58 protein-coding genes and 1 riboswitch (2 of these 59 running past the window's edge) are annotated in these 56074 nt (G+C 67.9%); of the genes, 30 read left to right on the top strand and 28 right to left on the bottom strand.

The features are described 5' to 3' along the window. Positions 1 to 125, top strand: the 3' end of a protein-coding gene (locus ACFWUR_RS05585; protein ID WP_378902321.1) for a DUF6585 family protein. 628 nt of this gene lie to the left of the window's left edge; the window shows 125 of its 753 coding nt (coding positions 629–753); its start codon lies off the left edge, out of view; it ends in the stop codon at positions 123 to 125. Between the two features lie 18 nt (positions 126 to 143). On the opposite strand, the gene ACFWUR_RS05590 is transcribed toward ACFWUR_RS05585, so the two are convergent. From ACFWUR_RS05590 to ACFWUR_RS05600, 3 genes are all read right to left on the bottom strand, one after another. Then, entirely contained in the window at positions 144 to 479 is a 336-nt protein-coding gene (locus ACFWUR_RS05590) for a hypothetical protein (protein WP_378902324.1), read from the bottom strand. A gap of 87 nt (positions 480 to 566) precedes the next feature. Then, the gene (groL, locus tag ACFWUR_RS05595) at positions 567 to 2195 is read right to left on the bottom strand and encodes a chaperonin GroEL (protein WP_056816261.1); all 1629 of its coding nucleotides are present in this window, start codon (positions 2193 to 2195) and stop codon (positions 567 to 569) included. Between the two features lie 212 nt (positions 2196 to 2407). After that, on the bottom strand, positions 2408 to 3139 hold the full coding sequence (locus ACFWUR_RS05600) for a Clp protease N-terminal domain-containing protein (RefSeq protein WP_378902327.1): 732 nt from the start codon (positions 3137 to 3139) through the stop codon (positions 2408 to 2410). Between the two features lie 72 nt (positions 3140 to 3211). On the opposite strand from ACFWUR_RS05600, the gene ACFWUR_RS05605 reads away from it, so the two are divergent. Beyond that, entirely contained in the window at positions 3212 to 4447 is a 1236-nt protein-coding gene (locus ACFWUR_RS05605; protein ID WP_378902330.1) for a hypothetical protein, read from the top strand. Positions 4448 to 4515: 68 nt separating this feature from the next. Here ACFWUR_RS05605 and ACFWUR_RS05610 read toward each other — a convergent pair whose 3' ends face one another. The 5 genes from ACFWUR_RS05610 to ACFWUR_RS05630 all read right to left on the bottom strand — a co-directional run bounded on the left by ACFWUR_RS05610 (position 4516) and on the right by ACFWUR_RS05630 (position 8576). Continuing rightward, the gene (locus tag ACFWUR_RS05610) at positions 4516 to 5598 is read right to left on the bottom strand and encodes an NAD(P)/FAD-dependent oxidoreductase (RefSeq protein ID WP_378902333.1); all 1083 of its coding nucleotides are present in this window, start codon (positions 5596 to 5598) and stop codon (positions 4516 to 4518) included. 84 nt (positions 5599 to 5682) lie between these two features. Then, entirely contained in the window at positions 5683 to 6558 is an 876-nt protein-coding gene (locus ACFWUR_RS05615) for an RNA polymerase sigma-70 factor (protein ID WP_378902336.1), read from the bottom strand. A gap of 95 nt (positions 6559 to 6653) precedes the next feature. Beyond that, positions 6654 to 7523 (bottom strand): CDP-alcohol phosphatidyltransferase family protein, encoded by an 870-nt coding sequence (locus ACFWUR_RS05620; RefSeq protein ID WP_378902339.1) that lies wholly within the window; start codon positions 7521 to 7523, stop codon positions 6654 to 6656. Beyond that, the gene (locus tag ACFWUR_RS05625; protein ID WP_378902342.1) at positions 7520 to 8233 is read right to left on the bottom strand and encodes a phosphatidylserine decarboxylase; all 714 of its coding nucleotides are present in this window, start codon (positions 8231 to 8233) and stop codon (positions 7520 to 7522) included. The genes ACFWUR_RS05620 and ACFWUR_RS05625 overlap by 4 nt, the downstream gene beginning before the upstream one ends. Positions 8234 to 8303: 70 nt before the next feature. Then, positions 8304 to 8576 carry a GlsB/YeaQ/YmgE family stress response membrane protein gene (locus ACFWUR_RS05630; RefSeq protein WP_378902345.1) on the bottom strand — a complete coding sequence of 91 codons (273 nt, stop codon included), beginning with the start codon at positions 8574 to 8576 and terminating at the stop codon, positions 8304 to 8306. A gap of 238 nt (positions 8577 to 8814) precedes the next feature. Here ACFWUR_RS05630 and ACFWUR_RS05635 point away from each other — a divergent pair, with 238 nt between their 5' ends. From ACFWUR_RS05635 to ACFWUR_RS05655, 5 genes are all read left to right on the top strand, one after another. Continuing rightward, entirely contained in the window at positions 8815 to 9843 is a 1029-nt protein-coding gene (locus ACFWUR_RS05635; protein ID WP_378902348.1) for a beta-ketoacyl-ACP synthase III, read from the top strand. A 190-nt stretch (positions 9844 to 10033) separates the two neighbouring features. Continuing rightward, the gene (locus ACFWUR_RS05640) at positions 10034 to 10225 is read left to right on the top strand and encodes a hypothetical protein (protein ID WP_378902351.1); all 192 of its coding nucleotides are present in this window, start codon (positions 10034 to 10036) and stop codon (positions 10223 to 10225) included. A gap of 68 nt (positions 10226 to 10293) precedes the next feature. Next, positions 10294 to 11961: an FAD-dependent oxidoreductase gene (locus ACFWUR_RS05645; protein WP_378902354.1), complete on the top strand. Its 1668-nt coding sequence runs from the start codon at positions 10294 to 10296 to the stop codon at positions 11959 to 11961. 9 nt (positions 11962 to 11970) lie between these two features. After that, entirely contained in the window at positions 11971 to 13437 is a 1467-nt protein-coding gene (locus ACFWUR_RS05650) for an ATP-binding protein (protein ID WP_378902357.1), read from the top strand. Next, positions 13430 to 13777 (top strand): UBP-type zinc finger domain-containing protein, encoded by a 348-nt coding sequence (locus ACFWUR_RS05655; protein ID WP_378902360.1) that lies wholly within the window; start codon positions 13430 to 13432, stop codon positions 13775 to 13777. The genes ACFWUR_RS05650 and ACFWUR_RS05655 overlap by 8 nt, the downstream gene beginning before the upstream one ends. 24 nt (positions 13778 to 13801) lie before the next feature. Here ACFWUR_RS05655 and ACFWUR_RS05660 read toward each other — a convergent pair whose 3' ends face one another. Beyond that, the gene (locus tag ACFWUR_RS05660; protein ID WP_378902363.1) at positions 13802 to 14260 is read right to left on the bottom strand and encodes a hypothetical protein; all 459 of its coding nucleotides are present in this window, start codon (positions 14258 to 14260) and stop codon (positions 13802 to 13804) included. 77 nt (positions 14261 to 14337) lie between these two features. On the opposite strand from ACFWUR_RS05660, the gene ACFWUR_RS05665 reads away from it, so the two are divergent. The 8 genes from ACFWUR_RS05665 (at position 14338) to mnhG (ending at position 23889) form a co-directional block, all read left to right on the top strand. Beyond that, positions 14338 to 16584 carry an AAA family ATPase gene (locus ACFWUR_RS05665; protein ID WP_378902366.1) on the top strand — a complete coding sequence of 749 codons (2247 nt, stop codon included), beginning with the start codon at positions 14338 to 14340 and terminating at the stop codon, positions 16582 to 16584. Positions 16585 to 16630: 46 nt separating this feature from the next. After that, complete coding sequence (locus tag ACFWUR_RS05670) at positions 16631 to 17890, top strand: hypothetical protein (protein WP_378902368.1); 1260 nt, start codon at positions 16631 to 16633, stop codon at positions 17888 to 17890. A gap of 130 nt (positions 17891 to 18020) precedes the next feature. After that, a complete protein-coding gene (locus tag ACFWUR_RS05675) occupies positions 18021 to 20810 on the top strand; it encodes a Na+/H+ antiporter subunit A (RefSeq protein ID WP_378902371.1) in 2790 nt (929 codons plus the stop codon). Continuing rightward, positions 20807 to 21190 carry a Na(+)/H(+) antiporter subunit C gene (locus ACFWUR_RS05680; protein ID WP_378902374.1) on the top strand — a complete coding sequence of 128 codons (384 nt, stop codon included), beginning with the start codon at positions 20807 to 20809 and terminating at the stop codon, positions 21188 to 21190. The genes ACFWUR_RS05675 and ACFWUR_RS05680 overlap by 4 nt, the downstream gene beginning before the upstream one ends. Continuing rightward, complete coding sequence (locus tag ACFWUR_RS05685) at positions 21187 to 22782, top strand: Na+/H+ antiporter subunit D (protein WP_378902377.1); 1596 nt, start codon at positions 21187 to 21189, stop codon at positions 22780 to 22782. Before ACFWUR_RS05680 ends, ACFWUR_RS05685 begins: the two co-directional genes overlap by 4 nt. Then, positions 22779 to 23333 carry a Na+/H+ antiporter subunit E gene (locus ACFWUR_RS05690; RefSeq protein WP_378902380.1) on the top strand — a complete coding sequence of 185 codons (555 nt, stop codon included), beginning with the start codon at positions 22779 to 22781 and terminating at the stop codon, positions 23331 to 23333. The genes ACFWUR_RS05685 and ACFWUR_RS05690 overlap by 4 nt, the downstream gene beginning before the upstream one ends. Further along, positions 23330 to 23590, top strand: coding sequence for a monovalent cation/H+ antiporter complex subunit F (locus ACFWUR_RS05695; protein WP_378902383.1), 261 nt, complete (start codon positions 23330 to 23332; stop codon positions 23588 to 23590). Before ACFWUR_RS05690 ends, ACFWUR_RS05695 begins: the two co-directional genes overlap by 4 nt. Beyond that, positions 23587 to 23889, top strand: coding sequence for a monovalent cation/H(+) antiporter subunit G (mnhG, locus tag ACFWUR_RS05700; RefSeq protein ID WP_378902386.1), 303 nt, complete (start codon positions 23587 to 23589; stop codon positions 23887 to 23889). The genes ACFWUR_RS05695 and mnhG overlap by 4 nt, the downstream gene beginning before the upstream one ends. Here the strand turns inward: mnhG and ACFWUR_RS05705 are convergent. The 5 genes from ACFWUR_RS05705 to ACFWUR_RS05725 form a co-directional block, all read right to left on the bottom strand. Continuing rightward, complete coding sequence (locus ACFWUR_RS05705; protein ID WP_378902388.1) at positions 23886 to 25238, bottom strand: DUF5933 domain-containing protein; 1353 nt, start codon at positions 25236 to 25238, stop codon at positions 23886 to 23888. The genes mnhG and ACFWUR_RS05705 overlap by 4 nt on opposite strands. A gap of 50 nt (positions 25239 to 25288) precedes the next feature. Beyond that, positions 25289 to 26431 carry a glutamate--cysteine ligase gene (locus ACFWUR_RS05710; RefSeq protein WP_378902391.1) on the bottom strand — a complete coding sequence of 381 codons (1143 nt, stop codon included), beginning with the start codon at positions 26429 to 26431 and terminating at the stop codon, positions 25289 to 25291. Between the two features lie 10 nt (positions 26432 to 26441). Beyond that, positions 26442 to 27137, bottom strand: a complete 696-nt coding sequence (locus tag ACFWUR_RS05715) for a superoxide dismutase family protein (protein ID WP_378902394.1) — start codon at positions 27135 to 27137, stop codon at positions 26442 to 26444. A 90-nt stretch (positions 27138 to 27227) separates the two neighbouring features. Beyond that, the gene (locus ACFWUR_RS05720) at positions 27228 to 27794 is read right to left on the bottom strand and encodes a LytR C-terminal domain-containing protein (protein WP_378902397.1); all 567 of its coding nucleotides are present in this window, start codon (positions 27792 to 27794) and stop codon (positions 27228 to 27230) included. A gap of 42 nt (positions 27795 to 27836) precedes the next feature. After that, positions 27837 to 28172: a DUF3263 domain-containing protein gene (locus ACFWUR_RS05725; protein WP_378902400.1), complete on the bottom strand. Its 336-nt coding sequence runs from the start codon at positions 28170 to 28172 to the stop codon at positions 27837 to 27839. A 189-nt stretch (positions 28173 to 28361) separates the two neighbouring features. Between ACFWUR_RS05725 and ACFWUR_RS05730 the strand changes: the two genes are divergently transcribed. The 10 genes from ACFWUR_RS05730 to ACFWUR_RS05775 all read left to right on the top strand — a co-directional run bounded on the left by ACFWUR_RS05730 (position 28362) and on the right by ACFWUR_RS05775 (position 39144). Beyond that, positions 28362 to 28952, top strand: coding sequence for a peptide deformylase (locus ACFWUR_RS05730; protein ID WP_378902403.1), 591 nt, complete (start codon positions 28362 to 28364; stop codon positions 28950 to 28952). Between the two features lie 111 nt (positions 28953 to 29063). Then, positions 29064 to 30014 (top strand): GNAT family N-acetyltransferase, encoded by a 951-nt coding sequence (locus tag ACFWUR_RS05735; RefSeq protein ID WP_378902406.1) that lies wholly within the window; start codon positions 29064 to 29066, stop codon positions 30012 to 30014. 48 nt (positions 30015 to 30062) lie between these two features. Further along, positions 30063 to 30872, top strand: coding sequence for an exodeoxyribonuclease III (locus tag ACFWUR_RS05740; RefSeq protein WP_378902409.1), 810 nt, complete (start codon positions 30063 to 30065; stop codon positions 30870 to 30872). A 73-nt stretch (positions 30873 to 30945) separates the two neighbouring features. Beyond that, complete coding sequence (locus ACFWUR_RS05745; RefSeq protein ID WP_378902412.1) at positions 30946 to 32145, top strand: homogentisate 1,2-dioxygenase; 1200 nt, start codon at positions 30946 to 30948, stop codon at positions 32143 to 32145. Next, on the top strand, positions 32109 to 33332 hold the full coding sequence (gene fahA / locus ACFWUR_RS05750) for a fumarylacetoacetase (RefSeq protein WP_378902415.1): 1224 nt from the start codon (positions 32109 to 32111) through the stop codon (positions 33330 to 33332). Before ACFWUR_RS05745 ends, fahA begins: the two co-directional genes overlap by 37 nt. Before the next feature lie 47 nt (positions 33333 to 33379). Continuing rightward, the gene (locus ACFWUR_RS05755; RefSeq protein ID WP_378902418.1) at positions 33380 to 33568 is read left to right on the top strand and encodes a hypothetical protein; all 189 of its coding nucleotides are present in this window, start codon (positions 33380 to 33382) and stop codon (positions 33566 to 33568) included. Between the two features lie 147 nt (positions 33569 to 33715). Continuing rightward, a complete protein-coding gene (locus tag ACFWUR_RS05760; protein ID WP_378902421.1) occupies positions 33716 to 35974 on the top strand; it encodes an MMPL family transporter in 2259 nt (752 codons plus the stop codon). Between the two features lie 74 nt (positions 35975 to 36048). Then, positions 36049 to 36174, top strand: a riboswitch (TPP riboswitch). Next, entirely contained in the window at positions 36167 to 37810 is a 1644-nt protein-coding gene (thiC, locus tag ACFWUR_RS05765) for a phosphomethylpyrimidine synthase ThiC (RefSeq protein WP_378902424.1), read from the top strand. (Overlaps the previous riboswitch by 8 nt.) A 155-nt stretch (positions 37811 to 37965) precedes the next feature. Continuing rightward, positions 37966 to 38166 carry a hypothetical protein gene (locus ACFWUR_RS05770; protein WP_378902427.1) on the top strand — a complete coding sequence of 67 codons (201 nt, stop codon included), beginning with the start codon at positions 37966 to 37968 and terminating at the stop codon, positions 38164 to 38166. A gap of 186 nt (positions 38167 to 38352) precedes the next feature. Next, positions 38353 to 39144: a thioesterase family protein gene (locus ACFWUR_RS05775; RefSeq protein ID WP_378902430.1), complete on the top strand. Its 792-nt coding sequence runs from the start codon at positions 38353 to 38355 to the stop codon at positions 39142 to 39144. Positions 39145 to 39192: 48 nt separating this feature from the next. On the opposite strand, the gene ACFWUR_RS05780 is transcribed toward ACFWUR_RS05775, so the two are convergent. The 7 genes from ACFWUR_RS05780 to ACFWUR_RS05810 form a co-directional block, all read right to left on the bottom strand. Then, entirely contained in the window at positions 39193 to 39699 is a 507-nt protein-coding gene (locus ACFWUR_RS05780; RefSeq protein ID WP_378902433.1) for an SRPBCC domain-containing protein, read from the bottom strand. A 14-nt stretch (positions 39700 to 39713) separates the two neighbouring features. After that, positions 39714 to 40043 (bottom strand): ArsR/SmtB family transcription factor, encoded by a 330-nt coding sequence (locus tag ACFWUR_RS05785; RefSeq protein ID WP_378902436.1) that lies wholly within the window; start codon positions 40041 to 40043, stop codon positions 39714 to 39716. Then, positions 40033 to 40467: an SRPBCC domain-containing protein gene (locus ACFWUR_RS05790; RefSeq protein ID WP_378902439.1), complete on the bottom strand. Its 435-nt coding sequence runs from the start codon at positions 40465 to 40467 to the stop codon at positions 40033 to 40035. The genes ACFWUR_RS05785 and ACFWUR_RS05790 overlap by 11 nt, the downstream gene beginning before the upstream one ends. An 87-nt stretch (positions 40468 to 40554) precedes the next feature. Further along, positions 40555 to 41448, bottom strand: a complete 894-nt coding sequence (locus ACFWUR_RS05795; protein WP_378902442.1) for a DUF559 domain-containing protein — start codon at positions 41446 to 41448, stop codon at positions 40555 to 40557. 169 nt (positions 41449 to 41617) lie between these two features. Then, positions 41618 to 43135, bottom strand: a complete 1518-nt coding sequence (locus tag ACFWUR_RS05800; protein WP_378902445.1) for an MFS transporter — start codon at positions 43133 to 43135, stop codon at positions 41618 to 41620. Positions 43136 to 43875: 740 nt separating this feature from the next. Beyond that, the gene (locus tag ACFWUR_RS05805; RefSeq protein ID WP_378902448.1) at positions 43876 to 44286 is read right to left on the bottom strand and encodes a VOC family protein; all 411 of its coding nucleotides are present in this window, start codon (positions 44284 to 44286) and stop codon (positions 43876 to 43878) included. A 157-nt stretch (positions 44287 to 44443) separates the two neighbouring features. Beyond that, positions 44444 to 45091 carry a TetR/AcrR family transcriptional regulator gene (locus ACFWUR_RS05810; protein WP_378902451.1) on the bottom strand — a complete coding sequence of 216 codons (648 nt, stop codon included), beginning with the start codon at positions 45089 to 45091 and terminating at the stop codon, positions 44444 to 44446. Positions 45092 to 45180: 89 nt separating this feature from the next. Between ACFWUR_RS05810 and ACFWUR_RS05815 the strand changes: the two genes are divergently transcribed. Continuing rightward, positions 45181 to 46317 carry an epoxide hydrolase family protein gene (locus ACFWUR_RS05815; RefSeq protein ID WP_378902454.1) on the top strand — a complete coding sequence of 379 codons (1137 nt, stop codon included), beginning with the start codon at positions 45181 to 45183 and terminating at the stop codon, positions 46315 to 46317. A 103-nt stretch (positions 46318 to 46420) separates the two neighbouring features. Here ACFWUR_RS05815 and ACFWUR_RS05820 read toward each other — a convergent pair whose 3' ends face one another. After that, entirely contained in the window at positions 46421 to 47563 is a 1143-nt protein-coding gene (locus ACFWUR_RS05820) for a GTP-binding protein (protein WP_378902457.1), read from the bottom strand. Between the two features lie 79 nt (positions 47564 to 47642). On the opposite strand from ACFWUR_RS05820, the gene thiD reads away from it, so the two are divergent. Continuing rightward, a complete protein-coding gene (gene thiD / locus ACFWUR_RS05825) occupies positions 47643 to 48491 on the top strand; it encodes a bifunctional hydroxymethylpyrimidine kinase/phosphomethylpyrimidine kinase (protein ID WP_378902460.1) in 849 nt (282 codons plus the stop codon). A gap of 113 nt (positions 48492 to 48604) precedes the next feature. Here the strand turns inward: thiD and ACFWUR_RS05830 are convergent, their stop codons facing one another. Further along, entirely contained in the window at positions 48605 to 49330 is a 726-nt protein-coding gene (locus ACFWUR_RS05830) for a TetR/AcrR family transcriptional regulator (protein ID WP_378902463.1), read from the bottom strand. A 150-nt stretch (positions 49331 to 49480) separates the two neighbouring features. On the opposite strand from ACFWUR_RS05830, the gene ACFWUR_RS05835 reads away from it, so the two are divergent. From ACFWUR_RS05835 to ACFWUR_RS05845, 3 genes are all read left to right on the top strand, one after another. Continuing rightward, entirely contained in the window at positions 49481 to 50107 is a 627-nt protein-coding gene (locus tag ACFWUR_RS05835; protein WP_378902465.1) for a class I SAM-dependent methyltransferase, read from the top strand. A 69-nt stretch (positions 50108 to 50176) separates the two neighbouring features. Beyond that, a complete protein-coding gene (locus ACFWUR_RS05840; protein ID WP_378902467.1) occupies positions 50177 to 51499 on the top strand; it encodes a glycosyltransferase in 1323 nt (440 codons plus the stop codon). Next, positions 51496 to 53580: a glycosyltransferase family 39 protein gene (locus ACFWUR_RS05845; RefSeq protein WP_378902469.1), complete on the top strand. Its 2085-nt coding sequence runs from the start codon at positions 51496 to 51498 to the stop codon at positions 53578 to 53580. The genes ACFWUR_RS05840 and ACFWUR_RS05845 overlap by 4 nt, the downstream gene beginning before the upstream one ends. 148 nt (positions 53581 to 53728) lie before the next feature. On the opposite strand, the gene ACFWUR_RS05850 is transcribed toward ACFWUR_RS05845, so the two are convergent. The 5 genes from ACFWUR_RS05850 to ACFWUR_RS05870 all read right to left on the bottom strand — a co-directional run. Further along, positions 53729 to 54541: an SDR family oxidoreductase gene (locus ACFWUR_RS05850; protein ID WP_378902472.1), complete on the bottom strand. Its 813-nt coding sequence runs from the start codon at positions 54539 to 54541 to the stop codon at positions 53729 to 53731. Positions 54542 to 54582: 41 nt separating this feature from the next. After that, positions 54583 to 55014: a PIN domain-containing protein gene (locus tag ACFWUR_RS05855; protein WP_378902474.1), complete on the bottom strand. Its 432-nt coding sequence runs from the start codon at positions 55012 to 55014 to the stop codon at positions 54583 to 54585. Continuing rightward, positions 55005 to 55211 (bottom strand): hypothetical protein, encoded by a 207-nt coding sequence (locus ACFWUR_RS05860; RefSeq protein ID WP_056814932.1) that lies wholly within the window; start codon positions 55209 to 55211, stop codon positions 55005 to 55007. Before ACFWUR_RS05860 ends, ACFWUR_RS05855 begins: the two co-directional genes overlap by 10 nt. 72 nt (positions 55212 to 55283) lie before the next feature. After that, positions 55284 to 55898 (bottom strand): TetR/AcrR family transcriptional regulator, encoded by a 615-nt coding sequence (locus ACFWUR_RS05865; protein ID WP_378902476.1) that lies wholly within the window; start codon positions 55896 to 55898, stop codon positions 55284 to 55286. A 4-nt stretch (positions 55899 to 55902) separates the two neighbouring features. Continuing rightward, positions 55903 to 56074: the final stretch of an enoyl-CoA hydratase family protein gene (locus tag ACFWUR_RS05870; protein WP_378902479.1), read on the bottom strand. 611 nt of this gene lie beyond the right edge of the window; the window shows 172 of its 783 coding nt (coding positions 612–783); its start codon lies off the right edge, out of view; its stop codon occupies positions 55903 to 55905.

Here is a 56074-nt window from a genome sequence, read left to right on the forward strand (position 1 = left end):
GCAGCGGCCACATCCGCATCAAGCTCTCGGGCATGTGGATGTCGCTGGCCCCCGTCAGCACCATCCCCAACTTCTACATCTTCAACGAACTTGCCGAACGCCTGCGGTTGACCCCGGTCGGCTGACCTCGCGCGTAGGTCAGCCTATTCGCTCGGGTTGTCCCGCTTGGCCAGTTCGCGTATCGAGGAACAACCTATCCACAACATCGCCGCACCGATGATGACCCGCACCGAGTCCAGGACGTTGTTGATCATTTTCACGTCCGCGTAGTTGGCGAAGCCGGACTTCGACATCGCGCACGAGTTATCGCCTGGTGCCATGTCATAGCTGGTGAAATCCAGGACGAGGGGGCTCCAGTCGTGGCAGGTGACCGTACCGTCGGCCAGATCGAGCAGACCCGACAGAATCACCCAGCCGCAAATTATCCCCATCAGTACACAGAACAACCAGTACTTGCGGACCGTGTGGACGATCGCCATGCGCACTCCCCTATTTCATGCCGAAGACCGGCCCACCGAGTGGTGGGCCGGTCTTCGTGACTTGCGTTGGGCTAGCTGATCAAGAGATCAGAAGTCCATGCCGCCCATGCCGCCGGTGGGGTCGCCGCCCGCGGGGGCGGACTTCTCCGGCTTGTCGGCGACTACTGCCTCGGTGGTGAGGAAGAGCGCGGCGATGGAGGCCGCGTTCTGCAGGGCCGAGCGGGTGACCTTGACCGGGTCGGCAACGCCGGCGGCCAGCAGGTTCTCGTAGACACCGGTGTCGGCGTTCAGGCCTTCGCCCTCGGGGAGGTTGGAGACCTTCTCGGCCACGACGCCGGGCTCGAGGCCCGCGTTGAAGGCGATCTGCTTGAGCGGAGCCGACAGCGCGACGCGCACGATGTTGACACCGGTCGCCTCGTCAGCGGTCAGGCCGCTGAAGCCGTCGAGCGCGGGGGCGGCCTGCAGCAGCGCGACGCCACCACCGGCAACGATGCCCTCTTCGACGGCGGCCTTGGCGTTGCGCACGGCATCTTCGATGCGGTGCTTGCGCTCCTTGAGCTCGACCTCGGTGGCGGCACCGGCCTTGATCACCGCGACGCCGCCGGCCAGCTTGGCCAGACGTTCCTGCAGCTTCTCACGGTCGTAGTCCGAATCCGAGGACTCGATCTCGGCGCGGATCTGCGCCACGCGGCCCTTGATGGCCTCCGCGTCGCCGGCACCCTCGACGATGGTGGTCTCGTCCTTGGTGATGACGACCTTGCGCGCGGTGCCGAGCAGCTCGATGCCGGCGGTCTCCAGGGAGAGGCCGACCTCTTCGCTGATGACCTCGCCACCGGTGAGGATGGCGATATCGGCCAGCTGGGCCTTGCGACGGTCACCGAAGCCGGGCGCCTTGACGGCGACGGACTTGAAGGTGCCACGGATCTTGTTCACGACCAGGGTCGACAGGGCTTCGCCCTCGACGTCCTCGGCGATGATCAGCAGCGGCTTGCCGGCCTGGATGACCTTCTCCAGCAGCGGCAGCAGGTCCTTGACCGTCGAGATCTTGGACGAGACGAGCAGGATGTACGGGTCCTCGAGGACCGCTTCCTGACGCTCGGGGTCGGTCACGAAGTAACCGGAGATGTAGCCCTTGTCGAAGCGCATACCCTCGGTGAGCTCCAGCTGGAGCCCGAAGGTGTTGCTCTCCTCGACGGTGATGACACCTTCCTTGCCGACCTTGTCCATCGCCTCGGCGATGAGCTGGCCGATGGCCGGGTCGCCCGCGGAGATACCAGCGGTAGCAGCGATCTGCTCCTTGGTGTCGATCTCCTTGGCGGTGTCGAGCAGCTTGGCGGTGACGGCCTCGACGGCCTTCTCGATGCCACGCTTGAGCCCGAGCGGGTTCGCGCCGGCCGCGACGTTGCGCAGACCTTCACGCACGAGAGCCTGGGCGAGCACGGTAGCGGTGGTCGTTCCGTCGCCGGCGACGTCATCCGTCTTCTTGGCGACTTCCTTGACCAGCTCGGCGCCGATCTTCTCGTACGGGTCCTCGAGGTCGATCTCCTTGGCGATGGAAACACCATCGTTGGTGATCGTGGGGGCGCCCCACTTCTTCTCGAGCACGACGTTGCGACCCTTCGGGCCCAGCGTCACCTTGACAGCGTCGGCGAGGGCGTTCAGACCCCGCTCGAGACCGCGACGGGCCTCTTCGTCGTACGCAATTGTCTTGGCCATTGCGTTGAGATCCTCCACATGTCTATGGCTGACACACGAGACGACCACAGGTTGGATCGCCCCAAAAGTTACGCCGGCCAGGTGCGGTGCCCGCGACGGACGACCGAGGGTGTCGATGGAACCCGATCTCACCACCCCGACCTGGCACTCAACAGTCACGAGTGCCAAAGCCATTTTTAGCACTCAGGTGGTGAGAGTGCAAGGTCGCCGTCTCAGGCTTCGTCCTCCACCGAGGCCAGGAGCTGATTCAGCAGCTCGACGAGTTCGGCCTCGACGACGGCCTTGTCAAGGCCCAGACCGCTGAGTACGCCGGTGCCGTTCTCCTGTTCCAGCAGAGCCAGCAGGATGTGCTCGGTGCCGATGTAGTTGTGACCGAGGCGCAACGCCTCGCGAAAGGTGAGCTCGAGAACCTTCTTCGTGTCGCCGTCGAACGGGATGAGCGCCGGCACGTCACCGCCGGCGGCAGGCAGCGAGGCGGTCGCGGCAGCGCGTACCGCGTCCAGCGTGACACCCCTGGCCTCGATCTCCTTGGCGGCCAATCCCTCCGACTGGCCGATCAGGCCGAGGATCAGGTGCCCGAGCGCGATCTGACCGCTCCCCGAGGCGCGCGCCGCCTCCTGCGCGCCGACGACCACATGCCGGGCCCGGTCGGTGAACTTGGCGAAGCCGGCCTGCGGGTCCATGGCGGCGGTGTCACTGGGCCCCTTGGGCACGAATCGCTTCTGGACGGCCTGCTTGCTGACGCCCATGCTGGCGCCGATATCGGTCCAGGAGGCGCCGGAGCGGCGGGCCTGGTCGACGAAGTGCCCGATCAGATGGTCGGCCGTCTCACCGAGGTGACCGGCCGCGACCACGGCGTCGGAGAGTTGGTCGAGGACATTGTCGGGGCGGGCTTTCTTGATGCCGTCGATCAGGTCGTCGAGGCGAAAGTTCGGGATGCTCATGCGTCAACTGTAGGTTGACGGAAGCTGATCGTCAACCTTTAGTTGACGATCGATTGCTGGCAGAGTGGTGCCATGGGGAGATTTCGGCGCTGGGCGCCGCGCGGGGTGGGAATCGTCGTGACCGTGGCGTGCCTGATCGGCGTCGGCCGATTGCTGTGGCCGCAGCCGGGGCTCGACGAACAGCCCGGGTCCACCGAACGCCAGTTGGCGTTCGTGCGCGACGCGCTCGACGGCGGGTCGGCCACGGCCGCGCAGGAGCTGTTTCCGGAGGGCTACGTCTTCTCGAACGTGCTCTACGGTCTCGCCTGGGTGCAGGCCGCGCACACCGACGCGGCACTACGCGACCACGCACTGCGCGCGGCACGGTGGGCGCTCGCGCGAGTGGAGTCCGACGAGGGTCGCGCGGTGTTCAGTCCCCGACTACAGCCCGCGTACGGGGTGTTCTGGGCGGGGTGGACCAACTGGTTGCGCGGGGCGATCCTGTCCCTCGATGACGCCGACACCGCAGCGGTACACCAGTTCTCCGAGCGCAGTGCCGAGCTCGCGCAGGCGTTCTCCGCGGCCGACACGCCATTTCTCCAGGCCTATCGGGGTCAGGCGTGGCCGGTCGACTCGACGGTCGCGATAGCGTCGCTTCGCCTGCACGACAAGCTGTTCGGCGCGAAATACAGCGCGGTCGTCGAGCGGTGGCTCACGCAAGCGAAGGCCCGACTCGACCCCGCGACCGGCCTGCTGCCACATCAGGTCTCACCGGCCGACGGCTCGCTGACGACCGGTACGCGGGCGACCTCGCAAACGGTGATCCACCGGTTCCTGCCCGAGATCGATCCGGCGTTCGCGAAGGATCAGTACACGCTGTTTCGCGACCAGTTCCTCGCTTACCCAGGTGGTTTCGGGCCCGCTGTGCGCGAGTACCCGAAAGGGGTGGACGGGAGCGGCGATGTCGACTCCGGCCCGTTGATCGCCGGGATCAGCCTTTCCGCCACCGTGGTCGCGGTCGGCGCGGCCAGGGTGAACGGCGACCGCGCGCTGGCCACGGCGATCGGATCGGAAGGCGAACTGCTCGGGCTGCCGATCGACCTGCCGTGGTCGAAACGCTACGCGTTCGGGCAGTTGCCGATCGGCGACGCGTTCGTGGTGTGGTCGTCGACGGCGCGCCTGCTGACGGAGACGCCGACGGTGAGCGAGCGCCAGGTGCCCTGGTGGTGGCGGCTGCCGTGGCTGGGCACGCTCTGCCTGGTCGCGGTGGCGCCGTGGGGTCGGGTACTTGTCCGGGGGTTGCGTGGCTCCGGGGGTGCCCCGAGCTGAGCGCACACTATTCGCTTCGACCGTCGGCAGATCGACCGATCTCGCGATCAGTATGCGCTCAGCGCGGACTACCGCAGTCCGACCGTGAACGCGGTCCCGCGCACGATCAGCTCCTTCATCACCACACCGATGCGGCCGGTGAACACCGTCTTCGTCGGGGTGTCGTCGGCCTTGACGAGCTGCAGCACCGCGTCGCGGCGGCCGAGGCTGATGCACTGCGCCACGTAGCGACCGTTCATCGGCTCGGGTTCGCGCCCACGCGCCCGCGCCGTGATCGCCCCGACCACATACTGCCCGGCGGGAATCGCTGTCGCACAGGCCATTCGTAGCGGGCGGCCGTCCACCCCGGCCATCAGGGCGGCGTCGCCGACGGCGTAGATGTCGGGGTGCGAGACCGAGCGCAGCGTGTCGTCGGTGCGGATGCGACCGTCGACGGCGACGTCGAGACCCGCGCGACGCGCGAGGTCGGGAACAGTGAAACCGGTGGTCCAGACGGTGGTAGCGGCGGGAACCAGGGTGCCGTCGGCGAGCCGGACCGCATCGGGCAGCACCTCGACGACCTTGACCCCGGAGCGGATCTCGACGCCGAGCCGGGTGAGCGCGGCGCGGATCGCCTGGTGCGCGCGCGGCGAGAGCCAGGCGCCCGGATCCTCGGAGCCGAGCAGGCTGATGCGCGACTGCGGTTGCGACTCGGCGAGTTCGGTGGCCAGCTCGATACCGGTCGGCCCCGATCCGACGACGACGATCTGACCCGACAGTTCGGTCACGTCTTCGGCGGTGGCGACGAACTTCGCGTGCTCGGCGGCGCCGGGGACAGCGTGACGGTCGGCCTGGCTGCCGAGCGCGTAGACGAGGGTGTCGTAGTGCAGCGTCCACGCACCGTCGACGGCGACGATCTTGCGGTCCGGGTCCAGGTCGGTGACCCGTGCCTGGATGAATTCGATGCCCTTGCGCCCCAGCGACTCACGCAGGGCGAGCCGCTTCACCGGCTGGCCCGCGGCGGCCTGGTGCAGGCGCACCCGCTGCACGAATTCGGCGCGACCGTCCACGACGGTGATCTGGGTGTCGCGAGTCTTCTTCGCGAGGGCGCGGGCCGCGGTGAGTCCCGCGTACCCGGCGCCTAGGACGACGATCCGATGCTGACCGGTCATGATGTGGCTCCTTCTCTCGAAATGCCGACACACACCAGACCGATCAGCCGCCGGGTTCCTGACAGCTAGCACACGTGATCTGGATCACAGAATGACCGCGCCCAATTTGATCGGGTTCACGACCGTCCGAACCGCCGCGATCGCGCCCGCCTCGTCGAAGTCGAACACGAGCACCCCGGCCGGGGCCTCGTCCTGGAACATGATCAGACCCACGTCGCCGTTGATCTCGGCGAACTCGAACCGCGACGTGGGACTGAGGAAGCGTCGCAGGTTGGACAGGTAGCGCGCGACCACGTCGATACCGACCACCGGGATCTTGGCCGCGACCACCCGGCCGCCACCGTCGGCGACCGAGACCACGTCGTCGGCGAGCAGTTCGCGCAGGCCGTCCACATCACCGGTCGAGGCCGCCTGCAAGAACTTCTCGATCATGGTGCGCGCGTGCTCGGCCGACACCACGTAGCGCTGCTTGCCGGTGCGCACCCGCCTGCCTGCGCGATGAAATATCTGCTGGGTGTTGGCCTCGGTGAGTTCGAGCATCTGCGCGATCTCGGCATGCGGGTAACCGAATGCCTCGCGCAACACGAACACCGCGCGCTCGATCGGACTGAGCCGTTCCATCGCGGTGAGCACCGCCAGGGAGACCGACTCGCGTTCCTCGACGGTCCCCAACGGGCCCAGCGCTCCGGCACCGGTCGGCACCGGCTCCGGCAGCCACTGACCGACATAGGTCTCGCGGCGGGCGCGGGCCGAAACGAGCTGGGTGCGGCACAGATTCACGGTGACCGTCGTCAACCACGCTTGCGGATTGGCGATCTCCGCCCGGTCGGCCGACGCCCACCGCAGATAGACCTCCTGCACCACGTCCTCGGCCTCGGTCGCCGCGCCGAACATGCGATATGCCAGCGAGAACAGCCGCTGCCGATGCTGCATGAACTCGGCGACGCCGTCGGATTCCACCTGTGCCCCTTTGCCGGACTACCCAGTTCCGCAACGGTACAGCGGAACTCGCCGCAGGCCACCACGGTGTGGGCGTCATCTCGCCCCGCCGCGCGCTACTCGTCGTTGCGCGGACGACGCAGACGCAGGCGCGCGGATCCACGGATCGCCGGACGGCGGATCGCGGGCATCCGTCGCTGCGCACGCCGTTGCGCGCGCCGCTCAGCGGGCTTGTGCTGCCAGGTCTCCGGCCGTGCGGCCACCCAGCGAGCTGACCGCCAGGCGAACGGAATGTGCGCCAGGTACAGCGCGACCAAGATCAGCAGCAGCACGATCGGATAGGTGACGAGCAGCGCCGCGGCCAGGGCGGTCAGGACCAGCAGACCGGCTGCCGCCTGCGGGGCGACCGACACCGACTTCATCGCCAGGGTCGGGATGGTGCTCACACACAGCAGCGCGGCGAAGATCGTCCAAGCGGCGACGAAGGCGAAACTGTCCCACCAGCCGTCGCCGAACTGCACCTTCAACGCGATCGGCACCAACGCGATCAACGCACCGGCGGGCGCGGGCACACCGACGAAGTACTCCCGCGCCCAATTGGGGCGGGAATCGTCGTCGAGCAGGGTGTTGAAGCGGGCCAGGCGCAAGACCAGGCTCACCGCGAACAGCAGCGCGACGATCCAGCCCGCGCTCTTGTCGTCGAGCAGCGTCACGTAGATGACCAACGCGGGCGCGACGCCGAAGGAGATCGCATCCGAGAGCGAATCGAGCTCGGCGCCCATCTTGCTGGTGGCGTCGAGCATGCGCGCGAGCCGGCCGTCGAGGGTGTCGAGGACGGCGGCCGCGCCGACCATGGCCAGCGAGATACCGAGCTCACCGTCGAGTCCGAACTTCACCGCCGACAAGCCCGCGCACAGCGCGAGAATGGTGACGACGCTGGGCAGCAGTCGCACGGAACGGGGACGCTTGCGCGCCTGGTCGATCATCCCAGCACAGCCAGGACGGTTTCGGCCCCGATCGTGCGCTGTCCGGGGGCCACCAGCAGTTCGGTGCCGACCGGGAAATAGGTGTCGACGCGGGACCCGAACCGGATCAGGCCGTAGGTGTCACCGATGGTGAGCCGGTCGCCGACGCGGGCATCGCAGACGATCCGCCGGGCCAGCAGACCGGCGATCTGGACCACCACCACCTGCTTGCCGTCGGTGGTGTCGATGACCATGCTGTTGCGCTCGTTGGCGTCGGAGGCCTCCGGCAGGTCGGCCGAGAGGAACTTGCCCGGCTGATGCAGCACTTCGCGCACGGTGCCCGACACCGGAACGCGCTGCACGTGCACATCGAGCACCGACAGGAAGATGCTCACGCGCGGCAGCGGCTGATCGCCGAGTCCGAGCTCGACAGGCGGTACCGCGGTGTCGACCAGCGCCACTTCGCCGTCGGCGGGCGCGACCACGATGCCCGGGCGGTTCGGCGGCACGCGGTGGGGGTGCCGGAAGAAGGCGGCGCAGGCTGCGGCGGCGGTGAGACCGGCCCGACGCACCCATTTGTTGCGTCCGCCGACGACGGCCACCGCCAACGGCACCGCGACGAACGGCAGGCCGGCGGGATGTAGCGGGGGCACAGCGGCGCGCACCAAGTCGACGACATGGCCGACGCCGGTGGTATCGGGCGTGCCGGGCGGGGTGGGGCGGCGTGCCACGGGCTTCCTCTTTCGTGTGATGACTACAAGCGATCACACCCTACGGGAAGCCCGCGGCAAGCACCCGTGGTCAGTGGACCGATTTACGCCCGGTGAACAGCTTCACCAGGAACAACAACACGCAGGCGCCCGCCAGGCAGGTGATGAAGCTGAATATCCAGCCTGCGCCTTCGACGTCGACGCCGAACAGGCTCAGCAGGAAACCGCCGAGTAGTCCGCCGATGATTCCCACGACGATGTTGAGCAGGATGCCCTGCTGTGCGTCGGTCTTCATGAACTTGCTCGCGATCCATCCGGCCAGACCGCCGATGATGATCCAACTGATGATGCCGAGTCCGAGCATGGTGTCCTCGATCCCTCGAAGGGTCGGCGAGCAATCGCCTTGTCACCAAGATACCCCCGGCCCTCTTGTGACAATCGACACTCAGATCACAATCCGAGACGGTAATATGAGGAGGCCTCATGTCTGAGCGTTCACATGATGTCCACGCGCGGATCATGGGTGATGAGGGACAGAGTTCGATGCTTCGGGTACACCCAGCGGTACTGCCGCAGGTTGACAGGTACATAGGAGACACACAATGGCTGCTCGAATCGCCCAGACGACGGGTGCTGAGCACACCGCGATCCTCGGATTGGGCGTCTACCGCCCGGCCCGGGTGGTCACCAACGACGAGGTAGCGGGGCCGATCGACTCGAGCGACGAGTGGATCCGCACCCGGTCGGGCATCAAGACCAGGCGCTTCGCCTCGGCCGAGGAAACCATCCAGAGCATGAGCGTCGCCGCCGCGCGCGACGCGATCGCCGCCGCGAATGTGGAGGTCGACCAGATCGACTGCGTCCTCGTGGCCACCTCGACGCACCTGATGCTCACTCCGGCCATCGGCCCGCGCATCGCCACCGAACTGGGCATGACCGGCTCGGCCGCCTTCGACATCTCGGCGGGCTGCGCCGGGTTCTGTCACGCGGTGGGCATGGCCTCGGACCTGGTGCGCGCGGGCACTTCGAGTCACGTCCTGGTCATCGGTGTCGAGAAACTCACCGAGGCCGTCGATTTCACCGATCGCTCGACGGCGTTCCTGTTCGCCGACGGCGCGGGCGCGGTGGTCGTCGGCCCGTCGGCCGAGCAGGGCATCGGCCCGACCGTCTGGGGTTCGGACGGCACCCAGCACCACGCCATCCGCCAGTCCAAGGACTGGGCGGAATTCTTCGCCGAGATCGAGGAGAAGGGCACCGACGCGGTGCGGCCCTATCTCGAGATGGAGGGCACCGCGGTGTTCCGCTGGGCCGCGCACTCGCTGGAGAAGGTCTGCCGCGAGGCGGTCGACCGCGCGGGCCTGACCACCGGCGACCTCGATGCGATGATCCCGCACCAGGCCAACGGCCGGATCATCGAGATCATGGCCAGGGTGCTCGAGCTACCGGAGCACTGCGCGCTCGCCAACGACATCGAGGACTCCGGCAACACTTCGGCAGCATCGGTACCCCTCGCGATGGACGCGCTGTTGCGCAAGGGCGAATCGAAGCCGGGCGATACCGCGCTGCTGATCGCCTTCGGCGCCGGGCTGTCCTATGCGGCACAGGTTGTCAGCCTGCCCGCCTGGAAATAGCTGATCAGCAAATCCGCGCACAACCGGGGCGGCCTGCACCGTAGCAGGCCGCCGACCGGTCGGCTCGCCGTGTCCACCTTGTCCCACTTGCACCAACTCGGACATGCTGGCAAACTTTTCGCTACCGACGTTTGCTGATCGACGAAGCTCAGCCTCCAGCGTTCCCGTCGTCAACCCGAGGTGATCGGCCGTGAAACTGCGCTCACTCCTGCCACGCAGGCATATCAACGAGGTCCCGCTCCTGCCGAGCATCGGACCGGACGAGGCCTTCACGCTTGCCCGGGCGTTCGTCCCGCGGGGTACTCGACTCGAACGCGAGGAACGGCTCGAACGGCTGCTCACGCCTGGTGAGCTGGATCTGGTGTTGCACCGGCAGGTCTGAGCCCTCTTGGCCCTGGGTAGGGGCATACGGAGAGCTACCCGGTCCGGGGAAGGGGGATACTCGAAAACGTGAGCACTCCCTCGGTAACCAAGCCGGCAATTTTGAGCGTTGACGATGATCCCGGCGTGTCCCGGGCAGTGGTGCGCGATCTTCGCCGCCGCTATGGCGCCGACTACCGGATTCTGCGGGCCGAGTCGGGGCAGCAGGCCCTGGAAGCGCTGCGGGAGATGAAACTGCGCGGGCAGCCGGTGGCGGTGTTGATCGCCGACTACCGGATGCCGGGCATGGACGGGATCGAATTCCTCGAGCAGGCGATGGACCTGCACCCGTACGCGCGCCGGGTGCTGCTCACCGCCTACGCCGACACCGATGCCGCGATCAACGCGATCAACGTGATCGATCTCGACCACTACCTGCTCAAGCCGTGGGATCCGCCGGAGGAGAAGCTCTACCCGGTGATCGACGGGTTGCTCGAGGCCTGGCGCAGCGCCGAGCAACGACCGGTGTACGAGACCAAGGTCGTGGGCGATCGATGGTCGCCGCGGTCTTCGCAGGTGCGGGAGTTCCTGGCGCGCAATCAGTTGCCGTATCGGTGGTACCCGGTCGACGAACCGGAAGGCACCCGGCTGCTCGAGGCGGCGGGCGCCGATCCGCTGACCTGCCCGGTGGTGATCACGTCGGCGGGTACCGCGCTGATCCAGCCGACCGACAGCGAGCTCGCCGAGAACGTCGGACTCACCGTCGAGCCCAGTGGCGATTTCTACGATCTGATCGTGGTCGGTGGCGGGCCCGCCGGGCTCGGCGCGGCGGTGTACGGCGCGTCGGAGGGCTTGCGCACGGTGCTGGTGGAGCGCACGGCCACCGGCGGACAGGCGGGGCAGAGCTCGCGGATCGAGAACTATCTCGGATTTCCCGACGGCGTCTCGGGCTCGCAGCTGGCCGATCGCGCGCGGCGGCAGGCGGCGAAGTTCGGCGCGGAGATCATCACCACTCGCGATGTGGTCGCCCTCGAGGTCAACGGCTCGGCGCGCACGGTGCGGTTCGCCGATGGGGGAAAGCTGTGCGCGCACACGGTGTTGATCGCCACGGGCGTGGACTATCGACGGCATCCGGCGCCGGGCGTGGACGAATTCACCGGGCGCGGCGTGTACTACGGCTCGGCGATGACCGAAGCGGCGGAGTGCGCCGAGCAGGAGGTCTACATCGTCGGCGGGGCCAATTCGGCCGGGCAGGCCGCGGTGTTCCTGTCCCGCAACGCCCGTCGCGTGCACCTGGTGGTACGGGGCGACTCGCTGGAGCGGTCGATGTCGCACTATCTCGTCCAGCAGATCGCGGGGATCGAAAACATCATCGTGCACACCGAGACCGAGGTGGTCGGCGTCGACGGCGACACACACCTGGAACGAATCATTCTGCGCGACAACAGCACCGGATCCGAGGACAAGGTCGACGCGCAACGGCTGTTCCTGTTCATCGGCGCCGCACCGCAGACCGGCTGGCTCGACGGCGTTGTCACCCGTGACGCCGCCGGATACGTGCTGGCCGGACCCGACCTGATGGTCGACGGCGCCCGGCCCCCCGGCTGGGAACTGCCGCGCCCACCGCAGCACCTCGAGACCAGCGTGCCCGGAGTGTTCGTGGCGGGCGATGTCCACGCCGAGTCCGCCAAGCGGGTCGCCTCGGCGGTCGGCGAGGGCGCGATGGCGGTCATGCTCGTCCACCGGTATCTGGCCTAGGAGACGTCGATGGGTTCCCTGATCTGCGATCCGGAAGAACTGCGCACGCTGTTCCTGTTCGAGAAGCTCGACGACGCTCAGCTCGCCGACCTGTGCGCGGCGGGCAGCATCGAATGCGTCGACCCCGGTCCGGTGTTCCGCGAAGGCGAACCGGCCACCTGTTTCTACGTGCTGATCGAGGGCGAGATCCGCCTGACCACGATGTCGGGCGGCGTGGAGATCGAGACCAACCGCACCGACCACCGCGGTGTGTACGCGGGTGCGTGGATGGCCTACATGGGCGACAAGGTGAGCCAGAATTACAACGGCTCGATGTATGTGGTGCGCCGATCCCGCTTCCTGGTGCTCGGCGCCGACGATTTCGCGCGAATGATGCACGAGTGGTTCCCGATGGCCGTGCACCTGCTAGAGGGCGCGTTCTTCGGCGGACGGAAGTCGAACCAGCGGATCGCCGAACGGGAGCGGCTGCTCGCCCTCGGTTCGCTGTCGGCCGGACTCACCCACGAACTCAACAATCCCGCCGCCGCCGCGGTGCGCGCCACCTCCGGCCTGCGCGAACGCGTCGCCGGGATGCGGCACAAGCTCAAGATGATGGCCGAGGGCAAGTTCCCGCCCGATGCGTTGGTCAAGCTGGTCGAGATGCAGGAGCAAGCCGCCGAGCAGGTCGCCAAGGCACCCGACCTCAGCCCCATGGAAGCGGCCGATCGGGAGGACGCGCTGGCGGACTGGTTCGCCGATCGCGGCATCGCCGACGGCTGGAATCTGGCGCCGACCTTCGTGCAGGCGGGCCTGGACACCGACTGGCTGGAGGGCGTCCACGCGACCCTGGAAGCTTGCCAGGCGCCGGTGTTCGAGGGTGCGGTGCGCTGGTTGAACTACACCATCGAGACCGAGCTGCTGATGAACGAGATCTTCGACTCGACCACCCGCATCTCCACTCTCGTCGGCGCGGCCAAACAGTATTCGCAGATGGATCGCGCGCCGTATCAGGTCGTCGACCTGCACGAACTGCTCGATTCCACCCTGGTGATGCTCAACCGCAAGCTCGGTGACGGCGTGCACGTGGTCAAGGACTACGACCGCGCCCTGCCGCCGGTGCCCTGCTTCGCCGCCGAACTCAATCAGGTGTGGACCAATCTGATCGACAACGCGGTCTACGCGATGGGCGGGGAAGGCACCCTGACGATCCGCACGTTCCAGGAAAACGACTGCGCCGCCGTCGAGATCGGGGACACCGGGCCGGGCATCTCCCCTGACACACAGGGGCGCATCTTCGAGCCGTTCTTCACCACCAAACCGGTCGGTGACGGTACCGGCCTCGGCCTCGACATCTCGTTCCGGATCGTGGTGAACAAACACAACGGTGACATCCGGGTCGAATCGGAACCCGGCAACACGCGGTTCATCGTCCGCCTGCCGTTGGAACCGACAGCGGAGGATGTCAGCACACCCACTACAGGAGGTCGAGATGGCTGAAGCGAAGATCGATCCGAGCGTGGCGCCCAGTGGCGCGGGTTGCGCCGAGTGCGACGAGAGCGGCGGCTGGTGGGTGCATCTGCGCCGCTGCGCCGAATGCGGGCATGTCGGCTGCTGCGACAGCTCCCCCAGCAAGCACGCGACGAAGCATTTCGAGGCCACCGCGCACCCGTTCGTGCAGAGCTACGAACCGGGCGAGGACTGGTTCTACGACTACTCCAACGGTGAGATGTACAGCGACGGCCCCGCACTCGCCCCGCCGACCAGCCACCCGACTGATCAATCCGTTCCCGGTCCCGCTTCGCGCGTGCCCGCGAACTGGCAATCGCTCATCAACTGAGCGATCCGGCAGGGCCGCTCCGGGTCAGCCGCCGGGCCTGATCCCGGCGGCGTCGGCCACCGGCTTGTCACCGTTGGCCGGAACGAGGCAGACCAGCTTCACGGTGCTGAGCGCCACGTTGGGGCTGCCCTCGAACGGGCTGCCGGGATTCTCGGCCAGGATCTCGTCGATCGCCTTCTTCTCGCCGTCGGAGTCGAGCGACTTGAACTGCGCGCAGGTGATGTCGGCGCTCACGGCGGCCGAGGTCGGGGCCGCGCTCGAGGTGGTGGCGGGCGCGCTGGAGCTCGGCGTGCCCTTGCGCAGCCCGCTCGCATCCGCGGAGTCGTCGCCGGAACCGCACCCGACCAATGTCAGGGTCAGTGCCCCGGCGGCCAGTACTGCGAGGGAGATTCGGTTCATCTGCTGCTTTCCCCGGTAGATCGCGGCGCCGGCACCTCCGGCGCGTCCGGTGCAGCGTACCGACTGGCGGCGAGAGTTCGTCATGTCAGCCAGATTGGCCTGCTGACCTTGCAGTCTGCCTATCGGATACTGATCGCGCCGGGAAGCGGCAGAATGGGACGGTGGCTGAACTTTCGCTCACCGCCCGGCTCAACCCCTCCGCCGCCGATGCCCGCCGCGGGGTGGTTCGGTTGCACCCCGAGACGCTCACCGCCCTCGGCCTGCGCGAATGGGACGGCATCGCCCTGATCGGCGCGCGCAGGACCGCGGCGGTGGTGGCGAAGGCGCCCGCGGACAGTCCGCCCGGGGTGGCGCTGCTCGATGACGTGACGCTGTCGAATGTGGGCTTGCGGGAGAACGCGGCGGTGACGGTCGCGCCGGTCACGGTCTTCGGCGCCAGGCAGATCTCGCTGAGCGGCTCGGCGCACGCCACGGCCAGTGTTCCGGCGGCCACTCTGCGCCAGGCGCTGCTCGGCAAGGTGGTGACCGTGGGTGACACGGTGTCGCTGCTCCCGCGCGATCTCGGCCCCGACATCAGTTCTTCGGCAGCCACGCAGGCGCTCTCGCGCGCCTTCGGTATCGCCTGGACCACCGAACTGCTCACCGTGACCGCGATCGAGCCGATGCCGGGACCGGTGAGTGTGCAACCGAATTCGGCGGTCGGCTGGGGTGCGGGCGCGGCGGCGATCCAGCACACGATGGAACGCGACGGCGATCCGCGGCAGCTTTCGGCGAGTGGGCACGGACAGCAGGGACTTTCCTCGTCGGACCAGCCGGGCTCGGTCGCCACGACAGTGGGTTCGGGGAACGTGCCGATCCAGGTCGAGGACCTGGCCGGGGTGCAGGCTCAAGCGGCCAAGCTGGCCGAATGGCTGAGCTTGGCGCTCGACGAGCCCGAGTTGCTCAAGACCCTCGGCGCACCGGCACATCTGGGCGTGCTCGTCACCGGCCCGGCCGGGGTCGGCAAGGCCACGTTCGCCAAAGCCGTTGCCGCGCCACGGCGCATCATCGAACTCGACGGGCCGAGTGTCGGTGCGACCGAGAGCGGCACCCGGCTGCGCGAGGTCGCCGAGGCGGTGGCCGATGTCGCGACCGGACAGGGCGGCGTGCTGTTGATCACCGATATCGACGCGCTGCTGCCCGCCGAGGCCGAACCGGTCGCCACCCTCGTGCTCGACCAGTTGCGAGCCGCCGTGCGCAAGCCGTGCGTCGCCCTGCTGGCCACCACCGCCCATCCGACACAGGTGGATTCGCGACTGCGGGCACCGGACCTGTGCGATCGCGAGCTGGCGCTGCCACTGCCGACCGCGGCCGTTCGGCGTGCCCTACTGGAACATCTGTTGCGCAAGGTACCCGCCGGAAGCCTCGATCTCGAGGTGATCGCCTCACGCACACCGGGTTTCGTGGTCGCCGACCTGACCGCACTGTGCCGCGAAGGGGCGGTGCGCGCCGCGGGCCGGGCCAGCCGCGAACACACCGAACCAGAACTCGCCCAGGACGATCTGGTGGGGGCACTGGACGTGATCCGCCCGCTGTCACGTTCGGGGACAGAGGAATTGGCGATCGGCTCGCTCGACCTCGACGACGTCGGCGACATGGTCGAAACCAAACAGGCACTCACCGAAACGGTACTGTGGCCGCTACGCCACCCCGACTCGTTCGCCCGCCTCGGCATCGAACCGCCCCGCGGCGTCCTGCTGTACGGCCCACCCGGCTGCGGCAAGACCTTCCTCGTGCGGGCACTGGCGGGCACCGGTCAGCTCAGCGTGCACGCGGTGAAAGGCGCTGAGCTGATGGACAAGTGGGTCGGTTCGTCGGAACGAGCGGTCCGCGAACTGTTCCAGCGGGCCCGCGATTCGGCGCCGTCGCTGATCTTCCTCGACGAGGTCGACGCACTCGCCCCCCGCCGCGGCCAGAGCAGTGACTCCGGAGTATCGGACCGAGTGGTCGCCGCTCTGCTCACCGAACTCGACGGAGTCGAACCGCTGCGCGATGTGGTGGTGGTCGGCGCGACGAACCGTCCCGAGTTGATCGACCCCGCCCTGTTGCGGCCCGGCCGACTCGACCGTCTCGTGTTCGTGCCACCGCCGGACGGCCCCGCGCGCCTCGAGATCCTGCGCACGGCGGGCCGTTCGGTTCCGCTCGCCGACGACGTCGACCTGGCCGCCCTGGCGGAGGATCTCGACGGCTACTCGGCGGCCGACTGTGCCGCTCTGCTCCGCGAGGCCGCGCTCTCGGCCCTTCGCCGCGATATGGCCGCCGCCGACGTCACCGGGGCGGATGTGGCCACGGCTCGCGCCACCGTGCGCCCCTCCCTCGACCCAGCGCAGGTCGAATCGCTGCGACGATACGCTGACAGCCGCGGCTGACCGCCGACATCCCAGGTAGACGGCTTTTCGTCGGTATCCTTCCTGCGTGCCCAAACTCGGGGATGGCATCGACGCGGTCACGGCGTTCACCGGTGCCGTGGTCGCGGGCATGGCGCTGTTCCTGCCGTTCACCTTCAGCACCGCCGAGTCGCTCGGTTCGCCCTATCGGGTCGCGAGCCTGGTCAACAGTGTGCCGAGGGCGGCCGCGCTCGGGCTGATCGTCGCCGTCTGCGTGGCGGTGTTGGTGCGCCCGCTCAGCCGCCCCGGCCTGGTCTGGCTGAGCGCCGCCTGCGGCTCGCTGGTGCTGGCGATCAACTACTTCATCGGCCGGACGGTGACCTCGGCCGACGTCCTCACCACCCAGAACTACATCGACGCGCTCAGCGGCGGCGTGGTCTACGGCACGCTGGGCATCTGCGCGCTGCGCCGACGCTGGTCGGCCGTCGGTTTCGCGCTCGGCACGATGGTCGTGTTCGTCTACGGCGAGGTGAGTTCGAACATCGAGACAGCGAGCAAGGCGGTGAGCACGCCGCCGTGGCTGATAGTGCTGGCCGTGGTCCTGCTCGTCGTGAACACTCTGCGTCATCGGCACGGCATCATGTTGCCCGTGGCCACTCGCCTGGCCGCCGACCTGCCGATCAGCCCGATCGTGGCCGCGACGCTGCTTTCGCTGTCGGCACTGCTGGCCACCGAATGGCTGTCGAACGAATTCGACGGGCAGCGCGCCGATTTCTGGTCGGTGAGCCTGGCCGTGACGGTCTCGATCGTCACCGCGTTCCTCGCCGCGGTGCTGCTGCCGGGCCGCGACGGCGTCGGCGTGCTGCTCGCGATCGCCGTGGCCGCGGCGGCCGACTCGCTCGGTGACGCACCGAGTCTCGGCTGGAGCCTGCCGCTGGTCCTCGCGGTCGCGACGGCGGGAATCTTCGCCGGTCTGCACTGGCCGACACCGTGGCTCGTGCTGCTCGGCGCGGCCGTGATCTGCGCGTACGCGACCGTCGCCGACCGGCTGCCCTGGTCGTACTCTTGGACGCTCGGCACCGTCCTGCTCGCGTGCGTCGCGGGCTACGCGTTCGGTTCGATCCGCAGCTCCTATTTGCCCAGTGCCGTGCTCGGCCTCGGCGCGCTGTTTCTGCCGTCGATCGTGTGGGCGATCCCGACCGACCTGCGCAACTGGCCGGTCGGCGGGCCGACCGCCGACGATGCCACCCCGGGTCGCGCCGCGTTCGCCATCACCGCGGGCGCGGCCGCCGCACTGTTGCTGCTGCTGCGAATCCGCCCGAACACAGCCGACGCCGCGGAGCTGTAGCTGCCGGCACCCATAGCCGCGCACCCCACGACATGGCCGACGCGACAACCTCGGTGCCGCCGAACAGATCACTTCCACCCGTAGGATCGGGGCGCGCTACTCGACCGCTACCTACCCGACGGAGGGGGAGTTGCTAGCCGTACTGCTCGCTCACGCACTGGCCGCCCTGCTGGCCCCGCTGTGTGTACGAGTGCTGGGCCGCAACGCTTTCTACCTGCTGGCGCTGGTCCCGCTGGGCAGTCTCGGCTGGGTGATCGCGCACTGGGGCGACACCGTGCGCACGCAGATGCGGTGGGCGCCGCAGATTTCGATGAACATCGATCTGAGCTTCGACTCTCTCGCCGCGGTCATGTGCACGCTGGTGCTCGGCGTCGGCGCGTTGATCCTGGCCTATTGCGGGCGATATTTCGAGCGTGACGAAGCCCGGCTCGGAGTGTTCGCGGCCGAGCTGACCGGATTCGCCGGTGCCATGTTCGGGCTGGTGACCAGCGATAACATGCTGCTGCTCTACGTCTTCTGGGAAATCACGACGGTACTGTCGTTCCTGCTCGTCGGCCACTACGCCGAGCGCTCGGTCAGCCGAAGGGCCGCGATCCAGGCGCTGCTGGTGACGGGCGCGGGCGGGTTGGCGATGCTGGTCGGGATCGTCGTTCTCGGGCTGCGCTACGACAGTTTCCTGCTGTCGGATCTGCTCGCGGCGAACGCTGTCCCGCAGGGCAGCGCGGTGTCGGTCGCGATCGGGTTGGTGCTGTTGGGGGCGATCAGCAAATCGGCGATCGTGCCGCTGCACTTCTGGTTGCCCGGTGCGATGGCCGCGCCGACCCCGGTGAGTGCCTACCTGCACGCCGCCGCGATGGTGAAAGCCGGTGTCTACCTGGTGGCCCGGCTGGCGCCCGCGCTCGCGCAGACACCACCGTGGCATCTGATGCTGCTGCCGCTCGGTATCGCCACCATGCTGCTCGCGGGGTGGCGGGCGATCCAGGTGCACGATCTGAAGCTGGTGCTGGCGTTCGGCACCGTCAGCCAGCTGGGTCTGATGATCACGATGGTGGGCGTCGGCTCCCCCGACGCGGCGCTGGCCGGGCTCGCCCTGCTGGTGGCGCACGGCCTGTTCAAGGCATGCCTGTTCATGGTGGTCGGCATCATCGATCACGGTGCGGGCACCAGGGACCTGCGCCGACTGTCCGGGCTGGGCCGGCGAGCGCCGGTGCTGTGCGCGATCGCGGTGCTCGCCGCGCTCAGCATGGCCGGACTGCCACCGCTGCTCGGGTTCGTCGGCAAGGAGTCGGCGCTCGGCGCGCTGTGGTCGGCCGAGATGCTGAGTCCGCCGGTGCGATTCGCCCTGTTGGCGGGGGTCACCGTCGGTTCGGCGTTCACCGTGGCCTACAGCATCCGATTCGTCTGGGGCGCTTTCGGGATCACCGCGAACCCCGAGCGCGAGGTCACCTGGCACGCACCAGGTCCGCTGCTGCTCGGCCCGCCCGCGGTGCTCGCGGTGGCCGGGCTGTTCGGCGGACTCGCCGCACCTGTCGTCGATCGCTGGCTGAGCCCCTACGCCGCGTCATTGCCCGGGGTCCTCGACAGCCATCTCGCGCTCTGGCACGGCGTCAACGGCCCACTCGCGCTGACGGTGCTCGTCGTCGCGGCCGGTCTGGCCCTGTTCCTGATCCGCGGCCGGATCGGCGAACCCGCACACCCGCGCCTTGGCAATGCCGATCGCAACTACGACGCGGCGCTGCGCGCGATGGACCGACTGTCGTTGCGCATCACCGGAACTGTGCAATCCGGGTCGCTGCCTGCCAGCCAGGCCACCATCCTCGGCACCCTCGTCGTGTTGCCGACGATCCTGCTCGCCGTCGGCACCCGCACGGGAGTGCAACTGCGACTGTGGGATTCACCGTTGCAGGCCGCGATCGGGGCGGTCATGATCGCGATGGCGGTGGCCGCCACCGTCTTGCGCAACAGGCTGGCCAGCGTGCTCGTCGTCGGAGTGACCGGCTATGGCTGTGGCGTGATCTTCGCGCTGCACGGCGCACCCGACCTGGCACTGACCCAATTCCTGGTCGAGACACTCACTCTGGTCGTCTTCGTGCTCGTGCTGAGAGCGTTTCCCGCCGAGATCGCCGAGAGCCAGGGCACCGCGTTCAAATTCCGTCGCGCGCTCCTGGCCGTCGCCGTCGGCATCACCGTCCCCGTGCTGGCCGCGTTCGCCATCGCCGCCAGACACAGTGCCCCGATCTGGCCTGCCATTCCCGATGCGGCCTACCGGATCGGCGGCGGCAAGAACGCGGTCAACGTCCTGCTCGTCGACATTCGCGCCTGGGACACCCTGGGCGAGATCTCGGTGCTGGTCGTCGCCGCGACCGGTGTCGCGTCGCTGGTGTTCCGTAGCCGACGCTTCGGCAGCGCGCCCCGCGCCGTCGACTCACCGAACTACGACCCCGACGCGGTGAACTGGCTGCCCGCCGCCCGGCTCCTCGATCGGCGCGACCGATCGATGGTCCTGCAGATCACCACCCGACTCATCTTCCCCACCATCATGGTGCTGTCGGTGTATTTCTTCTTCGCCGGCCACAACGCACCCGGCGGCGGCTTCGCGGGCGGTCTGATCGCCGGTCTCGCGCTGACCCTGCGCTACCTGGCGGGCGGACGCTACGAACTGGGCGAGGCGCTCCCGGTCGACGCCGGACACCTTCTCGGCGCGGGTCTGATCCTGGCCGCGGGCACCGCGACCGTCTCGTTGCTCCTCGGCGCGCCCCCGCTGTCCTCGGCCATCGTCGAGGTGACGCTGCCGCTGCTCGGCCACATCAAACTGGTCACCGCCCTGTTCTTCGACCTCGGCGTCTACCTGGTGATCGTCGGGCTGGTGCTGGACGTACTGCGCAGTCTCGGCGCCCGCCTGGACAAGGAATCGGTATGACCGCGAACCTGACCATGCTCATCACCATCGGCGCGCTCACCGCGTGCGGCGTCTACCTCCTGCTCGAGCGAGTGGTGTCGAAGATGCTGCTCGGGATACTCCTGCTCGGCAACGCGGTGAACCTGCTGATCATCACGATGGCGGGCCCGGACGGCACACCACCGATCCGCGCGGGCGCCGACGCCTCCTCCGACGGCATGGCCGACCCGCTCGCGCAAGCCATGGTGCTCACCGCCATCGTGATCACCATGGGGGTGGCCGCTTTCATTCTCGCGCTGGCCTATCGCGCCTACATGCTCACCACCACCGAAGACGTGCACAAAGACCCCGAGGACGCCCAGGTCGCCGCGCGGCGCGAACGGGAGGATCCAGAACAGTGACCCTGTCCCCGGATCTGCTGCCCGCCATCGCCGCGCTGCCCGTCCTTGTCCCGCTGCTCGCCGCCGCGGCCACCCTGATCTTCGGCCGACAACCCCGCCTACAGGCGATCATCTCGCTCACCGCGCTGTCGGCGGTGCTGGTGATCAGCGGGCTGCTGCTCTATCTCGCCGACCGCGACGGCACCACCGCCGTGCAGGTGGGCGGCTGGCCGACACCGATCGGCATCACCCTCGTCGTCGACCGGCTCAGCGCGGCCATGCTGCTCGTCTCGGCGTTCGTTCTGCTCGTGGTGTCGATCTACGGTGCGGGACAGAATATTTCCGACGGCGGCGAACGGCAGCCGACCTCGATCTACCGACCCACCTACCTGATCCTGACCGCGGGCGTGTCGACCGCGTTCCTGGCCGGCGACCTGTTCAACCTGTTCGTCGGCTTCGAAATCCTGCTCGTCGCCTCGTTCGTCCTGCTCACCGTCGGCGCCACCGAAGAACGGATCCGCACCGGCGTCGCCTATGTGATGGTGTCGATGGTGTCGTCGCTGATCTTCCTGATCGGCATCGCCCTCACCTACGCGGCCACGGGCACCCTGAATCTCGCGCAACTGGCCGGGCGCCTGGAAGCGTTACCGAGTGGTGTACGCACCGCCTGCTACGCGGTGCTGCTGGTGGCTTTCGGGATCAAGGCGGCGGTGTTCCCACTGTCGAGTTGGCTGCCCGACTCCTACCCCACCGCGCCCGCGCCGGTTACCGCGGTGTTCGCGGGCCTGCTCACCAAAGTCGGTGTGTACGCGATCATCCGCACCCACACACTCTGGTTCCCCGACGGCGCGTTCGACGACATCCTGCTGGTGTGCGGGCTGGCGACCATGCTCGTCGGCATCCTGGGCGCCATCGCGCAAACCGATATCCGGCGACTGCTCTCGTTCACCCTGGTCAGCCACATCGGCTACATGGTGTTCGGCATCGGCCTTGCCACCATCGCCGGGCTGACCGGCGCGGTGTACTACGTGGCCCACCACATTCTGGTGCAGACCGCCCTGTTCCTCGCTGTCGGACTGATCGAACGCCAGGCGGGGTCGGTGTCGTTGCGCCGGATCGGCGGGCTGGCGACAGCGAGTCCGCTACTGGGCATGCTGTTCCTGCTCCCAGCGCTCAATCTCGGTGGCATACCGCCCTTCTCGGGATTCATCGGCAAGGTCACGCTGATCGAAGCCGGTGTCACCGAGGGCAGCGTGCTGGCCTGGGTGCTGGTCGCGGGTTCGGTGATCACGAGTCTGCTCACGCTGTATGCCGTAGCGCGGGTCTGGAGCAAGGCGTTCTGGCGGCCGCGCGCAGAAGCGCCGGAGGGTCATCTCACCGCGGCGCATCTACCCACGCTGGTGGAGGATTCGACCGACGTGTACTACGAGGACCGCACCGACCCCGGCCGGATGCCCGTGCTCATGGTGCTGGCGACGATCGGACTGGTCACCGCCGGGCTCGCCCTCACCGTATTCGCCGGACCGGTGCTCGGTATCGCCGAACGCGCCGCCGACGACCTGAACGACCCGTCGGTCTACATCGAATCGGTACTCGGACCGGAGCTGCGATGAGCCGACTCATCCATCGGGACAACGTCCTTCGCCTGTGCGTGTTGATCTGGCTCACCGCCGTCTGGGTCGCCCTCTGGGGAGGTCTGAGCTTCGCCAACGCCCTCGCCGGCGTGGTGGTCGCGCTGATCGTGACCCTCGCGCTGCCGCTCCCCTCGGTCCCGGTGGCCGGGCGCTTCCATCCGCTGTCGTTTCTCGCGTTGATCGCTGTCGGCACCTATTACACGCTCGAATCGAGTCTGCAGGTGGCCTGGTTCGCCATCCGGCCCAGCGGACCACCGGTCTCGGGTGTGCTGCGCGTGCACCTGAGCATCCAGTCCGATCTGGTGCTGGTGATATGCGCCGACCTGCTGAATCTGATCCCGGGCACCATGGTCCTGGAAATCGATCGCGCGCGCTGCGTGGTCTATGTGCACGTGCTCGATGTGGGCAGCGACGAAGCGGTCGTCAAGTTCTACCGCACCACCCGCCGCCTGGAACACCTGCTGATCGATGCCTTCGAACGACCGAGCGAGCGCCGCCGCCTCGACCCGCCCACGGAGGTGCAACCATGACCGTCGTCGCCGTCATCGCCGGCATTCTGCTCACCGCCGCGGCGGTGATCACCAGCTACCGCGTACTCGCCGGGCCGAGCACCCTCGACCGGGTCGTCGGGATCGATTCACTGATGGCCATCGCCGCGTCCGGGCTCGCGGTCTGGGCCGCCTACAGCGACGACACCACGGTGATCCCGGCGATCGTCGCGCTCGCGCTGGTCGGGTTCCTCGGCTCGGCCGCCGTGACCCGGTTCCGTGTCAGGGACGAGCGATGAGCGCGTGGGAATGGGTCTCGGCGATCCTGATCCTCGCCGGTTGCGCGCTCGCGTTCACGGCCTCGATCGGCATCGTCCGCTTCCCCGACACGCTCACCCGCATGCACGCGGCCACCAAGCCACAGGTGGTCGGACTCATGCTGGTTCTCATCGGCACCGGCATCGACATCCGCGGCGACATCAATGTCTGGATGCTCGTGCTCACCGGCCTGTTCACCATCATCACGGCCCCGGTCGTCGCCCACCTCATCGGCCGCACCGCCTACCGAGAACAACGCCACCGCGACGGACTGCGCTAACCGGCGGGCGTCGCGATTCGCTCGATGGCGGGCTCGGGGGCGCGGACGAACCAGGTGTTGTGGAAGGCGACCGACACCGCGGCCAACAGCCCGAGCACGATCGCACCCGCGGCCATCGGATACTCCGACATCGGCACCGCCAGGTACCGGTAGGCCAGCAGCAGCGCCGCGAACACGGCCACACCGAAGCCGACCAGCCGAATCCGGAACGCACCCCACCCTCGCTCGGGCGCACGCAACGCGGATTCGACGGTCAGGCACAGCACCGCGCCCGCGACCAGATCCACGCCGTAGTGATAGCCGAACCCGAGCGTCGCGGTGACCGTGGCGGCCAGCCAGAACGCCCCGCCCCAGCGCATCCAGATCGGCGCGCGCGATCCGTCGACATCGCGGCGGGTGTGGATGAACAGCGCCAGCGCCCAGGCGGTGTGCATCGAGGGCATGCAGTTGCGCGGGGTGAACTCGTCGAAGGGCAGCGCGGCCGGGTTCGGGTCGAGCGGCGGCAGCGCGGCGGGCCAGAAGTTGCCCACCTGGAAACCGTGCCCGTCGGCCCCGTACGCGAACATCGGCCCGACCACCGGGAACAGCACATAGAACAGCGGCCCGACCAGACCGAGCACCAGGAAGGTGCGCACCAGGTAGTGGCTGGGCCAGCGCCCGGTCGTCACCACTTTGCGCAGCTGCCACACCGCCACCGCGATCGCGGCCACCGGCAGTTCGATGTAGACCCAGTGCAGCACCGCGTACACCTCGGGCCCGAGTACCTCCAGTACCCGCCCGACAACCCACGACGGATCACCGAGCGCGTGATCGGCGAGCATCGCGTATTCGTCGAGCACCGTGGGTCGCACGGCCGAGGTCAGGTGCAACCACACATCACCGACCTTGGTGGCCAGCACCAGCAGCGCACCGAGCGCGACGGCCTTCAACGCGTCCGCGCGCTCGCGACCCCGCCAGCGGACCGCGGCGACGACAGCCAGCACGGCCAGCACGATCGTCGGCCCGTTGCCGACCGCGAACGGCTTGCCGTCGATGAGCCGCAGCGCGACCCACACCGCGTCGATCCCGACCGCGACGGCCAGTGCGAGCACCCGCCGGCGCGCGGAGATCCCGACCAGCGCGAGCACCAGGCCGGCCCACGGCACCGACATCGATTTGGGCGTGCCGACGAAGTCGCGAGCCAGGCTCGCCAAGGGTCCGTCGAAGCCGTTGATCGAGGCTACGATCTGCAATCCGACCAGCAGCGCGAGCACTGCCGACACCGCGACTACGGCGAGTGTGCGTGGTTCACGCAGACGAGAACCGAGGGTGGCACCCCCCGCAACGGTGCGCGGATGTTCGACAAGCATCCAACTATCGTAAACGGCGGGTGAACGCCATCCCACTGCGCAGCTGAACGCTACTGATCCAGCTCACACACCAGCGCGTCGACCACCGCGACCATGTCGCCCTGTGTCTGTGCGGCGACCCGGCGTTGGCGCTGGTAGGAGCCGCCGTACCGGGGAATGTCGGCCACCGCGGCCAACTCGTCGGCGCAGCCGAGGCGTTTGGCGGTCGGCTCGAGCCGGGTGAGCAGATCCATCAGATCGTCGGTGACCAAACGCTCATTGCTGGCATCGTCGACGATCACGATCGCGTCGAGTCCGTAGCGCGCGGCCCGCCACTTGTTCTCCTGCACATGCCACGGCGGCAGCGTGGGCAGAGTCTCGCCGTTCTCGAGGCGTTGGTCCAGATCGACGATCAGGCAGTGGATCAGCGCGGCCACCGAGGCCAGTTCGGCGCGACTGGACAGCCCGTCGCACACGCGCACCTCGATGGTGCCCCACTTGGGCGCGGGCCGGATGTCCCAATGCATACCGCCGAGTTGTTCGAACACACCGGTTTTCATCTGGTCGTGCACGAAACCCTCGAACTGGCGCCAGTGCTCGAACTGGAACGGCAGCCCGGCGGTCGGCAACTGCTGGAACATCAGCGCGCGATTGCTGGCGTACCCGGTGTCGTCGCCGGACCACATCGGCGAGGACGCCGACAGCGCCAGCAGATGCGGATACGACAGCAACAGCGAGTTCAGGATCGGAAAGACCTTGTCCCGGTGCGACACTCCGACATGCACGTGCACACCCCAGATGAGCATCTGCCTGCCCCACCACTGCGTGCGTTCGATCAGTTCGTCGTAGTGCGGTGAGCGCGTGAGCTGTTGGGCCGACCACTGCGCGAACGGGTGGGTTCCCGCGCAGAACAGGTCGACACCGAGCGGGTCGGCCGCGCGCCGCACCGCGTTCATGGTGCCGCGCAGGTCTTCCACCGCGCCGCCGACCGTCTCGTGCACCCCGGTCACCAGTTCGACCGTGTTGCGCAGCAATTCCTTGGTGACCTGCGGGGTGCCGTCGTGGGCGCGCAGGTCACCGACGGCATCGAACACCGCGGAGGCGGTGTTGGACAGATCGCGCGTCATCTTGTCGACGAGCGCGATCTCCCATTCGATGCCGATGGTCGGCCGGGGCGAACCGCGAAACGGAACCGACTCGTATGCCCCGGCCATGGGTGACCCGCTAACCGACTACGCCGCACGCCACCCGGGCGCCCGCATCGCCGGTGGACAGGGTGGTTTCGTCCGGGCCGGTGCCGCCTTCACGCGTGTAGCGCGGGGGGATGTTGCCGAAGTTGTCGGCGCCGGCGTGGATGATCAGGGCCTTGCCCTTGACGTTGTCGAGGGTGACCGCGTCGGTCCGGGTGACCAGCTTCGCGGAGCCGTCGGCGCCGACCTGCAGCGAGGTGAGGTCACCGCTGGCCGGGTGCGCGGTGGCACCGCCGACCTGCAGATGCCCACCGGCCGAGGCGAAGTCGCCCTCGCAGGTGCCGTTCTGGTGGAAGTGCAGGCCGTGGAAGCCGGGGGTCAGGCCGCGCGCCTCGACGGTGACGACCAGGTGGCCGCCCTCCTGGGCGATGGTCGCGGTGCCCACCTCGGCGCCCGAACCATTCTTCAGCGAGGTCTTCAGGCCGCCTGCCACGCTGCCGTGATCGTCGCCGTGGCCGGGGGCCGCGGTCTCCGACGGTGCGGCGTGGCCACCACCGTGGCCGCCGCTGTCACCCGCGGGCGCCGACGAGCTGGTCCACACCGGCGGCGTGGTGCCCTTGACGTCACTCGACTCCTGGCTGCTGGTGCAAGCTGCGAGCCCGAGCGCGGCGACCGCGAGCACCGGGGTCACAATGCGCCAGGACGGGCGACGAGAGGTCGGCGTGTCCATCAGGGGACTCCTTATCGGAGGAGGGGCGATACCGATCACGATGATGCCACAGTGGCGACACGGCCTACGGCACCGCGTGCCACGCTCGGTTCAGCGACCGGTCAGGACGACCACGACACCCGGCGAGGTATCCCCCGTCTTGGGTGCGACCGTCCCGCCGACCTGTTCGGCGATCTCGGTGGCCGCGGCCTTGTCGCCCGCGCCGCCGCCGTAATACACGGTGGTGGTGGTCAGGTTCGCGCCGCTGTAGTTGCCGGTGCTCACATTGGTCCAGCCCGCCGTGGCGAGTTCGCCCGCGGTCCGCGCGGCCAGGCCCGCTACCAGGCTGTTGTTCAGCACTCGCACCGACACAGTCTGATCCGCGCCAGTCGACGCCGGAGCCGGGGTCGTCGTGGTGGTCGTGGTCGTGGTCGGCGCGACCGAGGTCGTCGTGGTCGGCGCGGCCGCGCTGGTGGTCGTGGGCGCGGACGTGGTGGCCGGTGCCTGCGCGACCGCGCTGGAGGTGGTGGTCTCGGTCTGCTCCGCATCGGTTGCCTGGGCATCGGAGTTCGACAGCGACATCGCACCCAGACCGGCGAAGACAATGGCCAGCGCGATCAACACCATCGCCAGCGCGCGCAACGGCGGGCCGCCGGGGGTGGGGTTCGGGTTGCTCACCCGCCCAACCCTAGTCGCAACCGAGGGTGTGTGGCCGTCATGTCAGACCTGGAAACCGAGTTTGCGGGCGGCACGCGACTTCTGCCTGCTGGCCCGCAGTCTGCGCAGCCGCTTGACCAGCATCGGGTCGGCGGCCAGCGCGGCGTCGGAGTCGACGACCGCGTTGAGTACCTGGTAGTACCGGGTGGCCGACATGGAGAACAGTTCGCGGATCGCGTCTTCCTTGGCGCCCGCGTACTTCCACCACTTGCGTTCGAAGTCCAGGATGTCGAGCTCGCGGCGGCTCAAACCGGTGCTCTCGTCGGCCGCCGAATCCTGTTCGCCCGCACCGGGGCCGTCGGAGATACCGGGGATATGCCGAGCTGCTGCGCCGTCCATCGTGCTCCCTCGCCGAGTATCACGAGATGGGTGAATACCGTCGTCATTCAACCACGGGTTCCCCAGATCCTTCGAGCCATGTCACGGCGTGTTGACTGAAGGCCAGTAGGGCGTACGCGCTCGGCGTGGTGGCGCGGCCCACAGGGGTCCGCCGATCGTCCGGCCACGCGAGCGGCGATAATGGCGACCATGGCAATTCTCCCGATCGTGATCGTCGGTGACCCCGTTCTCCACAACCCCACCGCGAAGGTGACGGAGACCCCTGCGGAGCTGGCCGAGCTCATCGCGGACATGTACGACACGCTCGAAGAGTCCAAGGGTGTCGGCCTGGCGGCCAATCAGGTCGGCGTCGGCAAACGGCTGTTCGTCTACGACTGCCCCGACTTCGACGCCGCGGGCAATCCCCTCCGCCGCAAGGGCGTGGTGGTGAACCCGGTGCTGGAGACCTCGGCGATCCCCGAGACCATGCCCGACCCCGATGACGACGAGGAAGGCTGCCTGTCGGTGCCCGGCGAGCAGTTCCCGACCGGTCGCGCGGATTGGGCGAAGGTCACCGGGACCGACGAGAACGGTGAGCCCGTCGAACTGGAGGGCACCGGTTTCTTCGCCCGCATGCTCCAGCACGAAGTGGGTCACCTCGACGGTTTCCTCTACGTCGACGTGCTGATCGGCCGCAATGCTCGCGCTGCCAAGAAGGCCATCAAGCGAAACGGCTGGGGCACACCGGGTTTGAGCTGGATTCCGGGCACCGTCCCCGACCCCTTCGGTCATGACGACTGAATCGTCGCGGTCGGCGCCGCGGGCCTTCGGCCTGTTCCCTCGATCTTGCCTGCCTCCGGGCACTTCGTCGTCGCACCCTTCACTCAGTCCAGACCAAGGCGGCCGGCAACCATGATTCCGCTGGGTCGACGCGTGGTGATGCGGTACCAGCTGCCCGCGGGATATCCCCAGCCGCTCACCGATGTGATCGGCGAACTGGTGTCACTGACGCCGCCGTCGGTGCGTACCGCCGAGGGTGAGCTGGTCTCGGTGTCGGCCGATCGCGTCGTCGCGTTGAAAGCACTGGGGCCACGGCCCATTCGGACCAAGGAGATCCGCTCGCTGGAGACCGCGGCGGCCATGGCCTGGCCGGGCAGCGCGCACCTGTGGATCGACGGCTGGCTGGCGCGGGCAGGCAACGGCTACACCGGACGTGCGAATTCGGCTGTGCCGCTGGGTGAGTCGGGCATCCCCGCGGTGTTGTCGATCGACACCATGCACAAGATCGCGGACTGGTACACGAGTCAGGAATTGCCGCTACTGCTGCAGCTACCCGACCGGCTGGCCCCCGTGCCCCCCACGTGGAACACCTGGAGCGAGACCGTGGTCCTCGGCCTGGACATCGCGAATTTCGTGCTCCCGCAAGGACCGTCGATGGTGCGCATCAGCAGCGAACCCGAGGACGGTTGGCTCCGAACGCACCGCTACCGCGGTGAGATCCCCCTGGATCCCGCTGTGCGCGAGCCGGACCGGGCCGTGCTCACCTCGGTCCTCGACGGCGTTCTCGGCTTCGCCTCGTTGGGCCTGCCCCAGCCCTTGTCCATCGGCCGCGGTGCGGTGACCACCGCGCCCGACGGTCGCCGCTGGGTCGGCCTCACCTGTGTGGCCGTGGCGACCGCGCACCGCCGCAACGGGCTCGGCGCCCTGCTGTGCGCCGAACTGATCCGGTGGGGAGCCGAGCAGGGCGCGAGCCACGCCTACGTCCAGGTCGAGGTGGGAAACTCCGCCGCGCTCGCCCTCTACCGCGAACTCGGCTTCATCGAGCACCACGCCTACCGCTACGCCGCCCCGCAGGGGCACTAGCGGCCGGCGCCGCGGTTCTGAACAGTTCATCGAAAGGACACCGCCACCGTGCGTCTCGCCACTTGGAACGTCAACTCGATCCGCTCCCGCGTCGATCGGGCGATCGCCTTCCTGGACCGCCACGACATCGATGTGCTGGCGTTGCAGGAGACCAAATGCCGTGACGATCAGTTTCCCTTCGAGCAGTTCGAGGCCGCCGGGTACGAGGTGGCGCACGTGGGGCTCAATCAGTGGAACGGGGTCGCGATCGTGTCGCGGGTCGGGCTCACCGATGTCGAGTTCGCGTTCCCCGATCAGCCCGGCTTCGACAAGAACGCGGGCGATTCGCTGATCGAATCGCCGGTGGTCGAGGCGCGTGCGCTCGGTGCGACCTGCGGTGGGGTGCGAGTGTGGAGTCTCTATGTCCCCAACGGTCGTGCGCTCGACGACCCGCACTACACCTACAAACTGAACTGGCTCTCGACCCTGCACGCGAAGGCGGCGAGCTGGCTGGCCGAAGACCCCGCGGCGAAGATCGCGCTGGTCGGCGACTGGAACATCGCCCCTACCGACGACGATGTGTGGGCGCCCGAACTGTTCATCGGCAAGACCCACACCTCCGCGCCCGAACGCGAAGCCTTCCAGTCCATGCTCGACCTCGGCTTCCGCGATGTGATGCGCCCGTTCGCCCCTGGCCCCGGCGTCTATACCTATTGGGACTACACCCAGCTGCGTTTCCCCCGCAAGGAGGGCATGCGCATCGACTTCGTCCTCGCCTCCCCCGCCCTCGCCGACCAGATCAAGGACGCCTCGGTGGACCGCGAGGAACGCAAGGGCAAGGGCGCCAGTGATCATGCTCCGGTGATCGCGGAGTTCTGACGGATTTTCCGCGCGTTCTCGGTTACGTTGGAGGGAGAAGTTTCAGCCTGCGACGCAGCGGGAGGTTCACTCGATGTTCTACCGCCGGGTTGGTGCGGTGCCGCCGAAGCGGCATACGCAGCATCGCGATGAGCACGGCAACCTCTACTACGAAGAGCTGATGGGCGAGGAGGGGTTCTCCGGCGACTCCTCGCTGCTCTATCACCGCGCCCTGCCGCCCGCGATCGTCGATGCGACCGTCTGGGAGCTGCCCGACCAGACCTTGACGCCGAATCATCCACTGCACCATCGGCATCTGCGGCTGCCCCTGCTCTTCCCCGGCGATACGGCGGTCGCGACCGACCCGGTCACCGGGCGCAGACTGCTGCTGGCCAATGCTGACGTGCGGATCTCGTATGTGGTCGCCAAGGGCGCGTCCCCGCTGTACCGCAATGCCATCGGCGACGAGCTGGTGTACGTGGAATCCGGTGCGGCCGTGGTGGAAAGCGTCTTCGGAATCCTGCCGGTACGCCGAGGCGACCAGGTAGTCGTGCCGCGGGCGACGACCCACCGCTGGCTGCCGACGGGCGAGGAACCGTTGCGCGCGTACGTGATCGAGGCATCGAGCCACATCACCCCACCCAAACGCTATCTCTCGAAATTCGGTCAACTGCTGGAGAGCGCGCCCTATTGCGAGCGCGATCTGCACGGACCGCGCGAGTTGCTGCTCGTCGACGACACCGACGTGGAGGTGTTGGTGAAGCATCGCGCGGGCAACGAGGTGATCGGCACCAGAATGACCTACGCGACACATCCGTTCGACGTCGTCGGCTGGGACGGCTGCCTGTACCCCTACACCTTCAATATCGCCGATTTCGAACCGATCACCGGCCGCGTGCATCAGCCGCCACCGGTGCACCAGGCCTTCGAGGCCGACAATTTCGTTATCTGCAATTTCGTGCCGCGCAAGGTGGACTATCACCCGCTGTCGATTCCGGTGCCGTACTACCACTCCAATGTGGATTCCGACGAGATCATGTTCTATTGCGGTGGAAACTACGAGGCGCGCAAGGGTTCCGGCATCACCCAGGGTTCGGTGTCGGTGCATCCGGGCGGTTATGCGCACGGCCCACAACCCGGCGCTTACGAACGCAGCGTCGGGGCGGAGTTCTTCGACGAACTGGCCGTGATGGTGGATACGTTCCGTCCGCTGCAACTCGGTGAAGGTGCGCTGGCCTGCGAGGATCCGGCGTACGCGTGGACCTGGTCGGGTCGCGGGCCGGGGCTGCGGTGAGCCTGCTGCGCGTGGAGGTCCCCGCCGATTCGCTGTTCGGGCCGGAACATATGCCCTACGGTGTTTTCGCACCACCCGGCGGCGACTTCCGGGTGGGTTGCCGGTTGGGCGACATGGTGCTCGATCTGGCTGCGCTGCTCGATGATTCGACCTTCTCGCAACCTGCGATGAATGCCTTTCTCGCACAGGGTGCCCGCCGCTGGCGCGAGGTCCGCGACAGGTTGCGCGCACTAGCCGATACCGCCCTGCCGGTCGATGCCGTGTATCCCGCGTCTGCGGTGCGCATGGCGCTGCCGGTGCGGATCGGCGACTACGTCGACTTCTACGCCAGCATCGACCACGCCACCAATCTCGGCAGGCTCTTCCGTCCGGACAGTGAACCGCTGCTACCGAATTGGCGACACCTACCGGTGGGCTATCACGGCCGGGCAGGCACCGTCGTCGTATCGGATACACCGATCATCCGGCCGCGAGGTCAACGCCGAACAGCCTCTGGCACAATCGATTTCGGCCCCTCTGAGCGCCTGGATATCGAGGCCGAATTGGGCTTCGTCGTCGGCGCGGGCTCCACCCTCGGCGTACCGGTCACCGTCGACGAATTCACCGAGCATGTTTTCGGCGTCGCACTGGTCAACGACTGGTCGGCGCGCGATATCCAAGCGTGGGAGTACCAACCACTCGGCCCGTTCCTCGGCAAGTCGTTCGCCACCTCGATCTCGGCCTGGATCACCCCGCTGGCCGCACTGACAGCGGCCCGGGTGCCGCTCCCGACACAGGACCCCGAACCCCTCCCCTACCTGCGCGGCCTCGACGATTTCGGCCTCGACATCGAGCTGTCCGTCGCGTGGAACGGCGAGGTCGTCGCGCACCCGCCCTACGCGCGCATGTACTGGTCCCCCGCCCAGATGTTGGCCCACCTCACCGCCAACGGCGCCTCGATCCGCCCCGGCGACCTCTACGCCTCCGGCACCATCTCCGGCCCCGAGCCGACCCAGCGCGGCTCATTCATCGAATTGTCCTGGGGTGGTACACAACCCATCACCGTGGCCGGTCGGTCACGCACCTTCCTCGCCGACGGCGACGAGGTGGCGATCACGGCCACCGCTCCCGGCACGGAGGGAAGACGAATCGGCCTCGGCCGGGTAGGTGGACGAATCCTGCCCGCGCACAACACTTCACGCCCCTGAAACTTAGGACTCCCAGCACCCGCCGCCGCGCCGTTACGTTGGCTCCCATGAAATCTCTCATCGCCACCGCTGCGGGTCTCGCTGTCATCGGCCTCGTCCAGCTTCCGCTGGCAGCGCCCGCCGCAGCGGAGTGCGGGCCGTATCCGGTGCCCTGCTCCAACAGTTCGTCGGAACAGGTCCCCTACCTTCTCGGCCTGCTCCAGGCCGCGCTTTTCAACGGGTCGTCCACGGGATAACCACATCGAGTCGGCGGGATCGTCCACCCAGGGGCGGAGATGGTACTCGGCCTACCTCCACCCCGAGGCGGTATCGGGCAGAATCAGGCGCGGGATACGGTAACGGTTCGAACATCCCGAACAGTTTCCGACAAAGAGGGCCCGACGATGTTGACGACAATCGCCCGCACCGCCGTTGCCCGACCCCGCTGGGTGGTCGCAATCGCGCTCTTGCTGATGGTCCTGTGTGGCGCGATCGGCGCTACGGTGCACTCGCACATGAAATCGGGCGGATTCGTCACCGGTGATCTCGATTCGGTGCAGGCGAGCCAATACCTCGGCGACCACTTCCCTGGCAGCGAGCCCAACTACGTCCTGACGATCTCCGCCGAGAACGTGGCCGATTCCGGCGCCGCGCGGGCGGCGGCCGAGCATGCGATCGCCGTCCTCGACGCGCATGCCGAGATTGTCAGCGGCGTGCAGTCGTATTGGACCGCACGCCCCGACCTCAAACAGGCGATGCTCAGCAACGACGGCAAGCACGCGCTGATCCTGGCCAGCATCGAGGGCGACGATGCCGAACTGCCCGTTCGGGCGGCGATGCTGAGCGAGCAACTGCAGGTCGAGAGCGGTGCGGTCACCGTAAAGGCCGGTGGGCTCGCCGCCTCCTTCGCCGATATCAACACCCAGATCAGCAAGGACCTGATCATCGCCGAGGCGATCGCGATCCCGATCACCGGCCTGTTGCTCGCCCTGGTGTTCGGCAGTCTGATGGCTGCCGCGCTGCCGATCGCGATCGGACTGTTCGCCATCGCGGCGTCGCTGGGCATTCTGCGCGTGCTCACCGCCCTGACCGATGTGTCGATCTTCGCGCTGAACATGACCACGGCACTCGGACTCGCGCTGGCGATCGACTACAGCCTGTTCATCGTCAGCCGGTATCGCGAGGAATTGACCGCGGGCGCCACGCCGTCTGCCGCGGTGACCCGGGCGATCCAGACCGCCGGTCGTACGGTCGTGTACTCGGCACTTGTCGTCGCGCTCTCGCTGTCGGCACTGCTGGTGTTCCCGCAGTACTTCTTCAAGTCGTTCGCCTACGCGGGCATCGCCGTGGTGGCCGCCGCCGCGGCCGCCGCGGTGATCGTGCTGCCCGCGATGCTCATCCTGGTCGGCGATCGCATCGACGCGGGCGATCTGCGCGCACCGATGCGCCGCCTGTTCCGGCTGGCCCCGCGGACGGAGAAGCCGCCGCGCCAGACGTTCTGGTATCGCCTCGTCGTCGCGGTGATGAAGCGGCCGATGTCGATCGCGCTGGCCACCACCGCGTTCCTGTTGCTGCTCGGCTCACCGTTCCTCGGTGTCCAGTTCGGCTACCCCGACGACCGGTCGCTGCCCACCGGCGTCGCCAGTCGCGAAGTGGGCGACATCCTGCGCACCGAATTCGACGCCGACCTCGCCTCGGCCGCGACCATCGTGCTGCCCGAATTCCGTGGCAGCGCAGCCGAACTCGACACCTACGCGCGCGAGCTGTCCACCGTGCCCGACGTGCCTGCCGTGCTCAGCAGCGCGGCGGTGTACCGCAACGGGCTGCGGGTGGCCGCGGGTGTACCCGAGATGACGGATGCACAACACGGCGCCTACCTGTCGGTCGCCACCTCACTCGACCCCTACTCCGACGCCGGCGGCGCCCAACTCGATACCCTGCGCGCCGTTGCCGCCCCATCGAAAGCCCTGATCACCGGCCCGGCCGCGCTCAACCAGGACTCGGTCGAGGCGATCACCGGCAAACTGCCACTGGCGGGCGCGCTGATCGCGCTCACCACCCTGGTGCTGCTGTTCCTGTTCACCGGCAGCGTGGTGTTGCCGATCAAGGCGCTGATCCTCAATATCCTGTCGCTGGCCGCGACCTTCGGCGCGATGGTGTGGATCTTCCAGGAAGGACACCTGTCGGAACTGCTCGGCTTCACCGCCACCGGCACCCTCAACCTGGCCATGCCCATCCTCATGTTCAGCCTGGCCTTCGGCGCGTCCATGGACTACGAGGTCTTCCTGCTCTCCCGAATCCGCGAGGAATGGCTGGCCGGACCGAAGACCACCGAGGGCAATACCGAGGCCGTCGCGATGGGCGTGGCCCGCACCGGACGCATTTTCACCGCCGCCGCCCTACTGATGAGCATCGTGTTCCTCGGCGTCGCCACCTCCGGCGTCTCGATGATGAAGCTGTTCGGCCTCGGCTGCGCGCTGGCGGTGATCAGCGACGCGACGGTGATTCGCGGCCTGCTCGCACCCGCGCTCATGCGGATGATGGGCACCTGGAACTGGTGGGCACCGAAGCCACTCGCGGCGCTGCACAACAAGTTCGGTCTCGATGAAGCCGAGGACAGCACGCATGACGCGCCGAAGCAGCTCGACTCGGCGTCGGTGTAGCGAGCCTCGCGCGCGATCCGTCCGGTCCATCCCCGGGCGGGTCGCGATACCCGGCGGGTAACGTCGGCGGGGCAATTCACACCAACGGGGGCTCGCACCAGCGGGCTGAGAGGACGGCTAGCCCTATCGGGCGTTCAGGGCCGTCGACCGTATGAACCTGACCGGGTAATGCCGGCGTAGGGAGGAACAGTCATGGGCTCGAACACGTCTTCCACCGGGGCGGTCGACACCGTCACCACCGGACCGATCCAGGGCAGCGTCAAGCACTACCAGCAGGTAGACGGCCTGCGCATCCCGGTTCGCCGCATCAACCTCACCAACGGCGACCACTTCGATGTCTTCGACACCAGCGGGCCGTACACCGACGACAACGCGGTGATCGATCTCGAAGCCGGGCTGCCGAAACTGCGCGACGAATGGGACAAGCCCACCGTCGAAGGCCCGCGTACTCAGCTGCACTGGGCTCGCGAGGGCATCATCACCCCCGAGATGCGGTTCATCGCCGCCCGCGAGGGTGTCTCGCCCGAGCTGGTGCGCGACGAGGTCGCGCTCGGTCGCGCGGTGATCCCCGCCAACCACAACCACCCGGAGCTGGAGCCGACCATCATCGGCAAGAAGTTCCTGGTCAAGATCAATGCCAATATCGGCAACTCGGCGGTCTCGTCGTCGATCGCCGAAGAGGTCGAGAAGATGGTGTGGGCCGCGCGCTGGGGCGCCGACACCATCATGGACCTGTCCACCGGGAAGAACATCCACGAGACCCGCGAATGGATCCTGCGCAACTCGCCCGTCCCGATCGGCACCGTTCCGATCTACCAGGCGCTGGAGAAGGTCAACGGTGATCCCACCGAGCTCACCTGGGAAATGTACCGCGACACTGTGATCGAGCAGTGCGAGCAGGGTGTCGACTACATGACCGTGCACGCGGGCGTGTTGTTGCGCTATATCCCGCTCACCGCCAAGCGCGTCACCGGCATCGTCTCGCGCGGTGGATCCATCATGGCCGCTTGGTGTTTGGCCCATCACCAGGAATCGTTCCTGTACACGCACTTCCGGGAACTGTGCGAGATCCTCGCGAAGTACGACGTGACCTTCTCCCTCGGCGACGGCCTGCGCCCCGGCTCCATCGCCGACGCCAACGACGAGGCCCAGTTCGCCGAACTGCGCACCCTCGGCGAACTCACCAAGATCGCGAAATCCTACGGCGTGCAGGTGATGATCGAGGGCCCCGGCCACGTGCCGATGCACAAGATCGTCGAGAACGTTCGGCTCGAGGAAGAGCTGTGCGAAGAAGCGCCGTTCTACACCCTCGGCCCGCTGGCCACCGATATCGCGCCCGCCTACGACCACATCACCTCGGCCATCGGCGCCGCGATCATCGCCCAGGCGGGCACCGCGATGCTCTGCTACGTCACCCCCAAAGAGCACCTGGGGCTGCCCAACCGCGACGACGTCAAGGTCGGCGTCATCACCTACAAGATCGCCGCCCACGCCGCCGACCTCGCCAAGGGCCACCCGCACGCCCAGGACCGCGACAACGAATTGTCCAAGGCCCGTTTCGAATTCCGCTGGCACGACCAGTTCGCCCTCTCGCTGGATCCCGACACCGCCCGCGAGTACCACGACGAGACGATGCCCGCCGAGCCGGCCAAGACCGCCCACTTCTGCTCGATGTGCGGGCCGAAGTTCTGCTCGATGCGGATCTCCGCCGACGTGCGCGAGTACGCGGAGAAGCAGGGCCTCACCGACGTGGCCGCCATCGAGGCGGGCATGGCCGAGAAGTCCGCCGAGTTCGCCGACCAGGGCAGCAAGGTGTACCTCCCGATCGTCTCCTGACCGCCGCACCACCGTCGACGCCCGTCCGATCCGCGCGATCGGGCGGGCGTCGCCCTGCCGCGCACCCTGGATTTCGGGGCTTTCGCTCGCCCTCGCGATCGGTAGCGTCAGCAGTCGTGTCGACCTACCGGCACATCGAACACTGGAGTGAACCAATGAAGCGCATCATCGCCGGGGCCCTCGCGGCCGCCGCCCTGTCCGTCGCCGCCCCGCTCGGCACCGCCCAGGCCGCGTCCCTCCCGGTCGCCGACTCCGGTTCGTCGTCCATCGGCTGCACCTCCGACACCAGCCCGTGCGCCCTGCGCCCACTGTTCGACCTGTTCACCGCCGTCTTGACGGGCAGCGCTCAGGCCTGACCGGACGGGTCGTGGTGTCGTCGGGTGAACAGCGGGGCCGCACTCGATTCGGGTCGACGCCGTTCACCGCGCAACCTGGCCGATGGATCGGTCCACAGTGGCGACCGGTGGATTCGCCAGGCTGCGCGGACCCACCTGCGCGCACCGTGCCAGACTCGGATCGGTGCGCGGGGTAACGTCGGCGAAGTGGTTGATGCTTTCTACCGCCAAGACCCGGCGGACGCGAACCGGTACCTCTCGACCGAGCTGACCCGCGGCCCATGGTCGCCCGACGCCCAGCACGCGGGACCGCCGTCGGCGCTGCTCGGGCATGTGATCGAGCGATGCGAGCCACGACCAGGATTCCAGGTCGGGCGGGTCGCGGTGGAGATCCTGGGGCCGGTGCCGCTCGCGCCGCTGACCGCGCAGGCGAAGGTGGTGCGATCGGGGCGCAGTGTGGAGTTGATCGAGGCGACGTTGTCGTCGGATCGCGGGCTGGTGATGAAAGCCAACGCGTGGCGGATCAAGCTGGCCGAACCCGCGCTGGACCTGCCCGTCGAATTCCTCCCGACCGGCACCCGACAGCTGCCCGACGGTGACACGGCGGCGCAATTCCCGTCCGATCAGGCGATCGGGTTCCACACCGGCATCGAATACCGTTTCGCCGCGGGCTCTTTCACCGAGCCAGGCCCCGCGGTCTGCTGGATTCGGTTGAAGTACCCGATCGTCGCGGGTACCGCACCGAGCCCGCTCGAGCGCGCACTGGCCGCCGCGGACTCGGGCAACGGGGTCAGTTCGGTCCTCGACTGGTCGAAATACCTGTTCATCAATACCGACCTCACGGTCACGTTGCACCGTCAACCGGCCGGGGAATGGGTGTGCCTCGATGCAGTCACCTATCCGCAGCCGCACGGCATCGGCCTCGCCGAGTCCGCCCTCTCCGACGAGACCGGGCCGCTGGGCCGCAGCACCCAGACACTGCTGCTGGCACCGCGCTAGGGCGCTCTTCAGCCGTTCGGCGTCGGACCGCACCCGCGCAGGTTCGTTCTAGGGTCGCGGGTTCACCAGGTCGGCGTTGCCGTGCTTGAGCAGTTCGGAGTCGAAGGTGCTGTCGATTCGGAACGGGTCACCGGTGCCTGTCGTGATCAGATCGTGCAGGCTCTTGGTGATGTAGGCGCCCCAGGCATTGGCGCACACCTCGTAGCACTCGTCGGCCGGGAGCAAACCCACGTGGGTGAAACGGATTTCGGTGCCGGCGTCGCGTTCGACGATGTCGAAAACCACTTCGGTGCCCTCCCATTCGGCGGTGTCGTCGATGAAGGAGATGTAGGTGTCGGTGACGTGCCAGACCAGGCGCTTGCCGGGGATCGACTCGGTGGTGGTCATCGTGCAGCGATGCGCGCCCGGGACCTCGAAGCGGTAGCTGTCGCCGACGACGCCGGTGGAACCTTCGATGGTCTCGTTCCACCAGCCCCGGACATTGTTGATCGCCGCGAACGCTTCCTCGGGGGTCGCGTCGACGGTGGTGGTCGCGGTGAAGTTCTTCTCGCTCATTGCTCTTCCTCGGTTCAGCCGTCCAGGTGCTTGCGGAGGGCGTCGAATCGGCCGTCCCAGTCGCGGGCCATGGCGGCCAGAAACTGTTGGGCCACTTGCATGGGGGCGGAGTCGAGGCGGTAGCGCACCCTGCGCCGCTCCCCCGGTTCCGCGATCACCAGACCCGCATCTGCCAGCAGGACAAGGTGTTTGGCGATCGCCTGCCGTGTGATCGGCAGGCGATCGGCGAGGTCCGTCGCGGTGGCGGGTCCGTCGGCGGCGAGGGCGGCCAGCACCGCTCGCCTGCTCGGATCCGCCAGCGCGACGAAGACTCGTTCGGCGGTCGCCTCCAGCTCAGGCCGCATCGAGGTACTCGACCAGTTCACCCAGTTCGCTCTTCCAGCCACCGACATTGCCCTCGAACGCCTCCTTGTAGGCGCCTTCGGACAGCTGCGCGAACCCGGTCTCGACCACGGTCAGTCGCGTCCCGGCGCCGACGGGCTCGAGGGTGAACTCCACATAGGTGCGCCGCGGATCGTCGTCGGGCAGTCCGTTGATCGGCCAGGTATAGCCGAATACTGTCGGCTCCTCCACCCGCTCCACCCGCATGTTCGCGACCTGTCCGCCTTCGGTCCACGTCATCCGAGCCTGTCCACCCGGCCGCAGATCGATGGTGGCGGTATTGCCGAACCAACTCCCCAGCCCTTCTGCCGTAGTGAGCGCCGCCCACACCTTCGTAGGCGGATGCGCGAGCTCGACGGTACGCACGATCTGATCAGGGAATCCCATGACGCTCTCCTTATGTCGCAACCGATTGGTTGCCATTCAGAGTATGGCAACCGACTGGTTGCGTCAAGGGTGATCCGCGCTGACCGCTCACAAACAGCGACCTCCGTCAGAATCCCGTCGAATTCGCCGACTTGTGTGCGCCTGGCGCGACCTGGCACGCCGAGGCCGCACGACGGCCTCCACCTCGTCTACGCAGGACTCGAGGTGGTTCAGCACGTCGTAAGCCGCATACCGCAGAACCAGCCAACCCCGCCGCTGCAACCAGTTCTGCCGTCGCCGGTCGTTGCGGAACACCAAGCGGTCGGTGTGGAACTCCCACCCGTCGATCTCGACGATCGTGCGCGTCCGCTCGTCGACGAAGTCGCCGAAATACGGCCCGACCGGGTGATTCGGCAGCAGGTGCAGGTTGCGCCGGGCCATCGCGCGGGCGAAGAGACGCTCCGGCTCCGAAGCCCACTTCACCGCGGCCCCCACCAACTGCCTGCGCATGGCGGGCGCGCCGTGCCTGCCGGAACCACACACCTCGACAAGCGCGGAGCGCGACACCGATCGTCCGATGTGCGAGTCGACGAGACGATCGGCCTCCCCGCCCGGCAGGACGGCAACACAGTCCAGCAGTGCCTGGGCGGCGGTCACCGTGGGGAGATCGCTCTCGCGGTCGAAAGCCGACTCGGGAAGATCGCGGCGATAGAGGCGCAACCAGGTCGGCGTCCGCCGGCTTGCCGCCTTCGGCACTGTCGCTTCGAGAACCGACGGCTCGGGCACCATGCCCCAGAGCCACGCGGCCGTGCGATGACTCAGATGTGCGCCGGGCAGCCATTCGGTCACCGCGACGCACCGTGTCATCGCGGTCGGCGGCCCGAGACTGTAGGTGCGGGGCAGCACTCGGGTGTACACGCCTCGACGGCACCGGTCGTCGATCGTTCCCGCAGGTACGCCCGCTGCCAGCAATTGTGCACGGGTCCGGATTCCGTAGTCCATTCGGCGAGTTTCGGATGTGCCGCCGACGCTCGACCGCCTCGTTCCTGGGGATTCCTTCGCGGCTGTGGATAAGTGGGAACTGGGGATAACTACGCTGGGCGTTCACAAATCGCGGTCTCGGTCGAAATTCGCACCGATCGCGCGAATAGTGTGCGGTGAGCGCGGATTGTCAGTGTCCGCCGACGATCCGGAACCCCTTCGGCACCAGCCACACCGTTCCCACGGCCACTACCGCGACGACCGCGGCCGATATGTAGGACGTGGTCGTGAGGGCGACGTCGAAGGCGTGGCTCGAGGCGTGGGTGAGCTGATCGCGGGTATTTTCCGGTAGATCGGCAGCTACGTCGGCCGCCCCGCCGATCGAACCGCTCGCCTGGTCCAGCTTGTCGGCGGGGACGGGCAGATTCGTCATGTGCTGGCTGAAGATCCTGGCGTGCAGGCTGCCGAGCAGGGCGACGCCGAAGCCGACCCCGACCTCGTAGTTCGTCTCCTCCACCGCGCCCGCCTGTCCGGCGCGGTCTGCGGGAACGGCACCGACCAGCACGGCCGCCGCCGCTGTCACGGCCATGCCGTCACCGAGGCCGAAGGACACCAGGACCAGCGCGACCACCGGGTAGGTGGTGGGTTCCGGGCTCACCGCCAGCAGCAGGAAACCGAGGGCGACCGCGCCGAGTCCGACCCCGAGCACCGCGCGGACACCGAACTTCTCCATCAGCATCGGCGTGAGCAGCGAGGCGGTGAGGAGCGTGAGCGCGGCGGGCAACATCCGGATGCCCGCCTGCGAAGGGCTGTAGCCGTGGATGTATTGCAGCCACAGCGAGATCAGGAACATGGCCGCGCCGATCGCCATCATCGCCGACAGGGTCGCGACGGCCGCCGCCGTGAACGCGCCGTTGCGGAACAGGCGCACGTCGAGCAGTGGGTCGGTCGCGGTGAGCTGGCGCCGGGTGAACCAGGCCAGGGCGGCGATGCCGATCACCAGGATCGTCCAGTCCACTACGCTCGCTTCACCTTTGGCGAGATGCTTGATGCCCCACGCGAGACAGACGATCCCGGCCACCGACAGCGCCGCGGCGAACCAATCCAGGCTCCCCGCCTGGGGCGCACGGTATTCGGGCAACACCCACAGCCCGACCACTACCGTCACGACCACCACCGGCACATTCAGCCAGAACGCCGACGCCCACCCGAAATGCTCGACGAGGAACCCGCCGACGATGGGTCCGACCGTGGCGCCGACCCCCGCGACCGCCGCCCAGATGCCGATGGCCATGGTGCGTTCGCGCACATCGGTGAAGATATTGCGGATCAGCGACAGCGTCGACGGCATCACCATCGCACCGCCGATCCCGAGCAACACCCGCCCACCGATCAGCTGCGCCGAGCTCTCCGCGGTAGCGGCGACCACCGAAGCGATGCCGAACAGCACGAAACCGCTGATGAACAACAACTTTCGCCCCACCCGGTCGCCGAGCGCACCGGTGGTGATGAGCAGCCCGCCGAGCACGAGCCCGTAGATATCGATGATCCACAACTGTTCCAGCGGCCCGACCTGGAGATCGTCGATCAGCGACGGCAACGCCACGTTGAGGATCGTCGCGTCCATCGCCACCAGCAACAGACTGGCGCACAGAACGCCGAGCATGACCCACCTGATCGCGCCGTAGGTCTTCGTCGTCTCGCTCACCACGCCACCTCACCGCCCGATTCCTGGTCACAACCCGGTATCCGGATCCGTAGCGCTCGATCCACGGCACAACCTACCGAACACTCCCGCACAGGACGGGCAACCCCGCTGTGGCGCCGCACGTGCACACAGGCCCCGCCAGGCAACGCGTTCACTCCGCAGGCGTCCGACCGCGCACCAGCCCGCCCATCCCGCGGCCGCGGCCTGCTCGGGCACCATCGCGTACCCCCAAGGTCTGTGGCGCCGCCCGTGCGCACAGGCCCCGCCGAGCAATCCCAGGTGTCCGTACCCATGTGTGCCCGGAGCCGGCAGGGCGACCTGCGTGGCTCCACCCGCGCACAGAGGCCCGCCTGCATCCCAGATATGCCCCACCTGCGTGCACCCTCGGCCGGGCAGTCCCGATTTATCCACACCCGCACACACAGAGCCCGAGTCAGGCAACCTCCGTGTGTCTCCACCCGGACTGAGCGGAGGGTGCGACGAAGGATCCGGGGCCCCGAAGGGCTCGACTCGAGGGCGGCGGATTTGCCCGCGTCGGCAACGGTCTTGCCGCCCGCGACCCAGAAGTTGTGGCCGTTGGCGGCCGATCGTCGAGTCCTTGCCGGCCGGATCGCGTCATCTTCACCGGTCGAGCGCCCCTACGCGCCCGACCGAGTCGGGTCAGCTACGCCTGTCGCGGCGCGCCAATCCCCTGAGACCCGCTGTTCCCGCGCCGAAGATCGGTCGGCGCGACTCGGCGCCTACCCGGCGCGACTCGAGATCTGCTGGACACCCCAGCTGTTGCCGTCCGGATCGCTGAAGAAGACGAAGCCCACGTTGTCGAGCGGATGTGGTGTCGGCGACGGGTTCACGCCGATTTCCTGGACATCGGTGACCTCGACGCCACGCGCCACGAGTTCGGCGTGCGCCTGCTCGATGTCCGCAACGACGAGTTGCAGCCCCTTCAACGAGCCGGGCGGCATATCCGGCACCGCACCCTTGCCGATGACGATGGAACAGCCCGAACCGGGTGGAGTGAGTTGAACGATGCGGACATCATCGGAGACCACCGTGTCGTGGTCGACGACGAACCCGAGCCGGCGCTCGTAGAAGTCCTTGGCCCGATCGATATCGGAGACCGGAACGATCACCACTTCGAGTGTCCACTTCACCAATGCCTCCGCGTTGTAGTCCGAGTGAGACCCCAAGTCTGCCAGCCACACCCCCTCCCGGCCAGGTAATCCCGCTGTGTCCTACTGAGCCTGATGCGTCCCTCCCCGGCGCACCAAGCCCCGATAACCCTCCCCGCACACCAGGACCCCCTGACCGTCACGACCCTCGTTCCCACCGCCAAGCGAACTCACCGGCGACAGGGGCAGGCCCCGGAAGCTCCCCCTCGACAGCGAGACCGTCGATCATCAGTGCGAGTACCCGCTGACGCAGCTCAGCCGTGCGCACAGGATCAGGCATGGTGATCGCCGAGCAAGCCTCCAGAATCAACCCCACGTCGAGCGCGTCGACGTCGGCGCGCAGGCGACCGCTCGCTTGGGCACGGCGAACCAGCTCCTCCCCGACCTCGCCCGAGTGCGCCACGTCGGGAAGCATCGATTCGTCGGGGGTGAAGGTGCCCGCGAGGCGCACGGTGAGCGAGTGCACGTCGGCCTCGACGACCCGTTCCAGGAATCCGACGAACCCTCGCCAGCCATCCGAATCCGTCAGCGCCGCATCGGCTTCCGCGTTGAACCGGCGCAGCCCTTCGTGACAGAGCGTGCGCAGCAGCACCTCCTTGCTCGGATACCGCCGGTAGAGCGCGCTGATCCCGACTCCCGCGCGTTCGGCGACCGCGGCGATCGGCGCGTTCGGATCGTCGAGGAACACCGCGCGAGCGGCGTCGAGGATCAGTCCGTCATTGCGCGCGGCCTGGGCCTTGCGGCCGGGCAAGCGTGGCTGATCTGCGGTTTCGGTCTGCTTTGCCATGAAAATCAGCCTACCACTTGAAACGGAATGCTCCGTTCTGTTACGGTTGAAACAGAACGAAACATTCCGTTTCACTACGAGGAGTCGACATGGTCACCATCACCCCGTTCCGGATCGACGTTGCGCAGGCCCGGCTCGACGATCTCGCCAACCGCCTGCGCGGCGCCCTGTTCCCCGACGAGCTGCCCGGCGTCGGCGATGCCTACGGCGTCCCGGCCGGTCGCGTCCGCGCCCTCGCCGAGTACTGGCTCGAGGAGTTCGATTGGCGCGAGCTGGAATCCGAGCTCAACGCCTACCCGCAGTTCACCACCGAGATCGACGGCGAAGACATCCACTTCCTGCACATCCACTCCTCCCGCCCCGACGCGACGCCGGTGATCCTCACCCACGGTTGGCCCGGCTCGATCCTCGAGTACCTCGACGTGATCGGCGCGCTCACCGAGCCCGAATCAGCCGATCAGCCCGCCTTTCACCTGGTCATCCCGTCGCTGCCCGGTTTCGGCTTCTCCGGCCCCACCCGCAGCACCGGCTGGAACCGCTACCGCACCGCCCGCGCCTGGGCCGAGCTGATGGCGCGCCTGGGGTATCAGCGCTACGGCGCCATCGGCAACGACGGCGGCTCGATGGTCTCCCCCGAGATCGGCCGGATCGCGCCCGACAACGTGATCGGCGTCCACGTCACCCAGCTGTTCTCGTTCCCGTCCGGCGACCCGGCCGAGTTCGAAGGCCTCTCCGAGACCGATATGGCCGCGCTGCAACACCTGCAGTGGTTCCACGAGAACAAGATGGCCTTCAACACCCTGCACAGCCAGCAGCCGCAAACCCTGGCCTACGCGCTGGCCGATTCCCCGGTGGGCCTGCTCGGTTGGAACGCGCAGCTGTTCGGCGAAACGCTCGACGCGAGGTTCGTGATCGCGAACGTTGCGCTGTACTGGCTCACCGGGACGGCGGGCTCGTCGCTGCGTTTCTACTACGAGGACGCGCACGCGAGCGAGCAGCCGACCGAGCCGACCACGGTCCCGACCGGCCTGGCCATGTTCGCCGGCGACTTCCAGTCGATCCGCCGGTTCGCCGAGCGCGATCACAGCAAAATCGTCAGCTGGAATTCCTACGACACGAGTGCGGGCGGGGGCGGCGCGAACGACGCGGCCGGACACTATGCCGCGCACGAGGCACCCGAGGTGCTGGTCGGCGACATCCGCGAGTTCTTCGCCGGGCTCGCCTGATTCGCTCAGGTGCCGCGGCCCACGCTCCCCTCATCGGCGCGTGGGTCGCGACCCATTCGAATCATGCACCAGCGCAGTCTGATACGCGCACCAAAGAGGCCAATCAGTGATGCTCGTGCAGGTCGGCCCAGGCCGGAAACGGATCGTCGTAGCCGGTCCACGCGCTCGCGCCCGCCGCGAACTCCGTGTCGGTGAGCAGCGCGGCCTCTAGTTCGCGCCGGACGGCGGGCGCGTCGAGGCGCACCCCGATGAACACCAGTTCCTGTCCGGCAGGGAATTCCAGCTCCGACCACCAGGCGCCGGGCTCGAAAGTCAGATTCGGGCCAGCTTGCGACCAGATGGCCGCCAGCTCGGGACGGCTCGCGATCCAGCAGAATCCCTTGCTGCGCAACATCCCCCGCAATCGCTCCAGCGCCTCGGCGAGGCGTTGCGGATGGAACGGCCGGTCGGCGAGGAAGGTGAAACTGCTGATCCCGTATTCCTCGGTCTCGGGAGTGTGCCCGCCCGCCAATTCCTCGGCCCAGCCGTCCGCCTCGGCGGCGACCACCGGGTTGTAGCGGCCGGTGGCGAGCACTTCGGCCAGGTCGACGACGCCCTTCTCGGTGCGCAGCACGTGCGCGCGAGGATTGAGCCTGCGCACGGTCGCCTCGACGGTGGCCGCGGCGTTCGCGCTGACCAGGTCGGTCTTGTTGATCAGCAGCACATCGGCGAACTCCACCTGGTCGACCAGTAGATCCGCGATCGAGCGCGCATCACCCTCGCCCGCCTCGAGATCGCGTTCCGCCAGCGCTTGGCCGCGAACCAGTTCGGCCAGGAAGGTCGAGGCGTCGACGACGGTGACCATGGTGTCGAGTCGGGCTATGTCGCCGAGTCGGAAACCGTCGTCGAACTCCCAGTCGAAGGTGGCGGCCACCGGCATGGGTTCGGAGATCCCGGTCGACTCGATCACCAACTGGTCGAATCGCCCCTCGCGCGCGAGGCGGGCCACAGCCTCGATCAGGTCCTCGCGCAGGGTGCAGCAGATGCAGCCGTTGGTCAGTTCGACCAGCTTCTCCTCGGTGCGGTCGAGGTGTCCCTGACCGGCGACCAGCGCCGCGTCGATATTGACCTCGCTCATGTCGTTGACAATCACCGCGACCCGGCGGCCGTCGCGGTTGGCGAGGATGTGGTTGAGCAGCGTGGTCTTGCCCGCGCCGAGGAAGCCGGACAGGACGGTGACGGGCAGTTGAGTCAGGGAGTTGGTCACGAGAGTTAATGATAATGGTTTTCATTTGCGATGGACAGTCGGGGTCTGCCCGCGGCAGCGGCGGTCGTAGGGTTGGGGCGTGAAGATGCTGCCGCTGACCCCCGATGGCCAGACCCCCGTTCGCGCGCTCACCATCGCGGGCACCGACTCCGGTGGCGGCGCCGGAATCCAGGCCGATTCGCGCACCATGGCGCTGTGCGGGGTGCACGCGTGCGTGGCGGTGGCCGCCGTCACCGTGCAGAACACGGTGGGCGTCAGCGGTTTTCACGAGATCCCGGCCCAGATCGTGGCCGAGCAGGTACGGGTGGTCGTTCGCGATATCGGCATCGGTGCGGCCAAGACCGGCATGCTCGCCTCCACCGCGATCATCGAGGCGGTCGCCGATGTGTGTCGTGAGCTCGAAATCGGGCGCGACGGGACCGTTCCGCTGGTCGTCGACCCGGTCGCGGCATCGATGCACGGGGATCCCTTGCTGCACGCGGAAGCTCTTGACGCCGTGCGCAATACGCTGATTCCGCTCGCCACCGTCGTCACCCCGAACCTCGATGAGGTGCGCCTGATCACCGGCATCGAGGTGGTCGACGACGCCACCGCGCGCAAGGCCGCCGAGGCATTGCACGCCCTCGGTGCGCAGTGGGCGATCGTGAAGGGCGGGCACCTGCGCGCGTCGGAAGTCAGCACCGATCTGCTCTACGACGGTGACACCTTCCGCGAGTTCACCGCGCCGCGCATCGCCACCGGCAACGATCACGGCGGCGGGGACACCCTCGCCGCGGCGATCGCCAGCGCACTCGCCAACGGGTACTCGGTGCCCAACGCGGTGGAGTTCGCGAAGGAGTGGACCTACCGCTGCCTCGCCGCGTCCTACGACCTCGGCGCGGGCCACGGCCCCGTCTCACCACTGTGGAGACTGCGCGAGGACGCCTAGCGTGGCGTCGCGAACTTGTCGGTGGCCGGGTCCATACTGAACCCATCGCACCCCCCGCCGGTCCCAAAGGCGTGATCGACGAGAACAACGGAGTTCGTGTCGGGCGCGAGGATTCAGTCGAGGCCGAACGCGATGTGCAGCGGTTTCGACGGGTCGATCGCGACCCCATTGAAGCGGGCATGGGCCTGCGCCAGCGCCGAGATGCTCTCGGCGAGATAATCGACGAAGCGCTCGACCGGCATCGCCGACACTTCGCGCTGATTCGCGCCGAGCCACCAGTCCGTGGCCGAGGCGACCGCACCGAAAATCGAATAGTTCACCAATTCGATCCCGGTCACGTCGATCGACTCGGTCGGCAGCAGGCCCGCGAAGAATTCCGCCGCGCGCCTTGCCGATTGACGGGCCGCGACCAGGGCGCGTTCGGTTTCCTTGGCCTGCTGGCTGAAATGGCTGTGCAGCATGAACCGGAAGACATTCGGGTGGGCCGAGACCACCGCCACGTATTCGGTGGCCGCGGTGTGGACGAGTTCGGCGATCGAGTCGTCGGTGAGATTCACGCTGGTGAGCACCCGCTCCCACAGCATGTCGCGCACGCGGTCGACGATCGCGTTGTAGAGGTCGGTCTTGTCCTCGAAATGGCGGTACAGCTTCGGCTTGGCCGCCCCGGCCTCCTTGGCGATATCGCCCATGCTCACATCGGGGCCGATCTGATCGAGCGCCCGGAAAGCCGCGTCGACGAATTCGATGCGCACCTGCACGCGATGCTCGCGCCAACGCTCGGTCCGCGCGTCGACACGACGCCGCGGCGCCTCGTTCGTCTTAGGGTAACCGCGCGTCACGGTAGTAATACTAGGTCGGGCCGTATCGAGGGTTACGCACGCCATCCAGAGCGGAAACACATTTGCCGAAACAGCAAAAATTCTGGCGGTAATCGGCGGGCCGGATGCACTATCGGATGACCCTTTCACCCGCACTGACCAGGAGCATCGATGACCGATACCGTGACGAACGCCGAAGATTTCTGGGAAGACTTCTACCGCGAGCGCGAGCAGATCTGGACCGGCAACCCCAACCCCCTCCTGGTACGCGAGGTCGCCGAACTGGCCCCCGGGACGGCCCTGGATCTGGGTTGCGGCGAGGGCGCCGACGCGATCTGGTTGGCCACGCGCGGCTGGCAGGTCACCGCGGTCGACATCTCCGCGACCGCGATGGAGCGCGGGGCGCGGCGGGCCGCCGAGGCCGGGGTGACGATCGCGTGGGAGCGCCACGACCTCCAGGCCGACTTCCCCGCGGGCACCTTCGACCTGGTCTCGGCGCAGTTCCTGCACTCGCCGGTGGAGCGCCCGGACGAGCGGGCCGCAATTCTGCGCAGTGCGGCGGCCGCCGTCGCATCCGGTGGCGTGCTGGTGATCGGTGCCCACGCGGCCGCGCCGAGCTGGGCCTCGAGCGAGATGCACGCCCATGTGTTACCGACCATCGAGCAGGTTCTCGAGCAGCTCGCGCTCGGGCCGGACTGGCAGGTCGAGACCGCCGAGCTCGTCCACACCCCCTCGACCAGCCCCGACGGCGTCGTCGGCGAGCGCGCCGACAGCGTACTGCGGCTGCGTCGCGCCTGATCACGATCCCCAGCAACCTCCCAGCCCGGTCCCAGCTCGGTGGCAGCGCGGCCACCGAGCCTGGGTGTCATGACTCAGACCGAGGCCGAGCAGAAGGCCATGCAGAGCAGCCGCGCGCCGGTGCTCGACGTAGTGATACCCGTCTACAACGAAGAGGTCGATCTCGGCCTGTGTGTGCGTAGGTTGCATGCCTATCTGCGCGCCGGATTCCCGTTCACAACGCGCATCACCATTGCCGACAACGCCAGCACCGACGCCACTCTCGCGGTGGCCCAACTGCTGGCGGCGGAACTCGACGGCGTCGCGGTACTGCACCTGGACGCCAAGGGACGCGGGCGGGCGTTGCGAACGGCATGGGCGGGGTCGGACGCGACGGTGGTGGCGTACATGGACGTCGACCTGTCGACCGATCTCAACGCGCTGTTGCCGCTGATCGCGCCGCTGGTGTCGGGCCACTCCGATCTCGCGATCGGCACCCGTCTCGACGCCTCGGCCCGAGTGGTGCGCGGACCCCAGCGCGAAATCATCTCCCGCTGCTACAACCTGCTGTTGAAAACCACGCTGCGGGCGGGCTTCTCGGATGCCCAATGTGGCTTCAAGGCCGTGCGGGCCGACGTCGCTCGCGAGCTGCTGCCGCTGGTACGCGACGGGGAATGGTTCTTCGACACCGAACTGCTGGTGTTGGCCGAACGGTCGGGTCTGCGGATTCACGAGGTACCCGTCGACTGGATCGATGATCCCGACAGCCGCGTCGACATCGTCGATACCGCGCGCAAGGATCTCCGCGGGATCTGGCGATTGACCAGGGCACTGACCACCGGCGCCCTCCCCGTGGACGAGTTGCGGGCCGCCGTCGGGCGTGAGCCGCTCGTCGCCGGGGTGCCGCTCGGGATGGTCGGGCAATTGGTGCGCTTCGCGATCGTCGGGGTGAGCTCGACCCTCGCCTACATCGCGTTGTTTCTGCTGTTGCAGCCGTTGATCGGCGGCCAGGGCGCCAATCTGGTGTCGCTGCTGGTGACCGCGGTGGGCAATACCGCCGCCAATCGGGCCTTCACTTTCGGTGTGCGCGGACGCGGCGACGCGGTCTCGCACCAGTTCCAGGGGTTGGCCATCTTCGCGTTCGGGTTGGCGATCACCAGCGGCTCGTTGTTCGCCCTGCACCGCTGGGCCCCCGAGGCGCCCGTCGCGGTGGAGCTCACTGTTCTGATCACCGCCAATCTCGTGGCCACACTGGCTCGTTTCGTGGGACTGCGCTGGGTGTTCCGGCACGCGGGATCCAACCCGACCGCCGCCGTAGCACGCTCGGCCACCGATCACGCCCCGATGTCGGGCGCTACCGACAGCGGCTCGCATGCAGCACAGCACCCGAGCGCGTGGGGGGTGCGTCGATGACCGCGACCATCGCCGCCTCGCCCTCCAGCGACATCATGGCGGCCGTACCGACCCGAAAGCGTTGGGAGCGCCCGGCATTGGCCGCGCTGCTGCTCGGCACATTGTTCGCCTATCTCATCAACCTCAGTGCCAACGGGTGGGCCAACGACTTCTATGCCGCTGCGGTGCAGGCGGGTTCGCAATCGTGGGAGGCATTCTTCTTCGGGTCCTCCGATGCCGCGAACTCCATCACCGTGGACAAACCGCCCGCCTCGCTGTGGGTGATGGAGCTGTCGGTGCGGGTGTTCGGGCTCAACAGCTGGAGCATGTTGGTGCCGCAGGTCCTGCTGGGCGTGGCGAGTGTCGCGCTGCTGTGGGCGACGGTGCGCAGGTCGTTCGGACCCGCGGCGGGGTTGATCGCGGGCACGGTACTGGCGGTGACTCCTGTTGCGGTGCTGATGTTCCGGTTCAACAATCCCGATGCGCTGCTCGTCTCGCTGATGGTCGCGGCCGCATGGGCGATGACGCGGGCGGTCGCGGACGGACGGTGGCGATGGTTGCTGCTCACCGGCGGGTTGATCGGATTCGGGTTCCTCGCCAAGCAGTTGCAGGTGCTGCTGGTGGTGGCGCCCTTGGCGCTGGCGTATCTGATCGCCGGGCCGCCGAAGCTGGGCAAGCGGATCGCGCAGCTGTTCGCGGCGGGCGCCGCAATGATCGGCGCGGCGGGCTGGTGGTTGTCGGCGGTGGAGTTGTGGCCGGCGGATTCTCGGCCGTGGATCGGTGGGTCGCAGAACAATTCGATCATCGAACTCACCCTCGGCTACAACGGGCTCGGACGGTTGAACGGCAACGAAACCGGCAGTGCCGGGCCCGGTGGTGAGCTTCCCGCGGGCGGAAACGGAATGTGGGGAAGCACCGGGATCACCCGGATGTTCGAGTCGGCGCAGGGCGGTCAGATCGCCTGGTTGATGCCGGCCGCGCTGGTCACGCTGGTGGTGGGACTCGTGCTGCGCGGACGCGCGCCACGTACCGATCGCCGTCGTGCCGCGCTGATCCTCTGGGGCGGTTGGCTTCTCGTCACCGGACTGGTGTTCAGCTTCATGGCGGGGATCTTCCACCAGTACTACACGGTGGCGCTCGCGCCCGCTGTAGCGGCGCTGGTCGGGATCGGGGCCGTCCAGATGTGGGGTGCGCGCGATCGATTGTGGGTGCGGTGCGCGGGCGCTGTCGCCGTCGGGCTCACCACGGCGACGGCATGGATGTTGTTGTCGCGCAGTGCCTCCTTCCAACCCTGGTTGCGATGGGCGATCCTGGCTGTCGGCGTGATCGCCACGGTGGCGCTCGTATTCCCACTGGCACGCAAGCAGTCGGTGATCGCCGCGCTCGCCGCCGCCTTCATCGGACTCGCCGGGCCGATCGCCTACTCCGTCGACACCCTCGCGTCCGCGCATTCCGGCGCGATTCCATCTGCTGGGCCGAGCACCGGTGGGATGCACGGAATGGGTGGACCCGGAATGCGTCCCGGCGGAGATGGCGGCAGGACTGGCACCGCGCCCGGCGTCGATGGCGCGATGCCAGGGACCGCGCCCCCGAGCGGGTCGGCAACACCGGGTGGCGCCCCTCCCGGCGGGGTCGATGAGCCGAATGGAGCGGGCGCATCAGGCGGCACGCCGCCGGACGGTGCGGACGCACAGGGCGGCATGGCGATGGGCGACCAGGGAATGGGTGGAGCCGGTGGACTGCTCGGTGGATCACGACCGAGCGATCAGATCGTCACCCTGCTCGAGGCTGACGGCACGGACTACACCTGGGTCGCGGCAGCGATCGGCTCCAACAGCGCCGCCGGATACCAGCTCGCCACCGAACTGCCCGTGATGCCGATCGGCGGCTTCAACGGCAGCGACCCGTCCCCCACGCTCGAACAGTTCCAGCAGTATGTGGCCGACGGCGAGATCCACTACTTCGTCGCCGGTGGGCGCGGCGGTCCCGGCGGGAGCGGCGAGTCGACCAGCTCGGCGATCGCCGCCTGGGTGACGGCGAACTACACCGCGACCACCGTCGACGGCGTCACCCTCTACGACCTCACCCAACCGAAGTCGTAGCCGCCGACGCGGAGTTCGAACAGCGACCGCACGCACCGTTCCCGGCCCGGTGGATCATCCCGATCCACCGGGCCTGTCCCAGCCGTGTGAGCAACATGCCTGTCGTGGCGGCAGTCGACCGCCCGATCAGGCAGCCGTCCAGTCCGGGTCACCGGCCTGCGAGCACGGTGGCGTTGATCCATTCGGCGAAGGTCGGCCCTGCCAGGACCGCGTGCGCGGAGGGGAGCAGGGTGCCGTTTTCGAACTGTTCGCGGTCCGGGTTGGCGGTGTCGGAGGTCTCGACGATCTGGAGGTCGGTGCCGCGTGCCGTGACGAGCGCAGCGGCGGCACCGGCCATGGTCTCGGGCTGCGGGCCGGCGATCTCCGCGAACGGGATGTCTTGTGCGGAAATCGGATTCATCGCCATGTCGACCAGTGCCTCGGCGACAGTTCGCGCGGCGACGAGTTGGGTGCGCATTCCGGGAACGTGGGCCACCGAACCATTGGTGCCCCAGCCGACCATCACCTCGACGAGCTCGTGAAACTGTGCGGCACGCAGAATCTGCACGGGCAGAGCGCCTTGCAGCAACTCCTGCTCATGGGCGAGCTTGGCCGCGTTGTACCCGGCGAGCGCCCCATCGATCCCGATGATGGACACCACGACGAGCCGTTCAACTCCTGCCCGCTCCCCCGCCGCATGCAGGTTGCGTGCGGAGGAGGTGAAGAACTCGGTCGCCACCCGCTGATCCGCCGAGGGCGTGCTCGATGCGTCGATCACAATGTCGACGCCGGTCAGCGCCTCGTCCAACCCGGTCCCCGTCTCGATGTCGACCCCGTCGGCCCGTGAGAAGGCCACGACTTCCTGCCCCCGCTCGACCAACACATCCACCACATGCCGACCCAACCGCCCGGTCGCACCAGCCACCGCGATCTTGCGCTGCTCCACCATGAGCCACTCCTTCGTCGTTTCTTCCGCGTTCACCGAGTCGACGAAATAGGCAACCGGAGTGTGACATCGGCTGGTCAGGACGTCTCGAGGCTCCCCCGCGGTGCGACCCAGCGATGGTCGAGGTCGACTACCGACGCGACGGTTTCGAAATCGGCGTCGTAATGGAACAGGACCAGACGGTGTTCTACCGCGAGAACTGAGGCGAGCAGGTCATGGATGCCGACCGCTCGGTGGCGGCCCGACCGTGCGAGCGCGCGCTGGATCGTGAAAGCACTGGCCCAGTGTTCGTCATTTGTGGGCAGATATTCGTAAGCCGCCCGTCGCCGAAAGCGGATCTGCTCGTATTCAGCAGGGCTTCGGGCGCTGTAGAGCGCCTCGGAATCGAGTGGCGCGCACGTGGCGATCAATCCGGCCTCGAGCAGCGGCCCGAGCGCGGCCGCCACGTCCGGATGGCGCATTCGAGCCGCCGCGCTGGTGTCGATGAGATAGCGCGCCGTTATCGCCATACGTCGTCGCGCCGATCCTTGTCTGCCATTTCTGCCATCCCGCCGTTGACCAACCACTCGACTTCACTGGCGCGCGCATGCGCCACCACTGCCGAGTTCAATGCGGCGCGAACGGTATCGGAGACACCAGCCGTCCCGAGTGCGTCTTGCGCGGACTCGAGTAGCTCGTCGTCGATCTCGATCAGTCGCTTGGTCATCGCACAGTCCCTCGATATATATATTCCCCCATGCCCGAACTATATACTCAGAAACAGCCAGGTCACAAGGGGTCAGTGGGACAGTTTCAGGGCGGTGTGAAGGGTCGCGGCCCACTGGTCGACGATGAGTTTGCGGCGGGCGGAGTCGTCGGTGAGGACGTCGGCGAGGCCGAGGCCGCGGGCCAGATCGAGGGTCGCTTGAACCAGGTGATGGGCTACCGGGTCGGAGTCGTCGACGCCGAGGGCTTCGACGGCGCGGCGGTGGGAGATGCGGCCGAAGCGGGCTTCGAGGGGCAGGATGCGTTCGCGCAGGGCCGGGTCGGCGGCCGCGTGGGTCCAGACCTGGAGGGCGGCTTTGAAGAACGGGGTGGTGTAGGACTCGACCAGCGCGGAAACGACCGCGCGCGTTCGGCCTGCGCCCTGGGCGACCGCGTTCACCGTCTCGGCTTCGGCCTTGGCCTGGTCCATCCGGAACTCGAACATGTACTCGAGCGCGGCGGTGATCAGGTCCTCGCGGGTGGGGAAGTGGTGTTGGGCGGCGCCGCGCGACACCCCGGCCCGCTCGGCGACCACCGACACGGTGGCGGCTGCCCAGCCGGTTTCGGCCAGGCAGTCGATGGTCGCCTCGAGCAGCCGCTGCCGGGTGGCCCGACTGCGGTCCTGCTTGGGTTCGTGGGGTGTCGCCATCGGACTATTGTGCCCAGCTGGGCGGGCGCTTCTGGAAGAAGGCCGTCATGCCCTCGATCACCTCGGGGGTGCCGAAGAAGCCCGCCGACCGCTTGGCCAGCACTTCGGCCTCGGCGTCGAACGTGGTCAGCAGGGCCGCGTTGACCAGCTTCTTGGACTCGGCCAGACCCTGCGGC

The organism is Nocardia sp. NPDC058633, assembly GCF_042717045.1.
Classification (GTDB): Bacteria; Actinomycetota; Actinomycetes; order Mycobacteriales; family Mycobacteriaceae; genus Nocardia.

What these genes read in the sequence shown, in the direction of transcription:
- ACFWUR_RS05590 (WP_378902324.1), bottom strand. Translation starts at nt 479, where the DNA reads ATGGCGATCGTCCACACGGTCCGCAAGTACTGGTTGTTCTGTGTACTG.
- groL (WP_056816261.1), bottom strand. Translation starts at nt 2,195, where the DNA reads ATGGCCAAGACAATTGCGTACGACGAAGAGGCCCGTCGCGGTCTCGAG.
- ACFWUR_RS05600 (WP_378902327.1), bottom strand. Translation starts at nt 3,139, where the DNA reads ATGAGCATCCCGAACTTTCGCCTCGACGACCTGATCGACGGCATCAAG.
- ACFWUR_RS05605 (WP_378902330.1), top strand. Translation starts at nt 3,212, where the DNA reads ATGGGGAGATTTCGGCGCTGGGCGCCGCGCGGGGTGGGAATCGTCGTG.
- ACFWUR_RS05610 (WP_378902333.1), bottom strand. Translation starts at nt 5,598, where the DNA reads ATGACCGGTCAGCATCGGATCGTCGTCCTAGGCGCCGGGTACGCGGGA.
- ACFWUR_RS05620 (WP_378902339.1), bottom strand. Translation starts at nt 7,523, where the DNA reads ATGATCGACCAGGCGCGCAAGCGTCCCCGTTCCGTGCGACTGCTGCCC.
- ACFWUR_RS05630 (WP_378902345.1), bottom strand. Translation starts at nt 8,576, where the DNA reads ATGCTCGGACTCGGCATCATCAGTTGGATCATCATCGGCGGTCTGGCC.
- ACFWUR_RS05635 (WP_378902348.1), top strand. Translation starts at nt 8,815, where the DNA reads ATGGCTGCTCGAATCGCCCAGACGACGGGTGCTGAGCACACCGCGATC.
- ACFWUR_RS05650 (WP_378902357.1), top strand. Translation starts at nt 11,971, where the DNA reads ATGGGTTCCCTGATCTGCGATCCGGAAGAACTGCGCACGCTGTTCCTG.
- ACFWUR_RS05655 (WP_378902360.1), top strand. Translation starts at nt 13,430, where the DNA reads ATGGCTGAAGCGAAGATCGATCCGAGCGTGGCGCCCAGTGGCGCGGGT.
- ACFWUR_RS05660 (WP_378902363.1), bottom strand. Translation starts at nt 14,260, where the DNA reads ATGACGAACTCTCGCCGCCAGTCGGTACGCTGCACCGGACGCGCCGGA.
- ACFWUR_RS05680 (WP_378902374.1), top strand. Translation starts at nt 20,807, where the DNA reads ATGACCGCGAACCTGACCATGCTCATCACCATCGGCGCGCTCACCGCG.
- ACFWUR_RS05690 (WP_378902380.1), top strand. Translation starts at nt 22,779, where the DNA reads ATGAGCCGACTCATCCATCGGGACAACGTCCTTCGCCTGTGCGTGTTG.
- ACFWUR_RS05695 (WP_378902383.1), top strand. Translation starts at nt 23,330, where the DNA reads ATGACCGTCGTCGCCGTCATCGCCGGCATTCTGCTCACCGCCGCGGCG.
- mnhG (WP_378902386.1), top strand. Translation starts at nt 23,587, where the DNA reads ATGAGCGCGTGGGAATGGGTCTCGGCGATCCTGATCCTCGCCGGTTGC.
- ACFWUR_RS05705 (WP_378902388.1), bottom strand. Translation starts at nt 25,238, where the DNA reads ATGCTTGTCGAACATCCGCGCACCGTTGCGGGGGGTGCCACCCTCGGT.
- ACFWUR_RS05710 (WP_378902391.1), bottom strand. Translation starts at nt 26,431, where the DNA reads ATGGCCGGGGCATACGAGTCGGTTCCGTTTCGCGGTTCGCCCCGGCCG.
- ACFWUR_RS05715 (WP_378902394.1), bottom strand. Translation starts at nt 27,137, where the DNA reads ATGGACACGCCGACCTCTCGTCGCCCGTCCTGGCGCATTGTGACCCCG.
- ACFWUR_RS05725 (WP_378902400.1), bottom strand. Translation starts at nt 28,172, where the DNA reads ATGGACGGCGCAGCAGCTCGGCATATCCCCGGTATCTCCGACGGCCCC.
- ACFWUR_RS05730 (WP_378902403.1), top strand. Translation starts at nt 28,362, where the DNA reads ATGGCAATTCTCCCGATCGTGATCGTCGGTGACCCCGTTCTCCACAAC.
- ACFWUR_RS05735 (WP_378902406.1), top strand. Translation starts at nt 29,064, where the DNA reads ATGATTCCGCTGGGTCGACGCGTGGTGATGCGGTACCAGCTGCCCGCG.
- ACFWUR_RS05745 (WP_378902412.1), top strand. Translation starts at nt 30,946, where the DNA reads ATGTTCTACCGCCGGGTTGGTGCGGTGCCGCCGAAGCGGCATACGCAG.
- ACFWUR_RS05755 (WP_378902418.1), top strand. Translation starts at nt 33,380, where the DNA reads ATGAAATCTCTCATCGCCACCGCTGCGGGTCTCGCTGTCATCGGCCTC.
- ACFWUR_RS05760 (WP_378902421.1), top strand. Translation starts at nt 33,716, where the DNA reads ATGTTGACGACAATCGCCCGCACCGCCGTTGCCCGACCCCGCTGGGTG.
- thiC (WP_378902424.1), top strand. Translation starts at nt 36,167, where the DNA reads ATGGGCTCGAACACGTCTTCCACCGGGGCGGTCGACACCGTCACCACC.
- ACFWUR_RS05770 (WP_378902427.1), top strand. Translation starts at nt 37,966, where the DNA reads ATGAAGCGCATCATCGCCGGGGCCCTCGCGGCCGCCGCCCTGTCCGTC.
- ACFWUR_RS05780 (WP_378902433.1), bottom strand. Translation starts at nt 39,699, where the DNA reads ATGAGCGAGAAGAACTTCACCGCGACCACCACCGTCGACGCGACCCCC.
- ACFWUR_RS05785 (WP_378902436.1), bottom strand. Translation starts at nt 40,043, where the DNA reads ATGCGGCCTGAGCTGGAGGCGACCGCCGAACGAGTCTTCGTCGCGCTG.
- ACFWUR_RS05790 (WP_378902439.1), bottom strand. Translation starts at nt 40,467, where the DNA reads ATGGGATTCCCTGATCAGATCGTGCGTACCGTCGAGCTCGCGCATCCG.
- ACFWUR_RS05795 (WP_378902442.1), bottom strand. Translation starts at nt 41,448, where the DNA reads ATGGACTACGGAATCCGGACCCGTGCACAATTGCTGGCAGCGGGCGTA.
- ACFWUR_RS05810 (WP_378902451.1), bottom strand. Translation starts at nt 45,091, where the DNA reads ATGGCAAAGCAGACCGAAACCGCAGATCAGCCACGCTTGCCCGGCCGC.
- ACFWUR_RS05815 (WP_378902454.1), top strand. Translation starts at nt 45,181, where the DNA reads ATGGTCACCATCACCCCGTTCCGGATCGACGTTGCGCAGGCCCGGCTC.
- ACFWUR_RS05835 (WP_378902465.1), top strand. Translation starts at nt 49,481, where the DNA reads ATGACCGATACCGTGACGAACGCCGAAGATTTCTGGGAAGACTTCTAC.
- ACFWUR_RS05840 (WP_378902467.1), top strand. Translation starts at nt 50,177, where the DNA reads ATGACTCAGACCGAGGCCGAGCAGAAGGCCATGCAGAGCAGCCGCGCG.
- ACFWUR_RS05845 (WP_378902469.1), top strand. Translation starts at nt 51,496, where the DNA reads ATGACCGCGACCATCGCCGCCTCGCCCTCCAGCGACATCATGGCGGCC.
- ACFWUR_RS05855 (WP_378902474.1), bottom strand. Translation starts at nt 55,014, where the DNA reads ATGGCGATAACGGCGCGCTATCTCATCGACACCAGCGCGGCGGCTCGA.
- ACFWUR_RS05860 (WP_056814932.1), bottom strand. Translation starts at nt 55,211, where the DNA reads ATGACCAAGCGACTGATCGAGATCGACGACGAGCTACTCGAGTCCGCG.
- ACFWUR_RS05865 (WP_378902476.1), bottom strand. Translation starts at nt 55,898, where the DNA reads ATGGCGACACCCCACGAACCCAAGCAGGACCGCAGTCGGGCCACCCGG.